Annotated in this window: 41 protein-coding genes (2 of these 41 cut by a window edge); 22 read left to right on the top strand and 19 right to left on the bottom strand. The window is 67.4% G+C overall.

Annotated features, from left to right (window positions below; genetic code table 11):
• The 7 genes from IFE19_RS15385 to IFE19_RS15355 form a co-directional block, all read left to right on the top strand.
• Window positions 1–1,626: the 3' portion of an SdrD B-like domain-containing protein gene (locus IFE19_RS15385; RefSeq protein WP_207823801.1), read on the top strand. Its footprint begins 6,828 nt before the window's first position; the window shows 1,626 of its 8,454 coding nt (coding positions 6,829–8,454); its start codon lies off the left edge, out of view; it ends in the stop codon at window positions 1,624–1,626.
• Complete coding sequence (locus IFE19_RS15380) at window positions 1,623–5,273, top strand: hypothetical protein (RefSeq protein WP_207823798.1); 3,651 nt, start codon at window positions 1,623–1,625, stop codon at window positions 5,271–5,273. The genes IFE19_RS15385 and IFE19_RS15380 overlap by 4 nt, the downstream gene beginning before the upstream one ends.
• A gap of 454 nt (window positions 5,274–5,727) precedes the next feature.
• Entirely contained in the window at window positions 5,728–7,305 is a 1,578-nt protein-coding gene (locus IFE19_RS15375; protein WP_207823796.1) for a serine hydrolase, read from the top strand.
• A 9-nt stretch (window positions 7,306–7,314) separates the two neighbouring features.
• Window positions 7,315–8,034 carry a helix-turn-helix domain-containing protein gene (locus tag IFE19_RS15370; RefSeq protein ID WP_207823794.1) on the top strand — a complete coding sequence of 240 codons (720 nt, stop codon included), beginning with the start codon at window positions 7,315–7,317 and terminating at the stop codon, window positions 8,032–8,034.
• Between the two features lie 192 nt (window positions 8,035–8,226).
• On the top strand, window positions 8,227–9,207 hold the full coding sequence (locus tag IFE19_RS15365; RefSeq protein WP_207823792.1) for a dipeptide epimerase: 981 nt from the start codon (window positions 8,227–8,229) through the stop codon (window positions 9,205–9,207).
• A 31-nt stretch (window positions 9,208–9,238) separates the two neighbouring features.
• A complete protein-coding gene (locus IFE19_RS15360; protein WP_207823790.1) occupies window positions 9,239–11,467 on the top strand; it encodes a TonB-dependent receptor in 2,229 nt (742 codons plus the stop codon).
• A gap of 69 nt (window positions 11,468–11,536) precedes the next feature.
• Window positions 11,537–12,823 (top strand): peptide MFS transporter, encoded by a 1,287-nt coding sequence (locus IFE19_RS15355; protein ID WP_207823788.1) that lies wholly within the window; start codon window positions 11,537–11,539, stop codon window positions 12,821–12,823.
• Between the two features lie 120 nt (window positions 12,824–12,943).
• On the opposite strand, the gene IFE19_RS15350 is transcribed toward IFE19_RS15355, so the two are convergent.
• From IFE19_RS15350 to IFE19_RS15325, 6 genes are all read right to left on the bottom strand, one after another.
• The gene (locus tag IFE19_RS15350; RefSeq protein WP_207823786.1) at window positions 12,944–14,578 is read right to left on the bottom strand and encodes an alkaline phosphatase family protein; all 1,635 of its coding nucleotides are present in this window, start codon (window positions 14,576–14,578) and stop codon (window positions 12,944–12,946) included.
• 92 nt (window positions 14,579–14,670) lie between these two features.
• Window positions 14,671–17,748 (bottom strand): TonB-dependent receptor, encoded by a 3,078-nt coding sequence (locus IFE19_RS15345; protein ID WP_207823784.1) that lies wholly within the window; start codon window positions 17,746–17,748, stop codon window positions 14,671–14,673.
• Between the two features lie 72 nt (window positions 17,749–17,820).
• The gene (locus IFE19_RS15340; RefSeq protein ID WP_207823782.1) at window positions 17,821–18,777 is read right to left on the bottom strand and encodes a FecR family protein; all 957 of its coding nucleotides are present in this window, start codon (window positions 18,775–18,777) and stop codon (window positions 17,821–17,823) included.
• Window positions 18,774–19,349, bottom strand: a complete 576-nt coding sequence (locus IFE19_RS15335; protein WP_207823780.1) for an RNA polymerase sigma factor — start codon at window positions 19,347–19,349, stop codon at window positions 18,774–18,776. Before IFE19_RS15335 ends, IFE19_RS15340 begins: the two co-directional genes overlap by 4 nt.
• Before the next feature lie 140 nt (window positions 19,350–19,489).
• The gene (pelA, locus tag IFE19_RS15330) at window positions 19,490–20,551 is read right to left on the bottom strand and encodes a pectate lyase (protein WP_207823778.1); all 1,062 of its coding nucleotides are present in this window, start codon (window positions 20,549–20,551) and stop codon (window positions 19,490–19,492) included.
• 114 nt (window positions 20,552–20,665) lie between these two features.
• On the bottom strand, window positions 20,666–24,076 hold the full coding sequence (locus IFE19_RS15325) for a TonB-dependent receptor domain-containing protein (protein WP_207823776.1): 3,411 nt from the start codon (window positions 24,074–24,076) through the stop codon (window positions 20,666–20,668).
• A gap of 182 nt (window positions 24,077–24,258) precedes the next feature.
• Between IFE19_RS15325 and IFE19_RS15320 the strand changes: the two genes are divergently transcribed.
• Window positions 24,259–25,488 carry a family 43 glycosylhydrolase gene (locus tag IFE19_RS15320; protein ID WP_207823774.1) on the top strand — a complete coding sequence of 410 codons (1,230 nt, stop codon included), beginning with the start codon at window positions 24,259–24,261 and terminating at the stop codon, window positions 25,486–25,488.
• Window positions 25,485–26,792 (top strand): pectate lyase family protein, encoded by a 1,308-nt coding sequence (locus IFE19_RS15315; protein ID WP_207823772.1) that lies wholly within the window; start codon window positions 25,485–25,487, stop codon window positions 26,790–26,792. Before IFE19_RS15320 ends, IFE19_RS15315 begins: the two co-directional genes overlap by 4 nt.
• Before the next feature lie 42 nt (window positions 26,793–26,834).
• On the opposite strand, the gene IFE19_RS15310 is transcribed toward IFE19_RS15315, so the two are convergent.
• The 3 genes from IFE19_RS15310 to IFE19_RS15300 are packed head-to-tail and all read right to left on the bottom strand — an operon-like array spanning window position 26,835 to window position 31,174.
• The gene (locus IFE19_RS15310; RefSeq protein ID WP_207823770.1) at window positions 26,835–28,460 is read right to left on the bottom strand and encodes a family 43 glycosylhydrolase; all 1,626 of its coding nucleotides are present in this window, start codon (window positions 28,458–28,460) and stop codon (window positions 26,835–26,837) included.
• Between the two features lie 45 nt (window positions 28,461–28,505).
• Complete coding sequence (locus IFE19_RS15305) at window positions 28,506–29,585, bottom strand: glycoside hydrolase family 43 protein (RefSeq protein WP_207823768.1); 1,080 nt, start codon at window positions 29,583–29,585, stop codon at window positions 28,506–28,508.
• On the bottom strand, window positions 29,582–31,174 hold the full coding sequence (locus IFE19_RS15300; RefSeq protein WP_207823766.1) for a pectate lyase: 1,593 nt from the start codon (window positions 31,172–31,174) through the stop codon (window positions 29,582–29,584). The genes IFE19_RS15305 and IFE19_RS15300 overlap by 4 nt, the downstream gene beginning before the upstream one ends.
• A gap of 121 nt (window positions 31,175–31,295) precedes the next feature.
• Between IFE19_RS15300 and IFE19_RS15295 the strand changes: the two genes are divergently transcribed.
• The 9 genes from IFE19_RS15295 (at window position 31,296) to IFE19_RS15255 (ending at window position 42,888) form a co-directional block, all read left to right on the top strand.
• Window positions 31,296–34,289: a DUF6298 domain-containing protein gene (locus IFE19_RS15295; protein WP_207823764.1), complete on the top strand. Its 2,994-nt coding sequence runs from the start codon at window positions 31,296–31,298 to the stop codon at window positions 34,287–34,289.
• 33 nt (window positions 34,290–34,322) lie between these two features.
• Window positions 34,323–35,327 carry a LacI family DNA-binding transcriptional regulator gene (locus IFE19_RS15290; RefSeq protein ID WP_207823762.1) on the top strand — a complete coding sequence of 335 codons (1,005 nt, stop codon included), beginning with the start codon at window positions 34,323–34,325 and terminating at the stop codon, window positions 35,325–35,327.
• A 61-nt stretch (window positions 35,328–35,388) separates the two neighbouring features.
• The gene (locus tag IFE19_RS15285; RefSeq protein ID WP_207823760.1) at window positions 35,389–36,534 is read left to right on the top strand and encodes a fumarylacetoacetate hydrolase family protein; all 1,146 of its coding nucleotides are present in this window, start codon (window positions 35,389–35,391) and stop codon (window positions 36,532–36,534) included.
• Window positions 36,531–37,289, top strand: coding sequence for an SDR family NAD(P)-dependent oxidoreductase (locus IFE19_RS15280; protein WP_207823758.1), 759 nt, complete (start codon window positions 36,531–36,533; stop codon window positions 37,287–37,289). The genes IFE19_RS15285 and IFE19_RS15280 overlap by 4 nt, the downstream gene beginning before the upstream one ends.
• A 72-nt stretch (window positions 37,290–37,361) precedes the next feature.
• Complete coding sequence (locus IFE19_RS15275; protein ID WP_207823756.1) at window positions 37,362–38,792, top strand: sugar porter family MFS transporter; 1,431 nt, start codon at window positions 37,362–37,364, stop codon at window positions 38,790–38,792.
• An 83-nt stretch (window positions 38,793–38,875) separates the two neighbouring features.
• Window positions 38,876–40,318, top strand: a complete 1,443-nt coding sequence (locus IFE19_RS15270) for an aldehyde dehydrogenase family protein (RefSeq protein WP_207823754.1) — start codon at window positions 38,876–38,878, stop codon at window positions 40,316–40,318.
• Between the two features lie 5 nt (window positions 40,319–40,323).
• A complete protein-coding gene (locus IFE19_RS15265) occupies window positions 40,324–41,178 on the top strand; it encodes an SMP-30/gluconolactonase/LRE family protein (protein ID WP_207823752.1) in 855 nt (284 codons plus the stop codon).
• On the top strand, window positions 41,175–42,032 hold the full coding sequence (locus IFE19_RS15260; RefSeq protein WP_225910306.1) for an aldose 1-epimerase: 858 nt from the start codon (window positions 41,175–41,177) through the stop codon (window positions 42,030–42,032). Before IFE19_RS15265 ends, IFE19_RS15260 begins: the two co-directional genes overlap by 4 nt.
• A 1-nt stretch (window position 42,033) precedes the next feature.
• Window positions 42,034–42,888 carry a rhamnogalacturonan acetylesterase gene (locus tag IFE19_RS15255; RefSeq protein WP_207823750.1) on the top strand — a complete coding sequence of 285 codons (855 nt, stop codon included), beginning with the start codon at window positions 42,034–42,036 and terminating at the stop codon, window positions 42,886–42,888.
• Between the two features lie 18 nt (window positions 42,889–42,906).
• On the opposite strand, the gene IFE19_RS15250 is transcribed toward IFE19_RS15255, so the two are convergent.
• Entirely contained in the window at window positions 42,907–44,703 is a 1,797-nt protein-coding gene (locus tag IFE19_RS15250) for an IlvD/Edd family dehydratase (protein ID WP_207823748.1), read from the bottom strand.
• A 115-nt stretch (window positions 44,704–44,818) separates the two neighbouring features.
• Here IFE19_RS15250 and IFE19_RS15245 point away from each other — a divergent pair, with 115 nt between their 5' ends.
• From IFE19_RS15245 to IFE19_RS15235, 3 genes are all read left to right on the top strand, one after another.
• On the top strand, window positions 44,819–45,586 hold the full coding sequence (locus IFE19_RS15245; RefSeq protein ID WP_207823746.1) for a FadR/GntR family transcriptional regulator: 768 nt from the start codon (window positions 44,819–44,821) through the stop codon (window positions 45,584–45,586).
• A gap of 212 nt (window positions 45,587–45,798) precedes the next feature.
• On the top strand, window positions 45,799–47,064 hold the full coding sequence (locus IFE19_RS15240) for a dicarboxylate/amino acid:cation symporter (RefSeq protein ID WP_207823744.1): 1,266 nt from the start codon (window positions 45,799–45,801) through the stop codon (window positions 47,062–47,064).
• 180 nt (window positions 47,065–47,244) lie between these two features.
• The gene (locus tag IFE19_RS15235) at window positions 47,245–47,712 is read left to right on the top strand and encodes a peptidase S1 (RefSeq protein WP_207823742.1); all 468 of its coding nucleotides are present in this window, start codon (window positions 47,245–47,247) and stop codon (window positions 47,710–47,712) included.
• A gap of 30 nt (window positions 47,713–47,742) precedes the next feature.
• Here the strand turns inward: IFE19_RS15235 and IFE19_RS15230 are convergent, their stop codons facing one another.
• From IFE19_RS15230 to IFE19_RS15210, 5 genes are all read right to left on the bottom strand, one after another.
• Window positions 47,743–48,024, bottom strand: a complete 282-nt coding sequence (locus IFE19_RS15230) for an HPr family phosphocarrier protein (RefSeq protein ID WP_207823740.1) — start codon at window positions 48,022–48,024, stop codon at window positions 47,743–47,745.
• A complete protein-coding gene (locus IFE19_RS15225) occupies window positions 48,021–48,425 on the bottom strand; it encodes a PTS sugar transporter subunit IIA (RefSeq protein ID WP_207823738.1) in 405 nt (134 codons plus the stop codon). The genes IFE19_RS15230 and IFE19_RS15225 overlap by 4 nt, the downstream gene beginning before the upstream one ends.
• A 107-nt stretch (window positions 48,426–48,532) precedes the next feature.
• The gene (locus IFE19_RS15220) at window positions 48,533–48,958 is read right to left on the bottom strand and encodes an HPr kinase/phosphorylase (RefSeq protein WP_207823736.1); all 426 of its coding nucleotides are present in this window, start codon (window positions 48,956–48,958) and stop codon (window positions 48,533–48,535) included.
• Complete coding sequence (locus IFE19_RS15215; RefSeq protein ID WP_207823734.1) at window positions 48,955–50,565, bottom strand: stimulus-sensing domain-containing protein; 1,611 nt, start codon at window positions 50,563–50,565, stop codon at window positions 48,955–48,957. Before IFE19_RS15215 ends, IFE19_RS15220 begins: the two co-directional genes overlap by 4 nt.
• Window positions 50,534–51,238: a response regulator transcription factor gene (locus tag IFE19_RS15210; RefSeq protein WP_207823731.1), complete on the bottom strand. Its 705-nt coding sequence runs from the start codon at window positions 51,236–51,238 to the stop codon at window positions 50,534–50,536. The genes IFE19_RS15215 and IFE19_RS15210 overlap by 32 nt, the downstream gene beginning before the upstream one ends.
• Window positions 51,239–51,460: 222 nt before the next feature.
• Here IFE19_RS15210 and IFE19_RS15205 point away from each other — a divergent pair, with 222 nt between their 5' ends.
• On the top strand, window positions 51,461–53,173 hold the full coding sequence (locus tag IFE19_RS15205; RefSeq protein WP_207823729.1) for a hypothetical protein: 1,713 nt from the start codon (window positions 51,461–51,463) through the stop codon (window positions 53,171–53,173).
• A 4-nt stretch (window positions 53,174–53,177) separates the two neighbouring features.
• Here IFE19_RS15205 and IFE19_RS15200 read toward each other — a convergent pair whose 3' ends face one another.
• The 4 genes from IFE19_RS15200 to IFE19_RS15185 form a co-directional block, all read right to left on the bottom strand.
• Window positions 53,178–53,513, bottom strand: a complete 336-nt coding sequence (locus tag IFE19_RS15200; RefSeq protein ID WP_207823728.1) for a TFIIB-type zinc ribbon-containing protein — start codon at window positions 53,511–53,513, stop codon at window positions 53,178–53,180.
• Between the two features lie 130 nt (window positions 53,514–53,643).
• On the bottom strand, window positions 53,644–54,864 hold the full coding sequence (locus IFE19_RS15195; RefSeq protein ID WP_207823726.1) for a BaiN/RdsA family NAD(P)/FAD-dependent oxidoreductase: 1,221 nt from the start codon (window positions 54,862–54,864) through the stop codon (window positions 53,644–53,646).
• Window positions 54,865–54,901: 37 nt separating this feature from the next.
• The gene (locus IFE19_RS15190; RefSeq protein WP_207823724.1) at window positions 54,902–55,210 is read right to left on the bottom strand and encodes a GNAT family N-acetyltransferase; all 309 of its coding nucleotides are present in this window, start codon (window positions 55,208–55,210) and stop codon (window positions 54,902–54,904) included.
• A gap of 81 nt (window positions 55,211–55,291) precedes the next feature.
• On the bottom strand, window positions 55,292–57,671 hold the 3' portion of the coding sequence (locus IFE19_RS15185; protein WP_207823722.1) for a TonB-dependent receptor plug domain-containing protein. 347 nt of this gene lie beyond the right edge of the window; only the last 2,380 of its 2,727 coding nucleotides appear in the window; its start codon lies off the right edge, out of view; it ends in the stop codon at window positions 55,292–55,294.

Raw genomic sequence — 57,671 nt, 5'->3', positions numbered from 1 at the left:
TTCCGTCATCCGCAGAACAATGCGGTCTATGGCGGGGCGCGTCCGAACGAGACCGGTGCAGCCTTCGTCGACGGCGTCGTTTCGGCGTCGAACGCGGGCGGCGGGACGCTGAAGAACCGTGAGCTGACGGGCATCACCCTGCAGCCCGGCGCGACAGTGCCGCAGCAATCCCTGCCGCTGGATCCCTGGGGCGTCGTCTATGATGCGGTCCGCCGCACGCCTGTTCCGGGCGCGACGGTCCAGATCACCGGACCGGCCGGCTTCGATCCCGCCCTGCATCTGCTGGGTGGAGCCGGGAACGTGCGTCAGATCACCGACGCCCTGGGCCTGTACCAGTTCCAGCTGATGGCCTCGGCCCCGGCCGGCGCCTACAGCCTGTCGGTGACGCCGCCGAACGGCGCCTACAACCCGAACCAGCCGTCGACGATCATTCCGCCCTGCGCGGGACCGCTGACGGTCAATGCGACGCCGGACCCGATGCTGGTCTCGACCAGCAACGGCCCGCCGCCGCTGGGCACGGCTGACGGTTGCCTGACGGGCGTGATGACGACCGGCTATGTGCTGAACTTCAACCTGACGCCGGGGGTCTCGGCCAACGTCGTCAACAACAACATCCCCCTGGACCCGATCCTGGAGGGCGCGATCGAGGTCACCAAGACGACCCCGATGGTCAACGTCGTACGCGGCGGTCTGGTCCCCTATGTCATCACGGCCCGCAATACGCTGGCCGGGACGCTGACGGGCCTGACCCTGACGGACCGCTTGCCCGCCGGCTTCCGCTATCGCGAGAGCAGCGCCCGCATCGACGGCGTGGCGGTCGAGCCGATCCAGAACGGTCGTCTACTGACCTGGAACGACCTGACCTTCGCGGCGGGCGAGACCAAGCGCGTGGAACTGATCCTGGTGGTCGGTTCGGGCGTGGTCGAAGGCGAGCACACCAACGTCGCCTTTGCGGTGAACCCGATCGTCGATCAGGTCATCTCCAACCTGGCCGAGGCCACGGTGCGGATGATCCCCGACCCGGACTTCGACTGCACCGACATCCTGGGCAAGGTGTTCGACGACCGGAACGGCAACGGCGTTCAGGACGACGGCGAACCGGGCCTGCCCGGGGTGCGTCTGGCGACCGCGCGGGGTCTGCTGATCACGACGGACGCCGAGGGCCGGTATCACATCACCTGCCCGATGATCCCGAACGAGGACCGCGGCTCCAACTTCATCGTGAAGCTGGACGACCGGACCCTGCCGACGGGCTACCGCGTCACCTCGGGCAACCCGGAAACGGTGCGCCTGACGCGCGGCAAGTTCGCCCGCCTGAACTTCGGCGCCGGCCTGCACCGCGTGGTCCGTCTGGACCTGAACGGCGCGGCCTTCGACGGCGAGGTTCTGCGTGAGGAGTTTGAACAGCAGTTCGAGGGCCTGATCGCGACCCTGGCCGAGCGTCCCTCGGTCCTGCGTCTGGCCTATGCCTCGCAAGGCGAAGGCGCGGACCTGATCAAGGATCGCGTCGCCCAGATCCGTCGTCGTCTCCAGGACCGCTGGAACGATGAGCGCGGCCGCTACCGACTGGTCGTCGAAGAGGAGACCGTCGTCCTGTCCACCCCTCATGAGGGAGGCGTGCAATGATCCGCGCGTCGAACAAGCTGCTGACCGCCCTGCTGATGGGCGGATCAGCCATCGCCCTCGCCACCGGGGCTCAGGCCCAGGACGCCGCCGCCAATGACCATCCGGTCCATTGCGGTCGCGACACGGATCGCCCCTGCGGTCCGGTGGCGGACGACGCGGCGATCGAACGCCGCGGCGTCGGAAACAACTTGGAAGCTGCTGATCGTGGGGCGGCCCGTCCGTTCCGCGTCAGCGTCGACGGGGCAGGGGCTGGCGAAGGGGCGGATGACGACCTTCGCGCCGATCGCCAGCGGCGTCAGGACCTGGCCCTGGCCGGGGCCGACGTGCGGGTTCAGGCCACGGCCTTCGACGTGCGCCCGGTGCTCAGCATCGTCGCCGACCAGCCGGTGATCCGCGCCGGCGACAGCGTGCGCTTCTTCACGCTCAGCAACTACACGGCCTACATCGATCGCGCCGAGGTCCGCATCTTCCGCGCCGACCAGAGCATCGAGGAAGCGCCCCTGACGGTCATCCCGGCGCGCTTCGGCGAGCCTGTCTTGTGGACGACCGACCGCGACGCGCCGGGCGAGCATCGCTATCGCTATGTGTTGCGCGTCTATGACGCCGAAGGTCGCTACGACCAGACCTCGGCGCTGACGCTGGACGTGACCCATGCGGTCAACGTCACCAAGCCGGACATCCATGCTGGCCCCCTGTTCGAGAACATGCGCGTCGTCGACGCCATCTCGGTCAAGGGCGCCGCCGTCACCCTCAGCGGCGAGGTCGAAGATCCCGCCACGCGCGTGACCGCTTTCGGGACCACGGTTCCGGTCGACCGCACGGGCCGCTTCCTGGTCCAGCAGATCGTTCCCGTCGACACCGCCGCCGTCGCCGTTCAGGTCGCGCGGCCCGGTCAGGCTCCGGTCGATCTGGTGCGCGAGATCGTCCTGCCGCGCACCGACCGCTTCTTCGTCGGCATCGCCGACGTCACGGCGGGCAGCCGCAGCTTCGACGCCGCCAAGCATGAGCTGCTGGGCGATGCGGGCGATCACCGCGACGACTTCGTGGACGGCCGCCTGGCCTTCTACTTCAAGGGCGTGGTGAAGAACGACTGGCGTCTGACGGCCTCGGCCGATACCGGCGAGCAGCCGTTGAAGAGCCTGTTCGACGGCTTCCTTGAGAAGGACCCGCGCTCGCTGCTGCGCCGCATCGACCCGGAAATGCACTATCCGGTCTATGGCGACGACTCGGTCACGGTCGAGGACGCTCCAACCTATGGCCGTTTCTATCTGCGGGCCGAGAACGAGAACACCGACGCCCTGTGGGGCGTGTTCCAGAGCCATCTGGGCGGCAACGAACTGATCCGTCACCAGCGGACCCTCTACGGCGCCAATCTGGACTGGCGCAGCGACGACGTGACCGCAAGCGGGGAACGCCGCACCGAGATCAACGCCTTCGCCGCCGACCCCGGCACCATCGCCAGCCGCGAGGACTTCGCCTCGACCGGGGGCTCGGTCTACTTCTTCCGCAACCGCGACATCGCGCCGGGGTCGGAGCGGGTCTTCCTGGAAGTCCGCGACAAGGATTCCGGCCTGGTGCTGGAACGTCAGGAGCTGATCGCCGCCCGCGACTATGAGGTGAACTACCTTCAGGGCCGGGTCGTGATGCGCAACCCGCCGCCGATGACGGCGGACGCCAACAGCTTCGTCTCCCAGTCGTCGCTGGCCGGGAATCCGGTCTGGGTCGTGGCCACCTATGAGTACTCGCCGGGCCTGACCCGGCCCGACGCCTTCACCACGGGCGGCCGGGCGCAGCACTGGCTGAGCGACCGTCTGCGCGTGGCAGGCAGCGCCTATCATCAGGGCGAGGATCAGGCCTCGCAGGACCTGTTCGGCGCCGACGTCCTGTATCAGCACGCGCCCAACAGCTTCGTGAAGCTGGAGTTCGCCCAGGCCGATGGTCCGGGCGACGGCGCCTTCCTGTCGTCCACCGGCGGCTATGACTTCACCAGGGTCCAGACCGAGGCGGACAAGGCCAACGCCGTCAGCCTGACCTTCGCCGGTCAGCTGGACGAACTGGGCCTGGAGCGCGACGGGCGCTTCGGCGGCTACTGGAAGACGCGCGAGGCGGGCTTCTCGGCTCCCGGCGAGCTGACCTTCGGCGAGACCCTGGATCAGTACGGCGGCGTCTTCGACCTGGCGCTCAGCGACACGGTGCGGCTGCAGGCCAAGGGCGACGTCACCGACGGCCGCCTGACCGAGCGTCACGCGGTCGAGGTGGGTCTGCGCCGCGAGACGGCGGCGGGCTGGTTCGGCTCGGTCGGTGTCCGTTCGGACAAGCAGCAGGGCCAGCGCACCCCCTACAGCCCGCTGTACGTGCCGCCGCCCAGCGAGGGCACGCGGACCGATGCGGCTGTCTCGGTCGGCTATCGCCACACCCCGAACCCTGAGACCCCCAACGTCGAGCAGCGCGACGCGCCCTGGGCCGTCTGGACCTTCGCCCAGGCGACGCTGGACCACGACGGCGGTCGTGAATCCAACGACCGCTTCGGCCTCGGCGGCGAGTATCAGGTCCACGATCGCCTCAAGTTCAAGGGCGAGGTCTCGGACGGCGACATGGGCTTCGGCGCCGACGTGCGCGCCGACTTCGCCATGACGGATCGCGGGACCCTCTACCTGGGCTACGCCCTGGCCGGCGAGAATCCCGACGCCATGACCGGCGGTCGTCTGGGCCGCCTGACCGGCGGGGCGCGTCAGCAGCTGGGCGAAAAGACCAACGTCTTCGCCGAGCAACGCTATGACCACGGCGACGGCCCGACCGGCTGGACCCAGGCCTATGGCGTGGACTTCAGCCCCATCGAGGCCTGGACCTTCGGCGCGCGCTACGAGACCGGCTCGCTGTCCGACGCCCTGGGTCAGGCCATTGACCGTATGGCCATCGGCGCCACCGCCGACTATGGCGGCGACCGCCTGCGCTGGGCCTCGGCGCTGGAATACCGCAAGGACGAGGGCGACACGGTCGGCGAACGCACCACGGTCGCCACCCGCAACCAGGTCACCTACAAGGCCACGCCGTCGCTGCGCCTGTTCGCCCAGGCCAACATTTCGCTGTCCAACTCGGATCAGGCGATGGCGATGAACGCCGACTACTACGAGCTGGCGCTGGCCGGGGCCTATCGTCCGGTCGATAACGACCGGCTGAACCTGCTGACCAAGTACACCTATCTGGCCGACCTGCCGTCGCCGGCTCAGGTGGACGCTTTGGGTCAGTCCCTGGACTACGCCCAGCGCAGCCACATCGCCGCGATCGACGGGACCTATCAGGTCACGCCGCGTCTGGCGCTGGGGGCCAAGGTCGCCTGGCGTCTGGGCGAACTGCGCGCCTCTCGCGACGAGAGCGCGCCCTGGTTCGACAGCGAGGCGGTCTTCTGGGCCGTCCGCGCCGACTATCAGATCGTCCGCCGCTGGGACGTGCTGGTCGAGGTGCGCGAGCTGTCGATCAAGGAGGCCCACGACAGCCGCCTGGGCGCTCTGGTCGGCGTCTATCGCCACTTCGGCGACCACGTGAAGCTGGGGGTCGGCTACAACTTCACCGACTTCTCCGACGACCTGGGCGACCTCAGCTACGACGAGCGCGGCTGGTTCGTGAACCTGATCGGCAAGTTCTGAGGCAAGGGTCGGCGCGACAGCGTCGGCCCTGCCAGTCTGAGATGGCTATTGATGCGGCTATGTCATGAGACTGATCGCGGGAGTGAGGTATCGTCTAAATCCTGCTCCCGCGCCCAAACATCAAGAGCCCCGCTGCTAATCGCTGCGGGGCTTTTTGTCGTCTGCCGCTCCGCTCAGCGCCTGCTGCCCAGCGCTGCGTACTCCCATCGCTACCTTCCCAAGGTCGTGGGTCTCGGCCGCCGTGTCGCTATGATCCAGTGCGTGGATGAGGTCGCCCGCCACGCGGCGAGAATGCTCGGCGATCCCGGGATGCCGGAACATAGGCGAGGGGCTTCTCATGGCCGACGGTGAGGACAATTGACCAGCCAGCCTTTTGGCAGGGAACCCACATTTCCAAAATTTTCTTGCAGATAATGCAAAATGAACCCAGGGTTCGCTGCAAGGAGAGGCGATCATGATGTCACGGCTTTGCAACTGCGGTGCGCTGGTTGGACTGGCGGCCCTGGCGGTCAGCGCGGGAGCGGCGACCGCAGCCGATCCGGTTCGGCTCAGTGAGCGACAGATCGACCAGGTCGTGGAAACGGCGCTTTCGTCCTTCGAAATTCCAGGCGTCGCCATTGCGGTGATCCAGCCGGGGCAGGCCCCCTATCTGAAGGGCTACGGCGTCGTGGACTATCGGACGCAGACGCCAGTCAACGCCGACACCCTGTTCGGCATCGGGTCGATCTCCAAGGCCTTCACCACCACGGTGATCGCCCAGCTGGAGCAGGAAGGGCGGTTGGACTGGGACGATCCGGTCATCAACTATGTGCCGGAGTTCCGTCTGTCGGATCCGTGGGTGACGCGTGAGTTCACCATTCGCGATCTGGTCAGCCACCGCTCGGGCCTGGCGCCCTATGCCGGCGATCTGGTCATGCTGACCGAGGGCAAGGCCAACCGCGCCCAAGTCTATCAGGCCCTGGCTCACCTGCAGCCCAAGTCCAGTTTCCGCACCGAATTCGCCTATGACAACCTGCTCTACATCGTCGCCGGGGACCTGATCGAACGGGTGTCGGGTCATAGCTGGCAGGACGAGATCCAAAGCCGCTTCCTGACCCGTCTGGACATGAACGGCTGCGTGCCGGATCAGAAGCAGTTGGCGCCGAACGCGCCGAAATCCCTGGCTCACGACTATGCCGACGGTCAGCTGACCACGGTGGACTTCCCCTTGCCGGACATCACCCTGGCGGCGGGCGGCATCTTCTGCAACGCGCACGGCATGGCCCAGTGGATGGCCTACAACCTCGACCCGGCCAAGGGACCCGAACTGGACGCCGCGCGCCGCGCCGATCTGTTTAGTCCGGTGACATTGATGCCGGTGCGGCGCGCGGCCTCGCCCTATCAGGCCGGCACGACCTTCAGCGCCTATGGCCTGGGGTGGATGGTGCAGGACAGCTTCGGTCGTCGCGAGGTTCAGCACGGCGGCGGCCTGCCCGGCATGGTCAGCTATCTGAGCCTCTATCCCGACGACGGCTTCGGCGTCATGGTCATGACCAACAAGAGCAGCGGCGCGGCCCGCGCCATCGCCCAGCAACTGGCTGCGCTGAAGTTCAGCCCCAACCCGGTCCGCGCCATCGCTGATCAGGGTCGGGCGGAGATGGCCGCCATTCGCGCCGCCCAGGCGGACGCGGCCGTCGCCGGGACCGAGGTCGCCGCAGCCGGCGAGGCGCCGCGTCCGGCCCTGCCGCTGGCCCAGTATGCCGGCCGCTATGACGACGCCTGGTTTGGGCCTGTCGAGGTGCGGCTGGAAGGCGAGGACCTGATCATGGACCTGGGCTCGGAGGCCATGACCGGGCGGTTGCGGCACGTGGACGGCGACCGCTTTATCGCCGCCTGGCGCGATCGGGCGCTGAACGCCGACGCCTATGTCAACTTCCGCCTCGATCCGCGCGGCCAGGTTCGCGACATCGAAATGGCCCCTGTCTCGGCCCGCACCGACCCCTCGTTCAATTTCAGAGACCTGCGTCTGGTCAGGGCGGCGAAGCAACCTTAGGAAAAGGGCATGACGCGCCCCTACCTCCCGCCGGTCGGCGACGATGAAGCCGCCACAGGCGGGGCGGCGCTGCGCCGTATCCGCAAGAGCCGCAAGCTGACGCTGGATCAGCTGTCACAGCTGACCGGCATTCCGACCTCGTCCCTGTCGCGGATCGAGAACACGCGGCTGCGGCTGACGGTCGACAAGATGCATCTGCTGGCCAAGGCGCTGGACGTGCCGGTCGAGCGCCTGCTGGGTGACGCGCCGGGCGAGGCGGAGGACGCATCCGCTGGTTCGGGCCGGGGAGGGCCACCGCCGCCCGCCAGCGGGGCGGCGCGGCTAACGGTGGATCGGGCGCCCGAACGGCGTCCCGAACGCTTCTGCGACGCCATGGTCCACTATCTGTTCGGGTCGGACGAGAGGCGCGCTCTCGACTGCGGCCACTTCCATTTCCAGCCTGTCAGCGTCTGGGAATCGGAGTTCGTGCGCCATCCGGGCGAAAAGGTCGTCTATGTCATCAAGGGGACGGCCGTGGCCTATGTCGAAGGGCAGGAGCCGGTCCTGCTCGAGGAAGGCGACGCCATGCACATGGACTCCTCGGCCTGGCACAGCGTCGTCGCGGTCAATCAGCCAGCCGAGGTTCTCGTGACCTATTTCCACGGCGGCGGACGCGGCTATGACGCCTTTGAAAGCCGCGCCTTTTCGCGCGAGGCCTGGGCGGCGTTTCCTCTGGTCAGCGACGAATAGCCGATGCGCCAGTCGACGGGCGCTGACTGAATTCCCTTGTTCCTGAAAGGCTTGAGCCCGCGTCCTGCCCGGACGCGGGTGCAGTTTTGCGCTGGGCGAAAATTGATATGCAGATTTTGCAAAATCTGTTCTTGCCATGTGCAAATTTTCACGAATATTGCTGTGAGTGCAAAACGAATTCTGGGAGGGATCGTGAAGCTCACAGCCTTGAAACGGCGCCTGGACCTGACGACCCCGTTCCGCGTGTCGTTCGGCGAGATCTCGGGCCTGGATGTGGTCGCGGTCGCTCTGGAGGGCGGCGGCGTGGTGGGGCGAGGCGAAGCCTGCCCCATGCCGATGTTCGGCCATACCGCCGAGGCCGTGCTGAACGCGCTCACCGCCATCGCCCCCGATATTGAAGCGGGTCTGGTGGATCGCATCGGGCTGCAGTCGCGCCTGCCGGCCGGCCCGGCCCGCAACGCCCTGGACTGCGCCTTCTGGGATCATGAGGCCAAGGCCGCGGGCCGCTCGATCTGGGACCTGACCGGGCTGAGCGCGCCGGATCATCTGGCGTCGGACGTCACCATCGGCATCGAGACGCCGGAAGAGACCGAGCGTCTGGCCGCCACTCATCGCCATGCGGGCATGATCAAGCTGAAGCTGGGCGGGCCGGACGACATGGCTTGCGTGCGGGCGGTGCGTCAGGTTCTGCCAGCGGTCCGTCTGTTCGTGGACGTCAACGGCGGCTGGACTCTGGAGCAACTGAACGCCCTGGCGCCGGAACTGGCCGCGCTGGACGTCTTCATGATCGAACAGCCCCTGCCGCGCGGCGAGGACGAACAACTGGACGGCTATGTCGGGTCCGTACCCCTTTGCGCCGACGAGTCTTGTCAGGACCGCGCCGATCTGGACCGGCTGGAAGGCCGCTACGCCTTCGTCAACATCAAGCTCGACAAGACCGGCGGGCTGACCGAGGCCCTGGCCCTGGCGCGCGAGGCCGAGGCGCGGGGGATGCGTCTGATGGTCGGCTGCATGATGGGATCGGGCCTGGCCATGGCGCCGGCCTATCTGGTCGGCACGCTGTGCGAGGTCGTCGATCTGGACGTGTCCCTGCTGCTGAAGAACCCGGCGGACGCCGCCGTGCGCCACGATGGGCGCCGGCTGAGCCTGTTCGACCGGACCGTGTGGGGCTGAGGTCATGATGATTTTGGGAGGGAGAACCAAGATGAGCGGCAAGAAGCAGTACCTGGGCGTGAGTTCTCTGGCAGTGGTTCTGGCGCTGGCGGCTTCGCCGGCGGCGGCGCAATCGACTTCCGCTGCGGCTGCGGCGGACCCCGCCACCACGGTCGACGACATCGTCGTCACGGCGCAGAAGCGGTCGCAGAATCTGCAGGACGTGGCCAACTCGGTCGCCGCCCTGTCCGCCGCCGAGATCATGGAAACGGGCAAGAACGGTCTGGCCGACATGGTGTCGGCGGTGCCCAGCCTGTCCATGGTGTCCCAGGGGCCTGGTCTATCGACCATCGCCCTGCGCGGCGTGTCGACCGGCGGCGTCCGCAACGACGAGCCCCAGAACAAGGAGACGGTCGGCGTCTATATCGACGAGACGCCGATCTCGGTGAACGGCTTCAACCCGGACCTGGGCCTGTACGATCTGTCGCGCGTCGAGGTCCTGCGCGGGCCGCAGGGGACGCTCTACGGTTCGGGCGCCATGGGCGGCGCCATTCGCATCATCACCAACAAGCCGAACCTGACGGACTTTTCGGCCTCGGCCGAAGGATCGGCCTCGCACACCCGCCACGGCGAGACCAACTACAGCGCCAAGGGTATGGTCAACCTGCCGCTGGTGACAGACGCTGTGGCCCTGCGGGCGGTCGCCTATCGCACCTATCAGGGCGGCTATATCGACAATACGGCGACGGGCGAGGACAATCAGAACGACGCCACGACGACCGGCGCCCGCCTGCAGTTGGGGGCTCAGCTCAGCCCCGAGTTGCGCGCCAACCTGACCTATATGTATCACGACCTGGAGACGGGTTCGCGCGCCAGCCAGTCGGCGCCGTTTGAGCGGAATATCCGCGCCTTTGACGGCCTGACCGACCGGATCAACATCTTCAACGCGGCGCTGGACTATGACCTGGGCTGGGCCTCGGTCAATTCCTCGACCTCCTTCCTGAAGAAGAAGAACACCAACCGCACCAGCCTGGAATTCCTGACCGAGGCGGCGCTGGGTCTGGATTCGCCGGCGCCCCTGGTCGACACGACCGAGATCGAGGATTTCTCGCAGGAACTGCGGATCGCCTCCAGTGGCGAGGGACGGCTGAACTATATCGCCGGCGTCTTCTATCAGGACCGCAAGCGCGACTATACGCAGGACGGCGTCGTGCCGGGCCTGGACGCCCATGTCGGCGCCCCGTCGTCGGATTTCGGCGCGCCGGGCGTGGATCAGGTCTTCTACGGCTTCCAGAACATCCGTCAGGAGCAGAAGGCGGTGTTCGGCGAGGTCTCCTACAAGATCACGCCGCGCCTGACGGCGACGGCGGGCCTGCGTTATTTCGACTTCAGCGAGGAGTACGAGACCTTCTCGTCCGGTCTGCTGAACGGCGGAGTCTCGCGCTACTCGGGCGAGTTCTCGGAAGACGGGGTCACGCCCAAGTTCAACCTGGCGTTCGACGCCACGCGTGACAACATGGTCTATGTCCAAGCGTCCAAGGGCTTCCGGCTGGGCGGGGTGAACACCACCGTTCCAGCCGATCTGTGTCGCGCGGATCTGGACAAGCTGGGCCTGACAGAAACGCCCGGCAGCTTCGGCTCGGACTCGGTGTGGAACTATGAGATCGGCTCCAAGAACCAGTTCATGGACCGTCGCCTGACCCTGAACGCCAGCGCCTACTACATCGACTGGACCGACATCCAGACGACCATGAGCCTGCCGTCCTGCTCCTTCTCGTTCCGCACCAATGCGGGCAAGGCGCGCAGCATCGGGACCGAGGTCGAGGCCGGCTTCGCGATCAACGACGCGCTGGATGTCTATGGAACCCTGGGGTTGACCGATTCCAGCCTGACCGAGGACGTGCCCTTCACGACCTGGTCGGACGGGGATCATGTGCCGGGGGTGGCGCGCGAGCAGATCAGCGCGGGGTTGCGCCAAGCCTTCACCGTGTTCGAGGCGCGCGACGCCTACGCTCGTGTCGACTACAGCTACACCGGCAAGATGAACACGCGCTTCGACACCGGGAACGCCAATAACCGCGAGTACGGCGACTATCACCTGGTCAACCTGACGGCCGGGGTGCGCCTGCCGGGGCGTCCGATTGAGGCCTCGATCTTCGTGCGCAATCTGTTCGACGACGACGGCCGGGTCCTGGCCAGCCCTGTCAGCATCACGGGGCCGGAAAGCTGGATCACGGTTCAACCGCGCACCATAGGCTTTACCGTCCAGGCCTACTTCTAAGTCTGGAGACGCGGTCTCGTTGCGAACGGACGAGACCGCGCATCGCCATCAGGGGGAAGGCCGAGCATCATGACCATCGCCGCCAGTGAAAAGAGCTTCCTGGGCCAGCCGCGCGGGCTGACCGTCCTGTTCCTGACCGAGATGTGGGAGAAGTTCTCCTTCTTCGGCATGCGGACCCTGCTGGTCTATTACATGACCACCACCCTGCTGATCGAGCAGGGCCGGGCCTCGATCATCTATGGCGTCTATACGGCGGTCATCTATCTGACCCCCATCTTCGGCGGGCTGTTGGCGGATCGCTGGCTGGGGCGGCGACGCTCGGTGGTCATGGGCGCGTCGATCATGATCTTGGGCCATTTCATGATGGCCTCGGAGGCGCTCTTCTATCCGGCCCTGGCCGTCATCGCGATCGGCAACGGCCTGTTCCTGCCCAACCTCCCGGGTCAAGTGGCGGGGCTCTACAAGCCTGACGATCCGCGCCGTGGCAGCGCCTACAATATCTATTACATGGGCGTGAACCTCGGGGCCTTCATGGCGCCCCTGGTCTGCGGCGCGGTGGGCGAGATCTATGGTTGGCACTGGGGCTTCGCCCTGGCCGGGGTCGGCATGGCGGCGGGCCTGACCATCTATCTGCTGGGTGGGCGCTACCTGCCGGCCGATCCGCCGCGCATGGCGCGGAGTGAGAAGGTCAAGGGCGAGGGAATGGAGCGCTCGTCCCTGCTGCTGTTCGGCGGGGTGATCCTGGCGGTGGTGGTGTTCCGCGTCGCCTATGAGCAGGTGGGCAACACCCTGGCCCTGTGGATCGGCAGTGACGTGGACCGCTCGCTGGGCGGCTGGACCATTCCCATGACCTGGTTCCAGTCGCTGAATCCCCTGCTGGTCTTCCTGTTGACGCCCATCCTGGTCACGGCCTGGGATCGCTCGGCTCGCAAGGGGCGGGGAATGTCCTCGCTGGCCCGGATGGCGACGGGCGCCGCCTTGGTCGCCAGCGCCTTCTTCGGCCTGGCCTTGATTGCGATGCTGACGGGGCAGGGGCCCGTCCACTGGTTATGGCTTGTGGCCTTCTTCGTCCTGTTGACCAGCGGCGAGCTGTTCATCCTGCCGGTCGGACTGGGCCTGTTCGGACGGCTGGCGCCGGCGCAGATGACGGCCACCATGATCGCCGCCTGGTTCCTGGCGGCCTTCGCCGGCAATCTGCTGGCAGGCCTGGTCGGATCAAGCTGGAGCACCATGTCGGCCGGCGCCTTCTTCGCGCTGATGGGATCGGTCGCCAGTCTGTCCGTCATGGCCCTTTGTCTGCTGATCCGGCCCTTTAGGAAGCTTGAAGCGCGGTCTGATGCAGGCGATGAAATCTAGGCTGAAAAGACAAGCTTGTGTGCGAGGTATCGCCCAAGTCCTGCTCCTGTACACACATCAACAAAGCCCCGCGGCTCACCGGTTCCAGACACATGGCCTGCGCGCGACGGGCCTGCGAGGTCAGTCCCACAAGGGAAGGGCGTGGCCTTCGACAACGGGAGACGCGATGTCCACGACGGCCGCCAGGGTCGGGGCGATGTCGATGGTGCGGATCGGCAGAAAACGTTCCTGCCCGGTCCCTTGCGGCTTCCAGAAGACGATGGGCACTCGGCGATCATAGTCCCAGGGCGTGCCATGGCCGGCTATGTTTCCGCCCACACGCCCCCCGCCGGTCACGTTCGGCGCCCGCACCATGATGATGTCCGAGGAGCGCTCGTCGACGGCGGAGAGGCGCATCCTTTGCTCGAGCGTCAGCATTTCCGGTTGAAGACTGTCGGGCAGGGGGGCGGTCAGCAACGTGTCGCGAGCCTCGGCGAAGACGATGTCGGGCATCACCCGCAGCTGAGGCAGGGCCGCCGCGATGATCTCGCCGCGCAGAGGTTCGGGCAGACGTCGTTGGCCCCCGTCAGCCACGATCAGACCGCTGGATCCGGACTGTAGCGGGGCGGCGTCAAGGCGGAAGCGCGCCTGCAGGTCGGCATTGATCTCGGCCAGGGGCGCGGAGCTGATCCGGTGCGCATGGGGATAGCCGCGCTGCGCCAGACGCTCGACGAAATCAGACCCGCCATGATCGGCTGTCAGGACCAGAATCACTCCGCCGGAGACAGCCTCAAGTCGCGTCAGGAACTCGCCGAGGGCTGCATCGAGCCGGTGCATCTGCTCGCACATCTCCGGGCCCTGGGAGCCATAGGCGTGACCGATGCGGTCGGTCGCGGACAGGCTGACGCCGAGCAGGTCCGTGGTCGGCCCCTGGCCCAGGTTCTGGCTGTCGATCAGATAGGCTGCGGCTTTCAACGTCTCTTCGTCCAGGGACGGCGAGGCATCGAACTTGTCGCGAGCGGGCGGCACCCGGGAGTGGAGGACGTCGCCGCGAATGGTCCAGTCGGCCTCAAGTGCACGGCATTGGGGTCGGGTATAGGTCCAGGCGTGCGGCGCGTCGGCCTGGCGGCGGCGGAAGGCGCGGTTGAAAGCGTCCACGGGGGCCAGCCGCCTCGCGGCGTCCTGACCGGGCTCGACATAGGTGGTCAGGCCAAAGCCGTCGGTGAACCAGAAGGCGCCGTCGGGATGATGGCCCGCCAGATTGATCGCGCCTCGATCCTTGCCGGACACAGCGAAGACGCGGGCGTCGGGCCGCTGGGCTTTCAGCCAGTCGCCCAGGCTGGAGGCGCGGATGTTGTCGGGACCGACCGGGCCGTTGTCGCTGTTCCTGCCATGCGCCAGGGTGTTGCGCGGCGCGGCCAGGCAATAGACCTCTTCGCCTGTCGCCGGATCAATCCAGTCGTTGGAGGGAATGCCGGTCTGGGCCGGATGCATGCCGGTCAGGACGGTGGAGTGGCCGGGGCAGGTCTCGGTCAGGCCGTGGGTCTGGTAGCCATTGGTCGAGACCAGTCCTTCATCCGACAGACGACGGAGGCCGGCGGTCCAGCGGCTTCGGTACTGGTTGAACAGATTGGCGCTGAACTGATCGACCACGACGGTCACGATCAGTCGGGGCGGGGCAGGCGTCGCCGTATCTCCCGTCCGGTCCTGGGCCTGGGCCAGGCCGGAGGCGGCGCAGAGCAAGGCCGCGAGCGCGGCGGCGAGGCGATGATGCATGGCGAGACCCTGATAAGGGCGCGACGGTTGATGTGCGCGCGGACCAAGGCTCCGGCGGCGCCCGCGAGCGACGCCGGAGCGGTGGGCTCAGGTCAGAATTCGACCTGAACGCCCAGGGTGAAGGCCCGACCCGTGATGCCGTAGGCCGAGCTGTAATTGTACGCGTTTCCGCTGTCGGTGCCGTCCGGCAGGAAGGGACCGTAGTCGTTGAAGATGTTCTTGATCGTGCCGAACACCTTCAGGCGGGGGTTCTCACGCAGCGGCTTGACGCTGGCGCTCAGGTCGTGGCGCCAATAGGCGTCGACGTTGAGGAAAAGCGGGTCGGCCCAGCCCATGTCGATGGCCTGTTGCTTCCGCTCCAGGCTGTCGACGACGCCGCCGATGTAACGCGACGACCAGCGCACGCTCCAGACGTCATCATACCAGGACAGGCCGAACTTGGCCTCGTTCTTGGCGGAGCCGACCTCGCCGACCGATTCGACCAGCTCCACCTTGTCGATGCTGTCGTATTCGGTGCTCAGCTCCAGGCGACGGCTGTAGTTGATGCTGGCCCGGAACGCTCCGGGCACCTGCCAACGCTCCAGATCGAAGCGATAGGAAGCCGCCACGTCCACGCCACGCGCCCTGGTCTCATTCAGGTTCTGCTCCTGATTGAGAATACGGACCAGTTGGCCGTTCTCGTCGCGGGTGATGGTGTCGCAAAAGACATTGTCGGCGCCCGACGGGTCCGAGTAGCAGCCCAGCAGCAGGGCCGAGTTGCTCAGCGACGAGATGACATCTGAAATCTTGATGTCGAAGTAGTCGATGCTGGCCTCGAAGCCGGGAAGATAGGAGGGGCGATAGACCAGACCCAGGGTCCAGGTGTCGGCGGTCTCCTCGAACAGGTCGGGATTGCCGGCGTTGGGCGCCTTGATCTGGGTGCTCAGCTGACGGAAGGTCCCGTCGGACGCCGCCGCGATCGCTGCGGCGATGCGGCTGTCGGCGCGACAGTTCTGGGCGACGGTCCCGGTCGTTGCGGCCGTCACGCCGCTACAGATGTCCACCACGGTGTCGGCGTCGTCCCGAGGCGGCGAGAACAGCTCGCTGGTGTCCGGAGCGCGCTGGGCGCGGGCGTATTCGGTGCGGATGCGCAGATCGGGGATCGGCGACCATTGCAGACCGGCGCGATAGCTGACCGTCGTGCCCACGGAATCCAGGTTGTAGTCCGCGACGCGAACCGCCCCATTGGCTGTCAGACGGTGGGCGAAAGGCAGGTCGGCCAGCAGGGGAACCGAGGCCTCGGCAAAGACCTCGTTCGCCTTGATGGTCCCCTCGAATTCCGGAAGGAAGGAGGAACTGGCCAGGCCGCTCTGGATCAGCGGGTCGGTGCGTGTCTGGGTATGGTCGCGGCGGCTTTCGAAGCCGAAGGCGGTCTCGATCGGACCGGCCGGCAGTTCGAACAGCGTGCCCGAGACGTAGCCCTCGATCGTGTCCTGACGGTTGGTCGGACGATAGAAGGTGTTGGCTCGAATATAGTCGGCCATCTCCGGGGTGATGGAGCCTACGCCGAAGAGGTTCAGCGGAACGCAGCCGTCGGCGCGGGCGGCGGCGCTGCGGCACTGGACCACGCCATTGACCCGCTCGGAGTCCAGGGCCCATTGGACGCGTTGCAGGTTCAGCGTATTGCCGCGAATTTGCTCGCCCGAGAACTTGCCGTAGCCGTAGGTCAACTTCCAGTCCCAGTCGTTGGGCAGGACGCCTTCGATGCCGACCCAGCCGCGAATGGTCTCGCGTTCGTTGTGGATCAGGTTGGGGCCGACCTCGACGAGGCGACGCCGAAAGTCGATGCCCGAACTTGAGGCGGCGGATTTGATCTCGGTCGGCGCGAAGGGGTTCAGGGTGCGCGACATCCGCCCGACCGTGAACTCGTCATTGACGCCGAAGGTGGTGGTGTTGCTGACCGTCGTGGGTTCGCGGGTGGAATCGGTCACCACGTTCGAATAGAGGACCTGGCCCCAGATCTTGAGATTGTCAGTCAGGGCGTAGTCGAACTTGGCGGCGCCGTTCAGATTGTCACGCGGCGTGATCAGGGTGCCGGCGCGACGGGTCTCGTAGCCGTCGACCGCCGTGACCATGTTGGGCCTCAGGCCGGAGTCGTCGTAGAACCAGCGTCCGCTGATAAAGCGGCCGCCGGCGATATTGGTCGACCGGTCCGGCGTGGTGACGGTGTTGCTGGCCGGCAGGTAGAGGATGGATTCCTGGGCGCGTTCGCGGTCTGTCGCCTTCAGCTTGAACTGGCGATCATAGGTGGCGCCGGCCATCAGATAGAGGCGGTCGTCCAGAAAGCGGCGCCCGCCGCCGATGGAATACTCGATCGACTCGCCGCCGCCGTCATAGGTCGTGCCGCCGACCACACGCGCGCGCACGCCGTTCAGGTTGCGCTCGGTGATGACATTGACCACCCCGGCGATGGCGTCGGAGCCGTAGACGGCCGAGCCGCCGCCCGTCGTCACCTCGACGCGATCGACGAAGAACTCGGGAATCGTGCTGAGGCTGACGGCGTTCTTGTTGCCGGCGTTGGAGACGGTGCGATGACCGTCGATCAGGGTCAGGGTGCGGTTTTCGCCGAGGTTGCGCAGGCTGATGGTCGACAGGCCGTTCGCCTGGGTCGCGGTCTGGCTGTTGGCCAAGGATACGGCTTCCTCGACGCCGGGAATGTCCGTCAGCGCCTCTGCCAGGTCCATGTAGCCCTGCTCCAGCAGGACCTCGCGCTCCATGCTGACGACAGGGGTGGCCGCGTCGAAGACGTTTTTCAGGCGCGAGCCGGTGACGACGACTTCCTCGACAGTGGAGGCTTCCTCGCTCAGGGCTGAGCGCTGGGCTGGCTGACGAACAATGGCCAGTGCGCCCGAGCTGTCGCGCTGAACCGTCAGGCCTGTGCCTTCCAGCAGACGGCGAAGGGCGGTTTCGGCGTCCACGGCGTCGCGGACGCCCCGGGTGCGAACGCCGCGAACGTCTTCAGTTCTGTACACCAGCTGGACGCCGGCCTGACGCGCATAGGCGTCGAGCGCGCCCTTGAGCTCGCCCGACGGCAGGTCGAAATTGCGGGTCTGCGCCGCCGCGGCGCCCGCTAGGATCAAGGCGCAGGCGCTGCCGGTCAGCATGTGTCGCAGAAGCGAAACCGTCTTCATGAAATCCCCTCATCGCCCGGATTGGGCGTCCTCAGGGATTGTGACAAGACGAAGGCGCAAACCCCCTACATCCTATTCGGATATTTTTACGATTTCTCCGTCGCGAACGATCTCCAGCCCATAGGCGCTGCGCAACAGGCGGACAAAGGCCTCGACGTTGGCGGCTTCAAAACTGCCGCCGATGCGGATCTCGGCGGTGCGGGCGTCACCGACGACCAGCTGGGTTTCGTTATAGCGATTGAACTCCGCGGCGGCGTCCGACAGGGTGATCTGGTCAAAGACGAGCAGGCCGCGCCGCCAGGCAAGGTGGTCCTGAACCTTCTCTGCGGAAGTGTGGCTCTGCAGGATGGATCGCCCGTCGCCCGTCGCCACGTCGCCATGGACCAGAATGACCGGCTTGGGGGCGTGCGCCGTCTGCGGCCCGCTGAGGCGCACCCGGCCTTCGGCGACGATGACGCGAACGGTGTCGCCGTCGCGCTTCACGCTGAACCGGGTGCCCAGAACGTTGACGGTCCGGTCGCCCATGTGGACGGTGAAGGGGCGCGAGGCGTCATGGGCGACCTCGAAGTAGGCCTCGCCCTGATCCAGCCAGGCCTCGCGGCCGTCCGCCGAGATCGAGGCGCGCAAACGGGTCTCGGTGTTCAGTTCGACGCGCGAGCCGTCCGACAGGGCCACCAGGCGTTGCTCGCCGGTATCGGTGACATAGCTGGCGGGGCGGGGCCAAAGGACCGTCGTGGCCAGGGCGACGGCGGCCAGACCGGCGGCCAGACCAATGGCCCAACGCGGCGTCACGCGACGGCGGGGCGCAGGCGGCGTCGCGACGGCTTCAGCTAGGGTTTCGGGGCTGCGCAGCGCCGCCAGTCGTCCCGCCTTTTCCCAGCTGTACTCCAGGCGCCAATAGGCGGTGCGGTGTTCGGGCGCGGCGTCCAGCCAGGCTTCGAGCCGGGTCTGGTCCTCGCCCGACAGCCCGTCTGCGGCGCGTATGAGCCAGTGGGCGGCGGTGTCTTCGATGGTGTTGCGCATGCTCATGACGGGAGCTCGCTCTTGGAGGCGGCGGTTTTGGAAGCGGCCCGGCGCACTCGCCCCTGACCGCCCATCATGTAATCGGCCAGCGCCCGCAGGCCATGGACCATCTGTTGTTCGACGGTGCTGACGCTGATGTCCAGATGTGCGGCGACCTCACGGGTGGAGAGGCCCTCAATGCGCCGCAAGGTCATGACCTGCCGGCATCGTGGCGGCAGTCTTGCAAGTCCGGCTTGAACACGTCGCAGTTCTTCCCGCGCCGTCAACTGCTGATCCAGATCGCCCGCGGCGGCGTCGGGAAAGGCCGTCTCCAGATCGGCGACCAGATCGAACGACACGATCTTGGCGCGCTTGGCGGTGTTGATCAGGTGGTTGCGGGCGGTGGTGAACAGAAAGGCGCGCGGGTTGAGCGGCAACTGTCGGCGCGCCGCCGTATAGATCTTGGCGTAGATGTCCTGCCTCAGGTCGGCCACATCGCTTTCGTTACGCCAGTTGCGGCGGATGAAGCGGGTGAGGGCGGCTTCATGCGGAAAGACTTCCCTGAAGAACCAGGCCTTCAGCTCCTTGTCGTCCACCATGCCTGTTCCATCCTGACGTCGCCGGGCCCGGTCGGCGGGCGGCAATTCGTCAGACAATCCTGAGAGGAATTACCTCTACACCGACTGACCGTCAGGGCGGGGAAAAAAGAAGGCCGTGGCTGAGGCTTTAGCTCATCCGATCATGGGACCGGCGTTCCGGTCGGTCGGGTCGACCTCAGCAAGGCGGCGGGCCATTCGCCGATATAGGCGTAGCCCAGGCGGCGTTCGCGTTCGATCGCGGCCAGGTCGCCATGGGGAACGGAATCCCGTCCCATATAGATCGGCTGATTGGTCGCCAGGTCATAGAAACGGGCCCACAGGGGGGCGGCGCCGGGCGCTGCGGCCAGACGCTTGTCGGGACGCCCTTCGGGGTCGATGTAGTCTTCCAGGCGGGTGTCATGGATGGCCGAGACCCGGAACCAGTCGAGAGCGCCTTCGATGGCCGCTGTGACCTGGGGCGAGGGATGGTCGATTTCCATCAGGAAGCGGACGACGCCCACGCTTTCACTGCCGGACAGGGAGGGCGGTTCGAACCGTCGCGCCCAGGCCGGGGCCAGGGTCTGGGCGTCGTACTGGGCGCACCAGGCCGTCAGCCGGCCGTTCTGGCGAACCTGGGTTTTGAGGATCAGGTCGACGCCTTGTCGCACCGCAGTTTCGGCGCGGCTCCTCCTGGTGTCGTCGATGAAGGCGTAGGGCGGGCGGCCGCTTGCGACATGGCGCAGGAGGCGCATGACGCGGATCATCGCGTCGTCGTTGAAGGTCACATGGTCGTGGTAGCCGCCGCGAAGCGGGTAATACTGGGGCCAGCCGCCGTTCGGATACTGGGCCGCCAGGACGTAGTCGAGTCCACGTTGAACGGCGACCACATAGGCGGGATCTCCGGTTGCGGTCGCGACACGCGCCAGGAAGGCCAGGGGCAGGGTTGTGGCCTGATTGTCGAAGGTGTTGGCCAGGCCCGGGTCGGCGTCCGGGCGCGGAGGATCGCCGAGGGGCGTGTTCTTGGGCCAGCCGCCCTCGATGGACTGGTGGCGCAGGACATTGTCGGCGATGCGGCGCGCCTCCGGGCTTGCGTACCAGGCCTCGGCGCGGGTCAGAACCGCAGCGTTCCATGTCGGCGGCGCTTCGGCGGCGATGACGGGCGCAGCGAGAGCCAGCGAGAGAGGCAGGGCGCCAAGAGCGCTGAGACAGGGCCTTGAAATCACGACGGCGGCTCCTTGGACGGGCGGCGGCGAGCGGCTGATAAAAGGAAGCGCCGTGTTTCCACGGCGCTTCAAGTGCGACAGCTCATCCGGGAGGAGGCTCTGTCGATCTCAGGATCAGAAGGTGAAGCGGGCGCCGACGAAGTACTGCCGGCCGGTGCTGGCGTAGTTCTGGACGACGGGGTCGTTCTGATAGGCCCAGCGGCTGTCCGTCTGATTGGTCAGGTTCAGCGCTTCCACGGTGATCGTGACATGATCTGTCAGCTTGTAGGTGGCTGAGGCGTCGACGTTCAGGGTCTCGTCGCTGCCGATGAAGTCGTTGATCAGAGGCGAGTCGCAGACGCCTGGATCGCAGCCGCCCGAAGCCAGAGGATAGGTGGTCTGGTAGGCCGCGCGATAGGCCGTCGAGATGCGGGCGCTGAACTTGGGGTCTTCATAGAAGATGGTGGCGTTGAACGATTCCGGCGAGGCGCCCAGGAAGGGCGCCGTGCCCGTGAGACCGCGCGCCGGGTCCAGGATGTACTCCAGTTCGGAGTTGATCTTGGTGTAGTTCAGTTGAACGCCCGTATATTCGAGCAGACCCGGCAGGAAGGTGAAGTTCTGCTGATAGGCGATCTCGAAGCCGTCCAGGGTTCCGCCGGGCGCGTCGTTGTACTGGCGGATCTGGAAGGGGCGGTCCTCGTCCAGATAGGCCCGGCGGCTAGCCGAACCTTCATCGACCAGACCGTCCCAAGTGGCGCGCAGGTTGGCGATGGCGGCGGCGTCGAAGATCTCGCTCAGTCGGGATTCACGCAGGACGACCTGCGGGAAGCTTTCGATTTCCTTCCAGAAGTAGGCGACCGACAGGATGGCGTCGCGAGCGAAGTACCATTCCGCGTTGAAGTCGAGGTTGGTGGCGCGGAACGGCTTCAGGCGGGTGTTGCCCAGGGTGATGGCGGCGTTGCTGCCGTCGAACTCGGCGGGCGCCGTGCCGATGCCGGTCGGCACATTGAAGGCGGTGACGCCGGGGTGCAGGGCCATCATTTGCGGCCGCGCCATGACCTTGGCCGCGGCAAAGCGCAGGATCAGTTTTTCGGTCGGCTCCCACGCCAGGTTCAGTGAAGGCAGATAGTCGTTGTAGGCGTTTGAATTCTCGACCGGGCGGCCGCTGGGCGAGCGGCCGCGGGCGTCGACTTCCGTGCGGGCGTAGCGCACGCCGGCGTTGCCGCGCAGGACGCCCAGGTACAGCGGGATGTTGAAGTCGACCTGACCGTAGAGGCTGTGGGACTTTTCATCCACCCAGAAGGTGTTCACGCCGCCGTTGCGCAGGTCCGACAGGCGCCAGTCCCCCCATTCGTTGATGCAGTTGCAATCGAAACCGAAGCGGCTCTGGAAGGCCTGAAGATTGGGCGCGAAGAACCGGGTCGGCATTCCGTCCGGCACGTTCAGACCCTTGCCCCAGTCAACGACCTGACCCATCTGGCCGACCGTGGTGGCCTCGGCGAGACCCGAGCGGACACCTTCCAGCAGACTGGGGTTCATCGTGTCCCCGATCAGGCGCTCATATCGCGTGTAGAAGAAGTCGAATTCGCGTGCGCCGCCGCCGAAGCGGAAGGTGATGTCGTCGTTGTAGTCCCAGGCGAAGTCGGCCCTGGCGGTGCGGTAGCCGTTCTCGGTGATCGTCTTGTAGTGGCGCAGGGCCGAGTAGCCCTTGACGAAGTCCCACTTGGTCGGATCGGCGACATCGAAGCCGAAGTCCATGAACGGCATGTCGCCGCCGCCGCGCTCGTCGTAGACGAAGTAGCCGTCTCCAGCCGCGCCCTGTCCGGAGTCGAGGCGGATAAAGTCGGCCAGCAGGCCGGTGTTGTCATTGGTGGATTTGGAGTCGCCGATCAGCGCCGTCATGCGGAAGCGGTCGGTGAATTCATGCTCCAGATTGATCGAGTTCTGGCGGAATTCGGTCGTGTAGCCGCCTTGGTCGACCGCCGAGCGCATATCGACGTTCGCCAGCTTCAGATAGGCTGCGTTCTCGCCGTTGGCGCTCAGCGCGGCGTCCATCAGGCGCACCGAGGGGCGGCCGATGAAGGCGCCGCGCATGGCCAGATAGTTGGGGTGGGCGACATAGCCGACCGAGCCGGGCTGGTTGTAGTAGTCGTAAACCTCGAGGTTGTTCGGGTTGAAGCTGCCGGTCCCGGCCAGGAGATTGTTGACGTTGGCGCCCGGCGCCGTCGTGAAGACGGGGGTGTTGCCATACAGGCTCTGACCGCAGTCGATGGCGTCGCGGAACTCATTGGCTTCCTGGCTGGTGCAGGTGGCGTAGATGCCGCGCCGGTTGCGATAGCTGTTGTTGGCCGCGCTGGTCGTCGGATAGGTCTGGTAGCTGAGCGAGGTCAGCGTGCGGTTGCCGTTGGTGTTGTTCCGGTTCAGGCCGACCGCGCCGATCTGGTAGTTGGTCGAGACCTGGGTCATCTCCGAATAGAGGTTGTCGAAGCTGATCGTGGTCCGATCGGTCGGGCGCCATTGCGCCGACAGGGTCACGCCCACGCGTTCTTGCTCGACCTCGCGATGATTCAGGGTCGCCAGGGCTGGGATGCGGACCAGGGAGCCGCGCGTGCTTCCCCCGTTGATCAGGGCGTAGGCGGCCGGGTCTGAACCGATCAGATAGGAGAGAGCCTCGGGGTTGGTGACGCGTGGCAGGGCGGTGGCCGGGTTGGTGCCGATCGGCAGGGCGAAGCCCTGATGATCGCCAGCGGCGTTGCTTCCCACATTGTTGAAGGTCGCGCCTCGATAGGTGTAGTCCGAGGAGCCGACGCCGCGCGTATAGCTGTCGACCGACTGGTCGCGCTTGTTGTAGGCGACCGAACCCAGCAGACCGAACTCGCCGATCTTGCTGCTCCAGCGATCCGAGGCCAGTAGGGCGACGCGGGGGTTATGGGTCTCGCCGTTCTCGTAATAGGCGTCCTGCAGGGTCAGGGCGAAGCGACTGTCGCTGAAGTTGAAAGGCCGTCCGGAGATCAGATCGACCGTGGCGCCCAGAGAGCCCTCGTCGGTCATGGCGTCGGCGGACTTCTGCACCTTCAGCGAGTTGAACAGCTCCGAGGCGAAGGTGTTGAAGGCGAAGCCGCGATCGCGCCGCAGGGCGCCGTCGGCGTTGCTGGCGCCCGAGGTCGACAGGGTCTCCAGACCGTTCAGGCGCACGCGGGTGAAGTCGCCGCCCAGACCGCGCACCGAGATGCTGTTGCCTTCGCCGTTCTCGCGGTCGATCGAAACGCCAGGAATACGCTGCAGGGATTCCGCCAGGTTGGCGTCAGGAAAGTCGGCGATGTCCTCGGCGTTGATGACGTCGACGATGGTGTTCGAGCGCCGCTTCTCGTTCAGGGCGCTGGCCAGCGAGGCGCGCAGGCCGGTGACCACGACCTCGTCCACGGTGGTGGTCTGGTCGTTCGACTGTTCCTGCGCGACGGCGGGCGAGGCGGCCAGCATGGCCGCAAGACAGAGCGCGATGGGCGACGCGGCCGCGCGCAACTGTAGCGTTGAATTGTTCGTCATGGGGTCCCTCCTCCTCGATCGCAGGACCTCTTGGCGGGTTCTGTCGATCATCCAGCCGCCGGGCGACCACCCGGCTTCATCTAAAAAGTATTATAATATTTTTAGCCCAACAAGCGTTTTCTGATACCGGTGTCATCCTATTGATGATCATGAGGGAATCAAATGCGCAAGGGGGTAGGGGCATGATTGTCCAGGGCCGGCGATCCTTCTGTGGCTGGGCTGTGGCGACCACGGCCAGCCTGTACGCACCGCAGCTCCTCGCTCAGGCGGCGGAGGATTCCGGGCGCCTGATCCCGGCGCCTGACCGCAATCCCTATCCATACCGGGGCGTCAGCGGGCCCGGCGCCGCGACGATGCCCGACGATGCGCGCGGCGGCTGGATGTCGGGCCTGGCGGGCGTGCGGTATCGCGGCGCGCGGTCGATGGCCTATCCGACCCTGCCGTGGGGCGAGGCCGCAACGGGCTCGGCGGTGGACAAGGGGCTGCTGCCGCCGATCCATCCGCTGATGGAGCTGCACCTGCGCGACACCCAGATCTGCATCGGCGGCGACGGGGCCTACTACATGACCGGCTCGACCGGCGACAACATCTGGGCCTTCAACGACGGGATCGAGCTGTGGCGCTCGACCGATCTGGTCGACTGGACCTATCTGGGTCTGGTCTGGAGCCTGGACCGCGAAGGCGGCTGGGCCAGGGAATGGCGGATGCGGCGCGGCGTGCCCTTCCGCGCCATCTGGGCGCCCGAAATCCACTATGTCGCCGGAAATTATTTCCTCTGCTTCAGCGTCAGCCGCGCTGGCCTCGGCATCCTGCGCAGCACGACGGGCAAGCCCGAGGGGCCATACGAATACGCCTTTTCGCCCGACGCCCACTTGCGCCGGGGCATCGACGCCACCCTGTTCCAGGACGACGACGGCGCGGTCTATCTGACCTATGGCTCGGGCGACGAGATCGTGCGGCTGAAGGACGACCTGTCCGGCTATGCCGAGGACTGGAAGCGGACAAGCTTCGCCGACACCCAGTGCATCGTGGCGCGCGACCGCGCCCGCTGCCTGAAGGGCGAGAACACCCTGGGCTACGAGGGCGCGACCCTCTTCAGGAAGGATGACCTCTATTACCTCGGCGCGGTCGGCAATGTGGAGGGGCGCTACTCCTTCGTCTTCGCCGTGTCCGAGGCCCTGCACGGCCCCTATCGGATGAAGCACGAGGCCGCGCCATGCGCCGGGGGCGGCAATGTCTTCAAGGACCGCGAGGGGCGGTGGTGGTCCACCTTCTTCGGCAACGACGAGCAGAGCCATTTCCGCGAGAAGCCCGGCCTGATCCGTGTGGACTTCGACGCCGAGGGCCGCATCGTCGTCGCAGGGGACCAGCCCTTCGCCAGACCCCTGCCGCCGCTGGAGCCGCTGACATGATCGATCGTCGCCGTCTGATGCTGACCGCCGTTGCGGTCGGGGCTCTGCCCCTGCCCGTCTTGGCGGAAGGCGAAGCCCTGGCCTTTCCCGGCGCCTTGGGCTGGGCCGCCTCGACCCCCGGTGGACGTGGCGGCCGGATCATCCGCGTCACCACCCTGGCGGACGAGGGGGAGGGCTCGCTGCGGGCCGCGCTGGAGGCCGAGGGGCCGCGCATCGTGGTGTTCGAGGTCGGCGGCGTCATCGACCTGCAGCGCCGCGACATCCGGGTGGCGAACCCCTTCCTGACCCTCGCCGGTCAGACCGCGCCCGAACCGGGAATCACCCTGATCCGGGGCGGGATCAGCCTGCGCACTCATGACGTCATCGTGCGCCATGTCCGCATCCGGCCCGGCGCAGACGGAGCGGCGGGGAAAAGCGGCTGGGAGGTCGACGGCCTGACCACCTCGGGCGCGCATGACGTGATCGTGGACCAGTGCTCCTTCAGCTGGGCGACGGACGAGAACCTGTCGGCGTCCGGTCCGCGTTTCGACGGCGGCGATAGGGTGGAGCAGTGGCGAACGCATACCTCGCGCCGCATCACCTTCAGCCGCAACATCGTGTCCGAAGGCCTGTCGAACGCCAGCCACGTCAAGGGCGAACATTCCAAGGGCACGCTGATTCACGACAACGCCACCCAGGTGCTGATCGTCGGCAACCTCTACGCCCACGACCATGAGCGGAACCAGTTGTTCAAGGGCGGTGTCCACGCGGTCAGCGCCAACAACCTGATCTACAACCCCGGCAACCGCTGCATGCATTATGCGCTGAACGCCTCGGAATGGGGCGATCATCCTTGGGAAGTCGGACAGCTGTCGATCGTCGGCAACGTGACGCGGGGCGGGCCTTCGACGCGCGCCGACCTGCCCTTCCTGATCGTGGAGGGGCAGGGGGATCTGGACCTCTATGTTCACGACAATCCGGCGCAGCATGCCGGTGGCCGGACTATGCAAGAGCTCGGGGTCATCTCCGACCGTGAGCCCAAGATCAGGCGACTGAGCACCTCGCCGCACTGGCCTGTCGGGTTCCGGGTCCGGCCCTCAAGCGAGGTGGAAGCCTGGGTCATGGCAGAGGCTGGCGCGCGGCCCTGGGCGCGCGACGCCGTGGATCGGCGGATTCTGGAGGAGGTGCGCACCGGAACCGGCCGCATCATCGACGACGAGCGCGAGGTCGGCGGCTATCCGGTCGTGGGCGAGACGCGTCGCCTCTTCGTCGAGGCCGACTGGGACCTGGCGAGCCTGACCCGGAAGGACGGCGCGCCAAGCTGAGAAAAGAGGGGGGCGGAGTGTCTCGGCTCCGCCCCCTTCGCATCACAGGGCGCGGAACTTGAAGTTCTTGAACCGCGCCTCGCCCTCGCCGGCGGCGTAGAGGCCGGGGCGCAGCATCATGAAGCCGCCGCGGACGTTCTGGTTATAGCCCGAGACTTCCATGCCCCGGTCGAAACGCTTCCAGTTCACCCCGTCGGCCGAGGTGTCGAAATAGACGTTCTGATAGGCGTTGGTCAGGCGCATGAACATGCGGCGGCCATGCGGATTGGCGGGGCGCCCGCGCTCGATGCCGTACTGGTGGGTGACGTAACGCGTCGGGTCGAAACCCAGACCGGCATAGAGGGCCCGGTCGTAGAAGAGGATCAGGCCGGCCACGGCGCCGGGGTCGATCTCGATCTCGCACTCGATCTGATAGGCTTGTTCGCCCTGGACGAAGGTCAGCGGCGAGCAGTCGACCGGGGCCTTGCCCTTGGCCTTCATGTGCAGGACGCCGTTTTCGCGGCGCAGGCGGTCCTTCTCGTTCGGTTGTGGGTCGTAGAAGCTCCACTGGGTGCCGAACTTGTCGGTGGTGAAGTCGTCTGACAGGGCCATGCCGTGCGGCACGGCCTGGCCGCCGCGCGGCATGGGGATGGGTCTGGACAGGTCGCCGCCCTTGGCGCGGAACCAGCCGTCGTCGGTCCACTCGATCGGGTCCAGCAGGGTCTGGCGGCCCAGACTCCAGTAGGCGTTTTCATAGCCGTGATAGACCATCCACCAGTCGCCGTCGGTGGGGCCCTCGACCAGGGTGGCGTGGCCGCGAGACCACCACTTTTCGGCCCCGCTGCGAGTGCGGACGATGGGGTTGTGCGGGCATTCCTCCCAAGGGCCGTGGATCGACCTGGACCGGGCGGCGATGACCATGTGGCCGGTCGGCGGACCCGCCGTGCCGCCGATGGCGGTGATCATGTAGAAGTAGTCGCCGCGCTTGAGCAGCTTGGGTCCTTCCTGGGCGTGCCCCTCGACGATCCAGTCCTCGGGATAGCGCCAGGCGTCATAGACCTGCTCCAGCGGGCCGTCGGTGGCCAGGCCGTCGTCGGTCAGCCGCACCCGGTCGCCGCCGTTCAGGAACAGGTAGCGCTTGCCGTCCTCGCCGACGATGTGGCCGGGGTCGATATTGGCCGGAATCTTCAGATCGACCGGCTCGCTCCACGGCCCTTCGATCCTGTCGGCCCAGATGACGTAGTTGGAGCGGTAGTTGGGGAAGCGGGCCGGGATGTAGCAGTAGAAGCGGCCTTCGTGCTTGATCAGCTCGGGTGCCCAGACCGAGCCGATATTGGTGGTCAGGGCCGCCGTGATCGGCCGCCAGTTCACCAGGTCGCGTGAGTGCCAGATGTGGATGCCCGGCACCGACTCGAACGACGAGAAGGTCATGTAGTAGTCGTCGCCGGCTTTTAGGATCGACGGGTCCGGGTGGTCGCCCGACATGATGGGGTTCAGGAAGGTGCCGTCGCCCAGATCGGCCATGCGTTGGCCTTCGATCCCCTTGCGCCACTTCATCCCGGCCCATTCGCGGCCCAGAGGCGCGGCTTCTTCATTGGTCTGAGCGAAGACGGCGCCGACCGGCAGGGCCGAGGCGGCGACGCCGCCCAGCAGGCCGCTCAGGGCGGCGCGGCGATTGATGGGGCTCATGGACGTTTCCTCTTTTCTTTATGCGTGACGCGAACCGAACGGGGGTCAAGGCGCGATAGGCGGGGGCGCGATGAAGGGATCGATGGTGCGGATCGAACCGTCGGCCTCGTGGTGCAGATCGACGACCTTGGCGCTGCGCAGATGGGTGCGGTTCGACAACTGGGTGTCGTGGTAGAAGAGCCGCCATTGGCCCTCGACCTCGACGATGGAATGGTGCGTGGTCCAGCCCTGAACCGGCAGCAGGACCCGGCCTCGATAGGTGAAGGGGCCATAGGGCGTGGTCGCCGTGGCGTAGGCGATGAAGTGCGTGTCGCCGGTCGAATAGCTGAGGTAGTAGAGGCCGTTGTACTTGTGCAGCCAGGCGGCTTCGAAGAAGCGGCGGTCCAGATCACCGCCCTTCAGCGGCTGGCCCTGCTCGTTCAGGATTACCGCGTCGCGCATCGGCTCGGCCAGGGTCAGCATGTCGTCGCTGAGGCGGGCCACCTTGGGCATCAGGGACGCCGCCTCGGGCTGGTTCAGGTCCGTGTCGCCCGCTGCCGGGTCGTAGCGACCGCTGGTCCAGCGCTGCAACTGTCCGCCGTGGATGCCGCCGACATAGAGATAGGCCGCGCCATCCTCGTCCACGAAGACGCTAGGGTCGATGCTGTAGGCGCCGAGGATTGGTTGGGGCTCGGGCGTGAAGGGACCTTCCGGACGGTCGCCGGTGGCCACGCCTATGCGGAAGACGCCCTCGCGATCCTTGGCGGGGAAGTAGAGGTAGTAGCGCCCGTCCTTGAAGGCGGCGTCGGGCGCCCAGAGCTGGCGATCCGCCCAGGGCACGGCGGACAGGGTGAGGGCGGTCGGATGAACCGTGACCGGCCCGCCGATGCGGTCCATCGACAGGACCAGGTAATCCTTCATGACGAAGCCCTTGCCCGGCTGGTCGTCGGCGGACGGCCCCTGAATGTCATGGGAGCCATAGACGTAGATGCGCCCGTCGAAGACGTGCGCCGAGGGGTCGGCGATGAACAGCTCGGTCGTCAGGGGCTGGGCGCGATAGGCGCGGCCATCGGGAGCGCGGTCTTGCGCGGCGGCGCCGGTCGCGAAGGCGGCGAGAGCGCCGAGGAGGATCAGGCCGCGCCTCATGCCGGTCTCGCCTCGCGCACATGGGCGATCAGCCGGGCCATGTTGTTGATATAGGCGCCGGTCGAGATCCCCATCGGCCCGCGAGCTTCGGTGAAGGGCGAGGTGTCCCATTCATCCCCGACCTGGCCGCGATCGACGAAGCCGGGCGGCGGTTCGGCCGGGCCGTCGCCGCGATAGGCATGGCTGGTCGTGCGCAGTTCCACCGGCCAATACCCCTCTGCATTCAGCCCCTCGATCAGCAATGTAACCGGTGTCATTCCCGGGCGCGAGGCCGTGACGTTGAGGTCGGAACCGCCTTGCGGACGCGTGATGACATAGTCGGGCAGCAGGCTGGGGCCGCGCCCCATCAGGGCGGAGTGGCGCACGGCCTCTTCCGGTGACAGGGCGGCGACCTGCTCGACCCGTCGGCGCAGGCGGGCCAGGTCGATATGCTTCTCGCCGCGCTGACCGGTCATGTCGTGGTCGACGTAGTATTCGCCGTTCCGGGCGTTGGAGCCGCGCCGATGCACAGCGATGAAACGGTTGGTCCCCGGTTCGACAAAACGGAAATAGTTGCGGCCTTCGTGATGGGCGGCGACGGGAGCCTCGACCTGCGCGAGCCAGTCCAGCGCCTCGTCCAGCCGGGCCAGGAAGCTGCGGTCGCCGGTCAGGCGATAGAAGTCCAGCATCCGCTCCACGGCGACGACGGTGAGGTGGGGCGAGACGGCGGCGGGTTCATAGGTCCGGCCCCAGGCGGGCCTGAAGTCCGGCGTATACTGCAGGGCCCAGCCCGGCGTCGGCGCCGGCTGCTGCAGGTCGCGGTAACAGGCCATGGCGCGGCGGATTGCAGGCTCGACGTCCGGGCGGTTCCATTGCTGCAGGACCAGCAGCAGGAAGTCGATGTTCTCGTCCATCACCTCGTCGTTGAGGGTGATCAGACCGGTGTAGTCGGGACGACCGTGGTTGCGGAACTCGCCCGCGCGCGGCCAGCGCTGGGGCCAGCCGCCGCCGGGCAGCTGGCTGTCCAGAACGAAGGCGATGGTCCGGTCCACGGCGGCGCGGACACGCGGCAGGTCGGTCGTCAGGGCCAGCCGCAGCAGAAAGCGGCCGCACTCGACCGTGGCGTGATCATCGAAGGTGGCGTTGCCGTAGTAGTGCTGGAATTCTTCCAGCCGCCAGCCGTTCCGGCCGATGGTCTCGTACCAGCGACGCAGCGAGGCTTCGCCGTCGAAGTCGATGACATAGTTCCAGCCGCCGCTGGGATGCTGGCCCTTGATCAGGGCGTCGCCAGCCGCAACGGCGGCGTCCAGATACTGGACCTCGCCGGTGGCGCGCCAGGCGTCGAGAAAGATCTGGCCCATCTCGGGCGTGCCCGGCGCCTGGGTCCAGATCATGCCGGGCCAGGCTTCCATCTCGCCCCAGCGCCGCGAGAAGTCGGAGAGGTAGGACCAGACATAGCCGCCGTTGGTCGCCGCCTTTTCGGTCATGAAGCGGGTGGCCCGGCGCATGGCTTGGCGTGCGGCCTCGACCTCCGTCGCCGCCGCGACAGGGGCGGCGGCCAGCAAGGGCGTCGCGGCGGCGGCGGCCAGACAGGCGCGTCGGGTCAGCATGCGTGAAACCACTCCCTCCTCGGTCCTGCCGTTCTGGCGACGGCGCCGATCGCGCGACGACCGCTGGACTCATCAACTAATATAATAATACTTTTAAGCCGTGCCTAGGGGGGAGGAAGACATGGTCCGGATCTGGATCGCGGGGCTGATCGTCGCAGCGTCGGTCGCGGGGGCGGCGTCCGCCCAGACGGCGTCGGACTTCATCGCCCTGACGCCGCCCATCGATTTTTCCCACGCGGGCTATCGCGGCGGCGGCACGGCTGCGCCCGTCCTGCCGGTTCTGATCCGGGTCGAACCCGGCGAGGGCGACGACACCGACCGCATCATGGCGGCGCTGGATCGCGCGGCGCAGGCGGCGCCGGATGCCGAAGGCCGCCGAGGCGCTGTGCTGTTGGCTCCCGGCGAGTTTCAGGTCGAGGGCCAGATCCGGTTCGAGGTCGGCGGCGTGGTCCTGCGCGGCGAGGGCCGGCAGGCGACGGTCATCGTGGCCACGGGCGTGGGCCGGCGCGCCCTGATTGCGGTCGGCGCGCGTGGCGCGGCGCCCGATGCTTCGACTGGCGTTGGCAGCAAGATCATGGGGGAGACGCCGGTCGGGGCCGTGCGTCTGCCCCTGGAAACGACCGAGGGCCTGGGCGTTGGCGATGCGGTGACCATACGCCGTCCCAGCACCGCCGAATGGATCGCCGCTCTTGGCATGGACGCCTTCGTCGGCTGGCGGCCCGAGACCCGGCTGAACTGGAAGCCGGGATCGCGCGACGTGGTCTGGGAGCGCCGTGTCGTGGCTCTGGAGGGGCGCAGTGTCGTGCTTGACGCGCCGCTGACCATGGCGCTGGCGGCGGGCGACGGCGCCGTGGTGCGGCGTGGTCCCTCGGCGTCGCGCATCCGCGAGGTGGGCGTCGAGAACCTGACCCTTGTCTCGCATCACGACCCGGAGCGGCCCGCTGACGAGGACCACAGCTGGACTGGTGTCGCCGTCGATCGGGCGGAGGATGTCTGGCTGCGGAACCTCGCCTTCGAGGGCTTTGTCGGCTCGGCCATCGACCTTGGGCCGGACAGCCGCCGGGTCACGGCGCAGGATCTGGACGCTCGTCGCCCTGTTTCCGAGATCGGCGGCCTGCGTCGGCGCACCTTCTATACAGCGGGCCAGCAGACCCTGTTCCAGCGCTGCGCCAGCAATGACGGCATCCACGACTTCGCCATTGGCCATGTCGCGGCCGGCCCCAACGTCTTTCTCGACTGCACCGCCACAGATGCGCGCGGCGACAGCGGAACGCAGGAAAGCTGGGCCACCGGCGTCCTGTTCGACGGGGTCAAGGTGCGCGGCGGCGGCCTGAGCCTGACCCATCGGGGCCGGGACGGGCAGGGCGTCGGCTGGTCGGCGGCCAACTCGGTCCTGTGGAACTGCGAGGCGACGGTCGTCGAGGTGCGCAATCCGCCGGGCGCGGCCAATGTCGCCGTCGGCTGCCGCGGCGAGCGCGTCGGCGACGGGGTGCTGGAAGACGCCCGCGTCATGCCTGGGCGCGACTTCCACCGCGCCCAGCCGCAGGAACCGGCCAGCCTCTATCGGATCCAGCTTGGGCGGCGGCTCGGCGCGGTCGGGCTGGCGGCGCTGACCCCGGTTGTGTTTAACGCCGAGGTTTCGGGCGGGCTGCGTCTCGGCGAGGCCGACGTCGCGGCCTGGCGCACGGCGATGGCGCGACCGATCGTCCGCCATCCCCTGACGGTCGAGGGCGGCCGCTTCGTCATCGACGGCCAACCGGCCTGGCGCCGTCGCATCGGCTTCGCCTTCTTTCAGGCCCAGATGATCCCGGCCCTGGCCGAGGCGTCCGGCCCCTTCATCACCCGCTTCGCGCCGGGGCTGGAGGGGCGTGGGTTGACCGATGATCTGGACGCCTTCGCCTCCGGCCTGATGACCGGCGATGTGGTGCAGCACAACTATGGCCTCTGGTACGACCGTCGCCGCGTCGACCACGACTTCTACGGCTCTCCGGACCAGCGCGACGGCGAGGTCTGGGGGCCGTTCATGGAACTGCCCTGGGCGCGCAGCGGGCGCGGGCGGGCCTGGGACGGCCTCAGCAAGTTCGATCTGGAACGCTTCAATCCCTGGTTCTTCGACCGCATCGCCCGGTTCGCCGATCTGGCCGAGCAGCAGGGCGTGGTCCTGTATCACAAGTTCTATCTGCAGCACTGGCTGCTGGAGAGCCGCTCCCACTACGTCGACTTCCCGTGGCGGCCGGTCAACGCCCTGCAGACAACGGGAATGCCCAACGAGGTCCCCGCCGCCGAGGTCTTCTGGGACGTGTCCGACCCGGTGCGGCGCGACCTTCACCGCCGCTATATCCGCCATACGCTGGAGACGCTGAAGGGGCGGCCCAATGTCGTGATCGGGCTGGATCCGGAATACACCGGGCCGCTGTCCTTCGTGCAGTTCTGGCTGGATCAGGTCGCCGCCTGGGAGGCTGAGAGCGGCGCCGATATCCGTGTCGCGCTAGAGATTCCCAAGGATCAGATGGACGCCGTTCTGGATGATCCGGCGCGAGCGCGCATCGTGGACGCGGTCGGCTTCCATCACTGGGTCTATCGTCCCGATGGGACGCTATTTGCGGTGCGTGGGGGTTTGGACAAGGCGCCGCGCGAGCAGGTGGATGCGATCGCCCGACCTCGGGATCTGGCCGAAGGCGCGGATTCGGGGGAGGTGCGGCGGACCCTGTGGCGCTCGACCCCGGCCATGCGCTACCGCGCCTATCGCGAATACCGCGACCGGCGTGCCGACCTGGTGGTGCTGAACGAGGACGACGCCTGGCCGGGGCTGAGCCGCGCGGTCGAGGCGGCGGTGCGCGCCGAGGTGCGGGCTTCGCTGCGGCCTGATGCGGGCCTGATGACGCCGACCGGCGCGGCCTGGGCGTCGTCGGCGCCGGATGGAACGGTCTTGATCTACAGCATGGATGGCGCGGGGACGGAACTGGCGCGGCCGGTTGCGGCCGGGAAGGCGTTGAGGTGGATCGCCGAAGGGGCGGTGGTCGAGGCCATCGCGTCCGATGGGGCGACCCGCCTGACGCCGCCCGCCGCCCTCGCGGGACGACCGCTGGCGCTGTGGATCGCGCCCGCGCCTTGACGGCGGCGATGCTTGTCGCGACCAGTGACCGTCATGAGCTCTGACGACCGCAACCCCACGATCGACGACATCGCCCGCCGCGCGGGGGTGTCGGCGATGACGGTGTCGCGCGTCATCAACGGCGGGGCGCGGGTCAGCGCGGCGACGCGCGAGCGGGTTCAGGCGGTGATCGACGCGGCAGGCTATACACCCGATCCTGCGGCGCGGATTCTGGCGCGCGGGGGCGGCGGGCGGATTGGCCTGCTCTACGCCAACCCCAGCAACGCCTATCTGGCCGAGGTCCTGTCCGGCGCCCTGGCCGGGGCGCGGGCGGCGGGCCTGCTGCTGATGATCGAGCCATCCCAGGCGGGGGATCCGGCGCAGGAGGCCGAGGCCGTGCGGCGCCTGGCCGCGGGCGGAGCGCAGGGTCTGATCGTGCCGCCGCCGCTGGGCGAGTCGGCGGCCACGCTGAACGCGATACGGGCGGCGGGCCTGAAAGCGGTGCTGCTGGCTGCGCCGCCCGCCAGGGGCATGTCGGGGGCCTTGCGCGTGGACGATGTCAGCGCCGCCGCCGAGATGACGCGACGTCTGATCGAGCTGGGTCATCGCCGTATCGGTCTGATCGAAGGTCGAGCCGATCAGAGCGCCAGCGCCGACCGGCGCCGGGGCGCACAGGCCGTGGTCGAGGCGGCTCCGGGCGTTGAACTGCAGATCGATCGTGGCGACTTCACCTATCGCTCAGGCTTCGAGGCGGCGCGGCGGCTGCTGGCGGCGCGCCCGCGCCCGACAGCCCTGTTCGCGGGCAATGACGACATGGCCGCGGGCGCCCTGGCGGCGGTTCACGCCGAGGGCTTGCAGACGCCCGCCGATGTTTCGGTGGCCGGGTTCGACGACACCTATCTGGCCGCCAGCGTCTGGCCCGCCCTGACCACGATCCGTCAGCCGGTCGCCGAGATGGCCCACCATGCGGCCATGCTTCTCGCGGGCAAGGCAGAGGTCGATGCGGAATTCGTAGCGCATCGCCTGATCGAACGCGAAAGTACGGCGCCACCCGATTGACACCGGTTTCCAGGTGGAGAATGTTAGCGCTAACACGACATCCGGTCGTGGGAGACGCGCCTTGGATTTGACCGCCATCCTGCCGTGCGACTGGCGCGCGGCTGTCCTGCTGGGCAGGATCGAGACCGCCGACGGGCCGGCGCCCGTGCTGCTGCGGAATGGTCGGCTTGTCGATATTTCGGCCTTCGCGCCGACGACGGCGATGGCTCTGGCGCGGCCCGATCTGGCCGCCGCCGAGGGCCATGATCTGGGCGCGGTCGAGGATATCAGGGTCGCGACGGCCTGGGGCGACGAGGGCCTGGCCCTGCTGTCGCCGTTGGACCTGCAATGCATAAAGGCCTCGGGCGTGACCTTCGCCGTTTCGGCGCTGGAGCGGGTGATCGAGGAACGAGCGCGTGGCGACGCCGCCGCCTCCAACGCCATCCGTCAGGGGCTGCTGGAGCGCATCGGCGGCGAGCTGAAAGACCTGAGGCCTGGCTCCGTTCAGGCGGAGGCGGTCAAGGCGCAACTGATCGCCGACGGCCTGTGGTCGCAGTATCTGGAGGTCGCCATCGGCCCCCATGCCGAGATCTTCACCAAGGCGCCGGTGCTGGCCTCGGTCGGCGCGGGCGCGGCGGTCGGAGTGCGCGCCGATTCCGACTGGAACAACCCGGAGCCGGAGGTGGTGATCGTCTGCGATCCGGCGGGTCGCCCCGTCGGCGCAAGTCTGGGCAACGACGTCAACCTGCGTGACATCGAAGGGCGCTCGGCCTTGCTGCTGGGCAAGGCCAAGGACAACAACGCCTCAGCGGCGGTCGGTCCCTTTATCCGCCTGTTCGACGCAGGCTTCAGCATGGACGATGTCCGCGCCGCCACGGTCCGGCTTGATGTCGAGGGTGCGGACGGCTTCGTCATGATGGGCGAAAGCTCGATGCGGTTGATCAGTCGTGATCCCGAGGATCTGGTGACCCAGACTCTGAGTGCTCATCAGTACCCGGACGGCTTCGCCCTTTACCTCGGCACCATGTTCGCTCCGGTCGAGGATCGCGGCGAGGCGGGCAAGGGTTTCACGCACAAGGTCGGCGATCGGGTGCGGGTGTCGTCTGAACGGCTGGGCGTGCTGGAGAACATCGTCGTCACCTGCGATCGGGCGCCGCCCTGGATCCTGGGCGTCGGCGGTCTGATGCGCAATCTGGCCGTGCGCGGCCTGCTGGGAGGCGTGGCATGAGCGGCGCGACCTATCCCTCGCTGAAGGGGCGGCTGGCCGTCATTACCGGCGGCGGCTCGGGCATCGGCGTGGGCCTGGTCGAGGCCTTCGCGCGGCAGGGCGCGCGGGTGATCTTCTTCGATATCGCCGAGGCGGAATCCAGGGCTCTGGAGGCGTCGCTGGCCGATCTCAGCCCGGCGCCGGTCTTCAAGGTCTGCGACCTGACGCAGGTCGAAGCCCTTCAGGCGGCCCTGGTCGAGGTTGTCGCCCACCACGGTCCGATCGACATTCTGATCAACAACGCCGCCAGCGACGACCGTCATGCCCTGGCTGAGGTCACGCCCGCCTATTGGGACGACCGGATCGCGGTGAACCTGCGCCATCTCTATTTCGCCGCCCAGTCGGTGGCGCCGGCCATGCGCGCGCAGGGACGGGGGGTGATCCTGAACCTTGGCTCGATCAGCTGGCATCTGGGCCTGCCCGATCTGTCCATCTACGAGACGGCCAAGGCGGGCATCGAGGGCATGACGCGAGCCCTGGCCCGTGAGCTGGGCGCCGACGGCGTGCGGGTCGCCTGCATCGTGCCGGGCAATGTCAGAACCCCGCGGCAGATGAAGTGGTACACGCCTGAAGGCGAGGCCGAGATCGTCGCCGCCCAGTGCCTGAAAGGGCGCATAGAGCCGCGCGACGTGGCGGCCCTGGCCCTGTTCCTGGCCTCTGACGACGCCCGCTTCATCACCGGACATGAGTATTTCGTGGACGCGGGCTGGCGCTGACGCAAATCTGAATCATCACCGCCCGCGATCAACGACGGGCGGCCAACACGACGGACCTGGGGAGGGACGAAAATGGCGGGACCGACAGGGGCTTCAGGCCCGGATATCGCGGGGAACGACCGCGTCAACATGGCCTTCATTGCCCTGATCGTGGCGGTGGCCACCATCGGCGGCTTCATGTTCGGCTATGATTCCGGCGTCATCAACGGCACGCAGGACGGGCTGGAGGCGGCCTTCAACCTGTCGGCGCTCGGCACAGGCTTCAACGTCGGAGCCATCCTGCTGGGCTGCGCCTTCGGGGCCTTTGCGGCGGGACGGCTGGCGGACGCTGTCGGCCGTCGCACGGTGATGCAGATCGCCGCCGTCATGTTCATCATTTCGGCGATCTGGGCCGGGGCGGCGGACAGTTCGGCCCACTTCATCATCGCCCGCTTCATCGGCGGTCTGGGCGTCGGCGCGGCCTCGGTCCTGTCGCCGGCCTATATTTCCGAAGTCACCCCCGCCTCGATCCGGGGGCGGCTGTCGTCTGTGCAGCAGATCATGATCATCACAGGCCTGACCGGGGCCTTCGTCGCCAACTACGCTCTGGCCAAGACGGCGGGTGGATCGACGGCGGAGTTCTGGCTGGGCTATCCGGCCTGGCGCTGGATGTTCTGGCTGCAGGTCGTGCCGGCCGGGATCTATTTCCTTGCCCTGCTGGCTATTCCGGAAAGCCCGCGCTTCCTGGTGGTCAAGAAGAAGGATGCTCAGGCCGAGGCCGTGCTGTCCAGGCTGTTCGGCCACGGCGCCGGCGTCCGCAAGGTCGCCGAAATCCGCGCCTCGCTGGCGGGGGATCACAAGCCGCGCTTCGCCGATCTTCTGGACCCGGCGACGCGCAAGGTGCGTCCCATCGTCTGGGCCGGTCTGATCCTGGCTGTCTTCCAGCAACTGGTCGGGATCAACATCGTCTTCTACTACGGTGCGGTGCTGTGGCAGTCGGTCGGCTTTTCCGAGAACGACGCCCTGCAGATCAACATCCTGTCCGGTGTCCTGTCGATCGCGGCCTGTCTCGGCGCTGTGGCGGTGATCGACAAGATCGGCCGCAAGCCTCTGCTGCTGATCGGCTCGGCGGGTATGTTCGTGACCCTGGGGGTTCTCGCCTGGTGCTTCTCGCGCGCCGTCATGGTGGATGGCTCTCTGCATCTGGACGACCAGACCGGCCTGACCGCCCTGATCGCGGCCAACGCCTATGTGGTCTTCTTCAACCTCAGCTGGGGTCCGGTCATGTGGGTCATGCTGGGTGAGATGTTCCCCAATCAGATGCGCGGTTCGGCCCTGGCCGTCGCCGGCTTCGCCCAGTGGATCGCCAACTTCGCCATCTCGGTCAGCTTCCCGTGGATGGCGGCGTCGCTGGGTCTGGTCGTGACCTACGGCTTCTATGCGGTCAGCGCCCTGATCTCCTTCTTCCTGGTTCAGGCCTGGGTGAAGGAGACGCGTGGTCGTGAACTGGAAGACATGGGCTGACGCCGGCTCGTTCTGCTACTGACCTCCCCGAAGGCGGGGCGGCGCTCCCCCGCCGCCCCGCTGCTTTCTGAAAGGACTTTCTCATGACCGACACGCTTGAACTTTCGCACTGGATCGGCGGCGAGAAGGTGGGCGGAGCGCTGGCGGGCGAGAGCCTGAACCCGTCCGATACGCGAGACGTCGTGGCCCGCACGCCCAAGGGCGGGGCCGCCGAGGTGGATCAGGCGGTTCAGGCGGCGCGCGCCGCCTTCCCCGGCTGGGCCGACGCCTCGCCGGAGGTGCGCTTCGACGTGCTGGACCGGGCGGGCTCTTTGCTGATGGAGCGCGCGCCGCTGATTGGCCGTCTGCTGTCGCGCGAGGAGGGCAAGACCCTGCCGGAGGGCATGGGCGAGACCATGCGCGCCGCCCGCATCCTGAAGTATTTCGCGGGCGAGGCCCTGCGGGTTCACGGCCAGAACCTGACCTCGACCCGTCCGGGCGTGGAGATCCAGACCTATCGTCAGGCGGTCGGGGTGTTCGGCCTGATCACGCCGTGGAACTTCCCCATCGCCATCCCGGCCTGGAAGATCGCCCCGGCCATCGCCTTCGGCAATACGGTCGTCATCAAGCCCGCCGGCCCGACGCCCGCGACCGCCGAGGCCCTGATCGCCATCCTGCATGAGGCGGGCCTGCCCAGGGGCGTGGTCAACATGGTTATCGGCGACGGCGACGTGGGCCGCGCCATCGTGGCCCATCCCGGCGTCGACGGCATCAGCTTCACCGGCTCGCAAGGCGTCGGCGCCGGCGTGGCCGAAGGCGCGATGAAGCGTCAGGCGCGGGTGCAGCTGGAGATGGGCGGCAAGAATCCGCTGATCGTGCTGGATGACGCCGATCTGGACCGCGCCGTGGCCATCGCCCTGGACGGCAGCTTCTTCGCCACCGGCCAGCGCTGCACCGCCTCCAGCCGCCTGATCGTGCAGGACGGCATTCACGACCGCTTCGTCGCGCTTCTGGCCGAGAAGGTCGCGGCGCTTCGCGTCGGCGACGCGCTCGACCCCAACACCCAGATGGGCCCGGCCGTGACCGAGGCCCAGCGCGACGTCTCCTACAACTACATCGACATCGCCCGGGACGGCGGCGGTCGGATCGCCACCGGCGGGGAGCGTCTGAAGCTCGACAAGCCCGGCTGGTACGTCCAGCCGACCCTGATCACCGACACCCTGCCGGATGCGCGCATCAACACCGAAGAGGTCTTCGGCCCCGTCGCCTCGACCATCCGCGTCGCCAGCTATGAAGAGGCCCTGGCCGTCGCCAACGGCGTCGAGTTCGGTCTGTCGGCCGGCATCGTCACCCAGTCGCTGAAATACGCCCGCGACTTCCAGAGGAACGCCAGGGCGGGCATGACCATGGTCAATTTGGCGACGGCGGGCGTTGACTATCACGTGCCCTTCGGCGGCACGAAGAAGTCCAGCTACGGCCCGCGCGAACAGGGCTTCGCGGCGGTGGAGTTCTACACCCAGGTCAAGACCAGCTATTCGGCGGGCTGACGGGCATGACCGCGCCAACCCTCGTCTGGGACGTCCAGGCCGAACTGGGCGAGGGGCCGGTGTGGGACGCCGACCGGGCCTGTCTGTGGTTCGTCGACATCAAGGGGCGGCGGCTGCATCGCTATACGCCCGCAAGCGGCGGAAAGGCTTCGTGGGACGCCCCGGACCAGATCGGTTTCGCGCTTCCGGCCGAGGACGGGTCGCTGATCTGCGGCGTGCGCGGCGGCCTTTATCGCTTCGACGTGGACATGGGCGACTTTTCCCTGTTCCAGCCGGTCGAGATGGATCGGCCTCAGAACCGGCTCAACGACGGCTTTGTCGCGCCCGACGGCGCCCTGTGGTTCGGGTCGATGGACGACAGCGAACAGGGCCGGACCGGCGCCCTCTATCGCTGGTTCAGGGGCGAGTTGACGCGCCACGACGACGGCTACGGCGTCACCAACGGGCCGTGTCTCAGCCCCGACGGACGGACCCTCTATCATCACGACACGCTGGAAAAGACGGTCCTGGCCTTCGATCACGACGACGGCGCGCTGTCGAACCGAAGGGTCTTCGCCGTGACCGAGGACGGCTACTGCGACGGGCCGAGCATGGACGCCGATGGGGTGCTGCACGTCGGCCTGTTCAACGGCTGGGGCGTGGCGCGGTTTGCGCCGGACGGTCGGCGTCTGGGCGCCATCCCCTTTCCGGTCCAGACGGTGACCAAGGCGGCCTTCGGGGGGGCGGATGGGCGCGATCTCTATTGCACCACGGCCTGGCTGGGGAACGCCGACAAGCGTGCGGCCCAGCCGACGCTGGGCGGCCTCTATCATCTGCGGGTCGAGACGCCCGGTCTGCCACAGCATCGGATCGCCCTGTGAGGATCGAACGCGGCGATTGGGCCCTCGGCCTGAAGCCCGATCTGGGGGCCTCGATCACGTCGCTGACGTGGCGCGGACGCGACGTATTGCGTCCGGCGCCGGACGCATTGGACAGCCCGCTGGCGGCGTCGAGCTTTCCCCTGGCGCCCTACGCCAACCGCATCGACGGCGGGGCCTTCGTGTTTCAGGGAGAGGCGGCGCGCCTGCCCGCGACGGCGGGCTTTGAGCCCCATGCCCTGCACGGCGTCGGTTGGCGATCTCGCTGGACCGTCGTGAGCGCCGGCGACGGGACGATCGATCTGGTCCTGGCCGTTGAGGCCGGGCCGGAATGGCCCTGGGCCTGGACGGCTTCGCACCGGCTGACGCTGAGTGAGGCGGGGCTGGAGATGGGTCTGAGCCTCGCCAACGAGCACGGCGCCCCCATGCCCGCAGGGCTGGGCCTGCATCCCTATTTCGCCGTTGAGGCCGCAACGCGGCTGCAGCTGTCGGCCCCCCGGATCTGGCTGACCGATGCGCGTGAAATCCCGTCGCGCCTGGCGGACGCCGCAGGCCTTATCGACTGGAGCGACGGCGCCGCCGTGGCGGATGCGCCCTTCGTCGATCACGCCTACGCCGACTGGGACGGACGGGCGACGCTGCTCCACGACGGCTGGCGGGTCGATCTGACCGCATCGCCGAACGCGCGCTGGGCCCAGGTCTATGCGCCGCGCGGCGAGGGTTTTGTCTGCGTCGAGCCCGTGACCCATCGCCCGAACGCTCACAACGCCCCGGCGGGCGAGGATAGCGGCCTGACGGTGCTGGCGCCGGGCGGCGTCCTGACCCTGACCGCCGGCATCACCGCCTCGGAGACCTGAAATGATCGCCGCCCTGACCGCAGCCTTGAGCCTCGCCGCCGTTCAGACACCCGCCGCCGAAGCGCCGCCCGTCCAGCCGATCCGCGCGTCCAAGATCATTCTGGTGGGCGATTCCACCACGGCCGTGGTCGGCGGCTGGGGGCCGAGCTTCTGCGCCTATCATGTCACCTCGTTCGCGGCCTGCGTGAACCTGGCGCGCGGCGGGCGCAGTTCGGGCAGCTATGTGGCCGAGGGCTCGTGGGACCTGGCCCTGTCCGAGATGTCGACGCCGGGCTTCGCGGCCACCTATGTCCTGATCCAGTTCGGCCACAACGACCAACCGGGCAAGCCGGGACGCTCGACCGATCTGGCGACCGAGTTTCCCGCCAATCTGAAGCGCTATGTGGTCGAGACGCGGGCGCGCGGCGCGACGCCCATCCTGCTGACGCCCCTGGTCCGCCGCCAGTTCGTTGATGGCCGCCTGCAGAACGATCTGGCGCCCTGGGCCGAGGCGGTGCGGGCCGTGGCGGCTGAGACGAACACGCCTCTGGTCGATTTGAATCGCGCCAGCGCCGAGACGGTGCAGGCGCTGGGCCCCGCCCTGTCGGCGCGCTTCGCCCAGGCGGCGCCCTCGCCCGAGGTCGCCGCCGCCCTGCTGACCGGTACGACTATCGCGTCCAGCACGGGCGTTCTCGCCGTACCCGGCGCGCCGACCCCGACCACTCAGAACAATGCGGCGGTCGAGCCCCTGGGTCAGGCGCGGGTGTCGTTCGACTACACCCACGTCGGGCGCGAGGGCGCGGACTTCTTTTCGGCCCTGGTGACCCGCGATCTGATCGAGGCGGTCCCGCCCATGCGACGGCTGCTGATCCCCTGACCTGACTAGCGCCCAGCCTCAGTGGTTGTCGCGGGGCAGGCCCAGGGTATCGACGATGCGGTGGTATTTGACGGCGGGCTCCAGCACGGCGCCCGTCTCCAGCTCGCCGATCATGGCGCGCTGGAACTCCTGCCAGGGCGTCTGCGACGCGGGGTACTGATAGCCGCCGGCGGCCTCGAAGGCGGCGCGGCGCTCGGCCATCTCGGTCTCGTCGATCAGCACGTCCACGCGACGCGTATTCAGGTCGATCCGCATCCGGTCGCCGGTCTTCAGCAGGGCGATATTGCCGCCCGTCGCCGCCTCGGGCGAAGCGTTCAGGATCGAGGGCGAGCCCGAGGTGCCGGACTGGCGCCCGTCGCCGATGCAGGGCAGGGCGTGGACCCCCTGTTTGATCAGATAAGCGGGCGGCCGCATGTTGACGACTTCGGCCGCGCCGGGATGGCCGACGGGACCCGCACCGCGCATCACCAGGATGCTGTCGGGGGTGACGTCTTCGGCGGGATCGTCGATGCGGTGGTGATAGTCCTCGGGCCCGTCGAACACGACCACACTGCCGGTAAAGGCGCCGGGGCTGGCAGGATCGGACAGGTAGCGGTCTCGGAACTCGGCGCTGATGACGCTGGTCTTCATGATGGCGCTGTCAAAGACATTGCCCGACAGGACCAGGAAACCGGCGTCGTTCACAAGGGCCGTGTCGAAGTCGCGGATGACGTCGGGCAGGACCACGCTGGCGTCCCGGCAGTTGTCGCCGATGGTCCGGCCGTTGACGGTCAGGGCATCCTCATGGATCTGGCCGCGCCGCATCAGTTCGGCGACCACGGCGGGCACGCCGCCGGCCTGATGGAAGTCCTCGCCCAGGTACTTTCCGGCGGGCTGCAGGTTCACCAGCAGGGGCGTGTGGTGGCCCACCTCTTCCCAGGCCTGCAGAGGCAGATCAACGCCCGCGTGGCGGGCCAGAGCGGTCAGGTGGATGGGGGCGTTGGTCGAGCCGCCGATGGCCGAGTTGACGACGATGGCGTTCTCGAAGGCCTGGCGGGTCAGGATGTCTGACGGCTTCAGGTCCTCACGCACCATGTCGACGATGCGCTTGCCGGTCAGATAGGCGACCTGGGGCCGCTCGCGATAGGGGGCGGGGATGGCCGCCGAGCCGGGCAGGGACATGCCCAGGGCCTCGGCCAGCGAGTTCATCGTCGTCGCCGTCCCCATGGTGTTGCAATAGCCGACCGAGGGCGCCGAGGTGGCGACCAGGTCGATGAACGCCTCATAGCCGATCTCGCCCGCCGCCATCATCTCGCGGGCCTTCCAGATGATGTTGCCCGAGCCGACGCGCTCGCCCTTGTGCCATCCGTTCAGCATGGGGCCGACCGACAGGGCGATGGCGGGAATGTCCACGGTCGCCGCCGCCATCAGGCAGGCCGGCGTGGTCTTGTCGCAGCCGATGGTCAGGACGACGCCGTCGATCGGGTAGCCGTACAGCAGTTCGACCAGACCCATGTAGGCCAGGTTGCGATCCAGGCCGGCGGTCGGGCGCTTGCCCGTTTCCTGGATCGGATGGACGGGGAATTCCAGGGCCACGCCGCCCGCCTCGCGGATGCCTTCGCGCACCCGCTTGGCCAGTTCGAGGTGGTGGCGGTTGCAGGGGCTGAGATCCGAGCCCGTCTGGGCGATGCCAATGATGGGCTTGCCCGAGCGTAGCTCTTCCAGCGTCAGGCCATAGTTCAGATACCGCTCCAGATAGAGGGCGGTCATGTCGGGGTTCGACGGATTGTCGAACCAGGCCCGGCTGCGAAGCGGCTTTGGCGAGGTCTGGGTCATGGGGAGCGACAGGCTGAACTTCGCCGAAGGCTGGCGACGCGTTTTGAATATCATAATACTAATGATTGGCCAGCGCCTTTGCACCGATGCAGCCGGACCGCTAGAGGATCAATCCATGGATATGTCTTCGCCCCATCCTTCGACGGCTCCGGCCCGCGCGAGCGGCCACGTGGTTTCGGCGCATGACCAGATCGTGCGCGCCCTGGCGCAGGATATCCTGAGCGGAACTCTGGCGCCCGGCGACAAGCTGCCGATGGAGGCGGACCTTTTGGTCCGCTTCGGCGTGTCGCGGACCGCCTTGCGCGAAGCGCTCAAGACCTTGTCGGCCAAGGGCTTCCTCAGCGTGAAGACGCGGGTCGGCACCAGGGTGACGGATAGCGTCCACTGGAATTTCTTCGACAAGGAGGTTCTGGTCTGGCGCGTGGCGATCGGCATGGATGCGGAGTTCCGCCGTCACCTGGCCGAGGTACGCCGCAGCCTGGAGCCGACCGCCGCCGCCCTGGCGGCGAAACACCGTACTGCGGCGGATCTGGCGGCCATGCAGGCGGCCCTGGACTGGATGCGCCGCGAGCACGCCTCAGCCCAGGAGTTCGCGCGCGCCGATCTGGCCCTGCATCTGGCCATCGGGGCGGCGTCCCAGAATCCGATGATCCGTTCGGTGGCGGGCGTGATCGAAACAGCCTTGCTGGAGGCCTTCACCCTCAGTCCGCCTACGAGGGCGGCTGATCTTCACCATGACACGGTTGAAGCCCATGCTCGCATCGTCGAACGGATTGGCGCGGGTGACGAAGCGGGCGCAGCCCAGGCCATGCTGGCCGTTATCGATGCGGGCTATCAACGTGTCGAGGCGGAGCAATCGCCGGCGGGAAAGAGCGCGAACTAGAGGTCAGTGGCGATTTCCGTTTCGGGACTTGGGGTCGCGCGTGACGTTCTGATCTAGGCGCGCGCCGCGATTGCCTTTAGCAACAAACCGACAAGGCAGGGCAGGGGGACGGTTCAACGACCCCTACCCTGTTTTGATGCGATAGATGGAGCTCGTACGGTCGGGGGGAAGTGTTCCGACGGGGTGAGCCGAGTACAGTTGGAACATTGAAAATGAACCGAATATTCGCCTACCTCATTATCGGCGCCATGATTCTCGGCGTGTTGGTCGGTTGGGGCGTCAATCAGTCCCTCGACGCGGACCAGGCTGCCGCGGCGGCCAAGAATCTCAATCTGATCACGGACGTCTTTCTGCGCCTGATCAAGATGATCATTGCGCCTCTGGTCTTCACCACTCTCGTGGCGGGCATCGCTCACATGGAGGACGCCGCCTCGGTCGGGCGGATCGGCGTCAAGACCATGACCTGGTTTATCGGCGCCTCGGTGGTGTCTCTGCTGCTGGGCCTGATCATGGTGCAACTGCTGCAGCCGGGCGCGGGCATGCACCTGCCGCAGGCGGCGCTGGCGACGGCCCCGGCGGCCTCGACCGACGCCTTCTCGCTGCATGGCTTCGTCACCCACCTGGTGCCGACGTCGATCTTCGACGCCATGGCCAAGAACGAGATCCTGCAGATCGTGGTCTTCTCCCTGTTCGTCGGCACGGCGGTCGCCGCCCTGGACGACAAGGCGCCGGCGGTGCTGAACCTGGTCGAACAGGCCGCCAGCATCATGCTGAAGGTGACCGAGTTCGTGATGAAGCTGGCCCCGCTGGCCATCTTCGCGGCCCTGGCCTCGACCATCGCCACGCAAGGTCTGGAGATGCTGGCCGTCTACGCCAAGTTCGTGTTGGGCTTCTACGGCTCGATGGCCCTGCTGTGGGGCCTGCTGTTCGTGGCCGCCGCCCTGGTGCTGGGCCGTCGCGTCCTGCCGCTGTTCAAGGTGATCCGCACCCCGGCCCTGCTGGCCTTCTCGACCGCCAGCTCGGAAGCCGCCTATCCGCGCATCCTGGACGCCCTGCCCACCGTCGGCGTGCGTCGCCGCATCGTCAGCTTCGTCCTGCCGCTGGGCTATTCGTTCAACCTCGACGGCTCGATGCTCTACTGCACCTTCGCCACCATGTTCATCATGCAGGCGCACGGGGTGCACCTCAGCGTCTCGCAGCAGGTCTTCATGCTGCTGCTGCTGATGGTGACGTCCAAGGGCATCGCCGGCATCCCGCGCGCCTCGCTGGTCGTCATCATGGCCACTCTGACCTACTTCGGTCTGCCGGAAGCCTGGATCGCCATCGTCCTGGGCGTCGATCACCTGCTCGACATGGGCCGCTCGGCCACCAACGTGGTCGGTAACTCCGTCGCCGCCGCCGTGGTGGCCAAGTGGGAAGGCGAGCTGGATGATATCCCCGAGGGGGGGGGAGGCGCTCCTGGGGCGGCTGTCGTCTGACACGCCGGTTTCTGTCGATGATGAGCGGCCGCCCTGTCAGACGGGGCGGCCGTTTTTCTTGAGCAGGGCGGAGCCGATCCGGGCTTTTTCGCGCCCTGCATGTGGCGTCTTGACGGCGCTGCCAGTGCGGCGCACCTCTTTCAATCTCGACCGGTGTTCGGCGAGACAGGGATGCGGATGATGAAAACACGGGTGCTTGCGGCTGCGGCCGCACTTCTGCTTTCGGCGCCATTCGGCGCCCAGGCCCAGGATTCCAGCAAGACGGCGACCTATGGCGAGATCGTGCTGAGAGCCGGCTTCACGCCGGACCCCTATCGCGTATCGGTGACGGCGGGCGGGTCGATCGACGCCTATGCCGATACGCCCTTGCCGGCGGCCTGTGTCGGCAAGGTCGCTGACGCGCCGGATTTTGAAGTCACTTATGAGGCTGGGCGACTGCCCCTGGTGTTCCGCACCCTGTCTTCGGTGGACACGACCCTGATCATCAACGGGCCGGACGGCGAGTGGTCCTGCGACGACGACGGCTATGGCGATGGCGACGCCCAGGTCCGTTTCGACAAGCCGCGCAGCGGCACCTATGACGTCTGGATCGGCACCTTCGGCGGCGGCACGGCCAACGCCACCCTGCTGATCACCGAAACGCCCTGAATTCAGGGCGCGGACGAGGCGACGAGGACCCTACTGGTCCTCGTCGAACTTGCGCGCCACCAGATCGCTGAGCGCTTCGACCGCTTCAGCCGCATCAGCGCCCTCGGCTTCGATTTCGACGCCGCAGCCAATCCCTGCGCCCAGCATCAGCAGGCCCATGATGGAACGGGCATCGACCGTAACGCCGTCGCGGGTGACCCGGATCTCGGATTCGAAACCGGAGGCCAGTTTGACGAACTTGGCCGAGGCACGGGCGTGCAGGCCGCGCTGGTTGCAGATGTTGACGGTGGCTTGAACCGGCGCGTCGCTCATTTTTCCCCCGACAGAACCCAGGAGGCCACCGAGATGTACTTGCGGCCCGCGTCCTGCGCATGGGCGACGCAGGTCTCAAGGCTCTCGCGACCCCGCACGCTGGCCAGCTTGATCAGCATCGGCAGGTTCAGCCCGGCGATAACCTCGGCGTGGGTCTGTTCCATCACGGAAATGGCCAGGTTGGAGGGCGTGCCGCCGAACATGTCGGTCAGCAGGATTACGCCGTCGCCGTCGTTCACGGCGGCCGCTGCATCGACGATGTCGCGGCGACGTCGTTCCATGTCGTCCTCGGGGCCGATGCAGATCGCGGCCACGCCCCTTTGAGGGCCGACCACGTGCTCCATCGCCGCCAGGAATTCCGAGGCCAGTCCCCCGTGGGTGACGATCACCAGCCCGATCATGAAGGCTTCACCAAGACAATACGCCCCGCGCTTCTGCTCCCAGCGGCGCGCATCGAGCGCTCCGACTAATCTGCAAGCCGGCCTTCATAAGGCAATCGCGCCACGGTTCAAAGAGCGGCGAGCGCAGTTGCGACCACCTGCCCCGCCGAGGCTGGGCGCGGGTCCAGCCGCAACTGCGGAATCATCACGCCGTCCCAGGTCCAGGCGGCGGCTTCCGGCAGGCGTTCGACAGGCTCGTGCGTGCAGGCGACGGCCAGCACGATCCGGGTCATCGGCCATAGCGGCGCGGCGACGATGCCCAGGCCGCGCACTTCGATCTTGCCGGTGATCGCGGTCGGGGCGGCGGCGTAGAGGGCGCCGCTGGAGGCCCACAGATGGGTCCAGTCATCGGCGATCAGTCGCCAGCCCTGGCCGATCAGCCGCAGGGCCAGATCGCTCTTGCCGACGCCGGACGGCCCCTGGATCAGGGCGCCGCGCCAGCCGGCGGGCGTGTGGCGGGCGACGGCGGTGGCGTGGATGGGTTGCATTGTCATGGGCGTCGTCCAGCCAGAGGCAGAAGGACTTCAAAGCGGGCGCCGACGACGGCGCCGGTTTCGTCGGTGCGGTTCTCGGCATGGACCCGCCCGCCGTGGGCGTCGATGATCTGACGCACGATGGACAGGCCCAGTCCCGAGTTGGCGCCGAAGGCCGTGCCCTTGGGCCGCGAGGTGTAGAAGCGCTCGAACACGGTCTCGAGGTTCTCCGGCGGAATTCCGGGACCGTCGTCTTCGACGCGGATGCGCAGGGGCCAGTCGGGGTGGCTGTCGTCGCGCTCCAGCCGCACCCGGACCTCGCCGTCGGCCGGGCTGAAGGAGCGGGCGTTGTCGATCAGGTTGCGGAACACCTGGCCCAGAGGAATATCGCGGCCCAGCACGCGCGCCGCCTCGGCGGTCGAGGCGAAGCGGACCACGGCCTCGCCCGGCTTCTGACCGCCCTCATAGACCGCGATGATGTCGCCCAGCAACTCGTTGAGGTCGATCAGGCGCGGCCGGTCACGCGACAGTTCGGCGTCCAGACGCGAGGCGTTGGAGATGTCGGTGATCAGGCGATCCAGGCGCCTCACGTCCTGTTGCAGCAGGTTGGTCAGGCGGCCTCTCTGCTCGTCGGTCTTGACCAGGGGCAGGGTTTCCAGCGCCGAGCGGATCGAGGTCAGGGGGTTCTTGATCTCGTGGCTGACATCGGCGGCGAAGCGTTCGATGGCGTCCATGCGCGTCGACAGGGTTTCGGTCATCGACTCCAGGGCGCGGGCCAGGTCGCCGATCTCGTCCTTGCGGTCCTCAAGGTCGGGCAGGGAGATGGCGCGGGCGCGCTGCAGACGCACCTGGTCCGCCGCCGCCGAAAGGCGCATGACCGGTCGAGCCACGAACAGATGCAGCACCAGCGAGGCCAGAAGATTGACCGCCAGGGCCACCAGGGCGAAGGGGGTCAGGGCGCGGCGCTGGGCGTCCAGGGTCTGGTCCACGTCGCCCGCTTCCAGCGTCAGGACGCCCAGCACCTGCTGGACGTGACGTACGGGCAGGGAGACGGAGACGACCCGGTCCCCGTTCTCGTTGCGGCGCACGCCGGCCTGGGGCGCACCCTGCAGGGCGCGCTCGACCTCGGCTGACAGTTCCGTATTGGCGCGGGCCAGGCGCGTTTCCTCACGCGGCGACGCCTGGAGCGGAGCCAGGGCCGTTCCGGCGGGGTTGGCGGGGGGAAGGGGCGCGCCCGGAATGGCGTCGGTGACGGCGTAGCTGTCGGACACCAGCAGGCCGTCCTGGTCATACAGACGGGCGCGCTGGCCTTCGGGGATGAAGTTGTCTCTCAGCCACAGGCCCGCCGATCCGGGGTCCAGCATCGGATAGGGCTCGCCCCGGGTGATGCCCAGCTCGCCCAGCACATTGGCCAGCAGCTCGGCCTGGGACGACAGGGATTCCTGACGCGCCTCGATCAGGCCGCGTTGCCACTCGTTCAGCGCCAGGGCGCCGCCGAACAGGATCAGCAGGCTGAGAAGATTGAGCGCGAGAATGAAGCCGCCCAGGCGCGATCCGCCGAAGCGGAATCGGCGCCGCGCCGGGGCGTCTTCGGCCTCAGCTCTCGCGGTAGCGGTAGCCGACGCCATACAGGGTCTCGATCGCGTCGAACTCGGGATCGACGACCCGGAACTTCTTGCGCATGCGCTTGACGTGGCTGTCGATCGTGCGGTCGTCGACATAGACCTGGTCGTCGTAAGCGGCGTCCATCAGGCTGTCGCGGCTCTTCACGAAACCGGGGCGCTGGGCCAGGGCCTGAAGCAGCAGGAACTCGGTGACGGTCAGCTTGACCGGGCGGCCGTCCCAGGTGCTCTCGTGACGGGCCGGGTCCATCGACAGCTTGCCGCGCTTGATGGCCTTGCCGGCGGCTTCCGCCGCGGTCTCGACCTCGCCGCCGTCGGCGCCGGTGCGGCGCAGCAGGGCCTTGACCCGTTCGATCAGCAGGCGCTGGCTGAAAGGCTTGTGGATATAGTCGTCGGCGCCGAGGTTGAAGCCGAGGATCTCGTCGATCTCCTCGTCCTTGGACGTCAGCATGATGACCGGAATCTGCGAGGTCTGACGCAGGCGGCGCAGCACCTCCATCCCGTCCATGCGCGGCATCTTCACGTCCAGGATGGCCAGATCCGGCGGCGTGGTCTCAAGCGCTTCCAGGCCCGAGGCGCCGTCATGATAGGCCGTGACCTTGTGCCCGTGGCTCTCAAGGGCCAGGGATACGGAAGCGACGATGTTCTCGTCGTCGTCGACCAGGGTGATGTTGGCCAAGGGCTTCTCCTTAGTGCGGGCGGCGGCGGCGTCCGGTCTGCCGTCACGAGTCGATTGCTCAACGCGCGACAAGCGTAACCGTTCTATCCCATCGTGGTGACATTACGGCCACAGCAAATGGTTCGCCAGAGCCTGTCTTTCAACCTTGGCGGTGAAAAGGCGAAACCTCGCCTTAAAGCCTGTCGGCGCACGATGAGCGGGCACAGACGCCTGAAAGACGCCATGGCCGGTCCGGTTCACTACGAAGTCTATATCCGCAAGACGCCGCCCGCGTCCTGGTCGCTGGCGATGGCGACCGAGGAGCGAAAGAAGGCTGTCGAGGTCGCCGAAGACATGCTGCGCGACGGCCAGGCCTGCGCCGTTCGGGTGACCAAGGAAACCCTGGACCCTGACACCATGGAGTTCGCCAGCGTCGTCGTGCTGAATCGCGGCGCGCCGGAAATCAAGCGCAAGGCCGTCGTCCAGTCCGATCGGGCTGGCCCGACCTGTCGGGCGCCGCAAGATCTTTACGCCCCCCATGCGCGCGAACTGATCGGGCGGGTGCTGGAGGACTGGTTGAGCCGGCAGGGGGCGACGGCCTTCGAACTGCTGCACAGGCCTGATCTGGCCGAGCGCCTGGAGGCTTCGGGCGTGGAGTTGCAGCACGCTATTCAGAAGGTGGCCGTGCCTGAAGCCCAGGGCACGGGCCAGCCCGTCCATGATCTGGTCCGCCACTATCTGCGGCTGGCCGAGCAGGCCATCGAACGCCTGCTCCAGGCTGGCCGTCGCGATCAGTTTCCCGGCCTGGCCGAGCGTTCGATCGCCGACGTGGCCCATCGACTGAGCGGCGCGCCCGATCGCGCCTTCGTCATGGGCGGCGTGGTGGCCGGCGCCCTGAAAGGGGTGAAGGGGGCGAGGGCGCGACTGGATCGCTTGATGGACCTGTGCGATCGGGCGCCGCACGAAGGGCCGCCGCGCGCTCTGGTGATGGTGCCGATCGAGCAACTTCTATGCGAACTGTTCGCCGGACGCAGCAGTCTGGCCCAGATCGTCGGCCCGGCTCTGGATCAGGGCTCCAGCCTGGCGGCGGTGGTGCGTATGGTCGCCCCGCGTGAGATCGGCGCACTGACCGCGCACGACCCGCGTCTGGCCGTTCTGGTCCCGCCGGTCGAAGGCGGACCTGCGCGCCTCGGCGAACGTCTGGCGGCCGGAGAGTTTCCCCTGCTGTCGGCTTCTCTGGCGAGGATGGTGGTGCGGGAGCTGATGAGCCAGCGCCGACTGCGGCCTGGCGACGCCGAGGGCGAGATAGACATCCTGCGCGCCCTGGCTATGACCCTGACGGCGACCGCCGGGCGTCTGCTGACATTGGAGGAGGTGCAAACCGCCTTCGTCGAACGCTCCAAGAGTCTGGTGACAGCCGATTTCGTCGCCGCCTACGTTCAGGGATGTCCTACCATCCTGTGCGAAGCCGAGCGCCTGACGCGTCTGTGTGAAAACGTCACCGGCGGAGGCAACAAGCGTTCGGCGGCGCGATGGCTGGATGCTTGCGTCACCTCCTTGCGATTCGAGACCGAGATGCGGGCGTCGGGCCAGACGCCGGGGCAGAAGCTGTCGGCCCTGTCGGGCCTGCAGCGGGCCGTGGGCAACGCCGGTCTGTCCGAGCGTGACCGTGACTCCGTCGTGGACGCCCTGGGCGTGGTCGGAGGCGCCGTCGAAGCGGATGCCCGGCTGACGGCTCAGATCGTTCGTGCGCCGGTCCCCGCGCCGCAGAAGCTGGCGGCCTTGCTGAGACTGGCGGCGGGCGAAACCGGTCCAACCGGTCCCGTGGCGGACCGCGCCAGGGCGGAAGCCGTCAAGCTGTTCCGCGCGCCCGAGGTTCGGGCAGCCCTTTCGTCTGCGCCCGAGACCGTCCAGGTCCTGCGACCGCTGATGCAGGCCGTTGGTCTGGCCGCCTGACGCTTCAGTCGAAGATGTCGAAGATGTCCATCCGCTTCTTCTTCTTGCGGTAGTGGTAGTCGTCGTCGCGGTGACGGTCGTCCTTGTAGCGCGGCGGTTCACGATAGCCCTGCGGCTGGCCGCCCCAGGGTTGCTGTTGCGCCGGCTGCTGATAGGTCGGCTGCGGCGCGGCCTGCGGGGCGGTGGCGCGGCCCTCCTCGGCGGCGCTGGCCATCAGCTTCTCCAGTTCGCCGCGATCCAGCCAGACGCCGCGGCAGGTCGGGCACATGTCGAACTGGACGCCGTTGCGGTCCAGGGTCTGCATGGCGGCGTTGTCGTTGGGGCACATCAACAGGGGCATGGGGGTCCTCGTCATCGAATGATGCGGTCCGACATCACGTCGCCGAAGCGCCGCCAGAGGGGCCCGTCCCGCTGAGGATAGAGTTAGGGTCGCCTCGATCCGCCGACAACGTGCGCAGACGCCGCAGGGTCTAGCAGGTCTGCCCCGCCGCCCAGCCGGACGACCAGGCCCATTGGAAGTTGTAGCCGCCCAGCCAGCCGGTGACGTCGACCACCTCGCCGATGAAGAAGAGGCCGGGGACGGACTTCGCCTCCATGGTCTGCTGATCCAGGGCGGCGGTGTCGACCCCGCCCAAGGTCACCTCGGCGGTGCGATAGCCCTCGGACCCGACCGGCTTGACGGTCCAGGCGTTGACCGTCTCGGCCATGGCCCGCAGCTTCTTGTCGCCGACCTCGGCCAGCTTGCCCGACAGGCCTTCGCGGGCGCAGATCACCTCGGCCAGACGGCGGGGGATGATATGGCCGAGCGCCGTGTGCACCGCCTGCTTGCCGTTTTCGGTCTTGGCGGCCAGCAGGCGTGCGGCCACGTCTTCGCCCGGCGCCATGTTGACCGTAATGGCCTCGCCCTCGCGCCAGTAGGAGCTGATCTGCAGGATCGACGGCCCCGACAGCCCCCTGTGCGTGAACAGCATCGCTTCCTTAAACTGGGGCCTATCGCCCTTCGGGCTGCTTGAGGCCGAGTTGGCGGCCGTCTTGACCACGGCGTCCACGGCTACGCCCGCTAGCGGTTTGAGCTGTTCCAGCAGGCCGGGTTCGAAGGTCAGGGGGACGAGGGCGGGGCGCGTCTCCGTCACCCGCAGGTCGAACTGCCGCGCCACCTCATAGCCCCAGCCGGTGGCGCCCATCTTGGGGATGGACTTGCCGCCGGTGGCCACCACCAGCGAGGCCGCCGAGACGCGGGTGCCGTCGTCCAGATCGACGGTGAAGCGCTCGCCGTCGCGGGCGATCGTCTTGACGCCGAGGCCCAGCGACAGGACCACGCCCGCCGCCTTCATCTCGTCCGTCAGCATGCGAATGATCTGCTTGGCGCTGTCGTCGCAGAACAGCTGGCCCAGGGTCTTTTCGTGCCAGGCGATGCCGTGGCGCTCGACCATCTTGAGGAAGTCGTGCTGGGTGAACCGCTTCAGCGCCGACAGGGCGAAGCGTGGGTTCTCGCTCAGGAAATTGGCGCCGCTGGTTCCCAGATTGGTGAAGTTGCAGCGTCCGCCGCCCGAGATGCGGATCTTTTCACCGGGCGCGCGGGCGTGGTCGATCACTCGCACCCGGCGGCCGCGCTTGCCCGCCTCGATGGCGCACATCATGCCGGCCGCGCCGGCGCCGACGATCAGGACGTCGAGATCTGAAGACTTCATCGCCCCGCCCTAGCAGGCGCAGGCGGCTGACGCGACCTTAGAGACCGAGGGCCGCCCGATAGCCCGGATGCACCAGGTCGGCGTATTCCGGGTGCTTCTTCAGGTAGCCGGCGAAGAAGGGGCAGGTGGGAAGGATCAGCAGGTCGCGTTCCTTCAGATCGGCCAGGACGTGCTTGGCCATGCGGCTGGCGATGCCGCGCCCCTCCAGCGGGATCGGCACGATGGTTTCGGTGATCAGCAGGCCGCCCGCGACCGGGTTGTAGATGACCACGGCGGTCTGGCCGTCCACCGTCAACTCGTAGCGCTTGGCTTCGGCGTTGTCGCGGATTTCGGGATCGAGGCTCATGCTTGGCTCCTGCAACAAGGCCGACCAGCCTAGCCTTGTCGTCGGAAAAAGGGGAGGGGGCGTCGTCGCCCCCTCCAGGCATCAGAAGCTGTAGTCCAGCTGGACCCAGGTCTGACGGCCGTAGATGTCGTACCAGCCGATCGAATAGTTCGGCCAACCGCCGGTGCGGTCCTCGGGATAGCGGTCGGCGATGTTGTTCATGATCACCGAGACCGAGGCCTTGTCGTTCACGCGATAGCGGACGCTGGCGTTGAACACGGCATAGGGATCGCGCTCGGACGCATAGTCATTGGTCGGAATGGTCCCGTAGCGGACACCGTAGAGGGTGGTCGTCCAGGGTCCGACGTCCCAGGTGACACTGCCCGACATGCGGTCGCGCCAGTCCGACTGACGCGACAGGTCGCGCAGATAGTCGAAGGTCGGGTCGCCCTCGAACTGCTGGTATTCGTGCTCCAGAACCTTGGTGTAGGTCAGGCTGCCGCTCAGTCGGCCGTAACGGTCGAAATCGTGGCGGGCGTTGACGGTGGCGTCGAAGCCGCGCGTCGTCTCGCTGGCCGCATTGATCGGATTGACCGTGATGCGCGTGACCTGGTTCGGGTTGATCGCCGCGCTGGCCGGATTGCGCGCCACCCGCCCGACATAGTCCAGGCACAGGGCCGAGTTGGAATCGACCGTCCCGCCGCTGGGCGTGCGGCCGATGCGGCAGTCCGCCTCGGTGCGCAGGATGATGTCCTCGCTCAGCGAGGTCACCTGCTGGCTGATCTCCAGATCATAGTAGTCGAACTGGATGTCGAAGGCCTTGCTGGGCGTCCAGACGAAACCGGCGGTGAAGGACTTGCCCTTCTCCGGCTGCAACTCGGCGTTGCCGCCGCGCGTGAAGTCCATGTTGTACTGGATGTCGCAGCTGGAATAGTCCTGCCCCTCCAGGCGGCACTGATAATAGTCCGTCACGCCGGGGTAGTAGCCGCGCGTCTCGGTGGCGAAGATGTAGTTCATGTCCGGGGCGCGGAAGCTGGTCGAATAGCTGGAGCGCAGCATCAGGCTGGGGATCGGGCGATACTGCAGGCCCAGGCTGTAGGTCGGGCTGTCGACCGACTCGCCGCGGTATTCGTAGCGGTCGTAGCGGCCGGCCACCGTGGCGGTCAGTTGATCCAGGATCGGCACGCGCAGTTCCAGACCCGCGGCCTGACGCTTGCGTTCGCCGCCCGAGGGCTGGGAGCCGCTGGTGTTCCAGGCGATCCCGGTGTTCAGGCGCGCGTCGGGCTGGTTCTTGTAGCCCTGTTCGCCGATCTCGACCACGGCGGCGGCCTGCAGAGGGCCGGCGGGAAGCTGCCACAGGTCGCCGTCCACCGAAACGGTGAAGTCCTGTAGCCAGGAGGTGTTGTGGTCGGTGAAGCGGTCGGCCACCGTGCCGAACTCGCCCGGCGTCAGCGGCGTGTAGAGGCGGTTGGCGGCGGGCGCATAGACCGGCTGGGTCGTGCCGGACACGTCCCGCGTCCCCTGCTGGGCGCCGAGGAAGAAGGCGTCGATCCCGGTCAGAAGCCGCACGCGGCTCTGGTCGCTGACATATTCCGAGCGGTTGAAGGCGGCCTCATAGCGCCAGTCGCCCACGTGGCCGCGCACGCCCAGGACCGCGTTCCAGTTCTCTTCGTCATAGCGGTTGCCGACGCCGAAGGCACCCCCCGTCTCTTCCGGCGTCAGCACCCGGTTCCAGGTCTCCAGCCGCCCGGCCGTGTCGTTCCAGAAGGTCTTGTTCCAGCTCAGCGAGCGGACGACGTTGTCGACCTGGGTCTTGCCGTACAGGAACTCGCCGAAGACCTCGGTATCGTTGTTCAGGTGATAGGTCAGGCCCAGGTAGGCGTTGCCCGACTCCTTCTGCGTCTGGATCGTGCGGGTGCTGTAGAAGGCGTCGCTACCGCAATAGGAGCCGCCGCTGGCCGCGACGACGCGCTCGACCGTGCCGCCCTGCAGGGAGGCCAGGCCCTCGCACAGACCGGCGGGCGGGTCGTAGTAGGCGCGGGTGATCGGGTTGCGGTTCGAGAACATGGCCGGCGGAACCGTCCCCGGTTCGGCGTAGCGGGTATAGGATTGGCTGATCTCGCGGTCGCCCCAGAAGATGGCGTCGCGCTGGCTGTATTCCAGGCTGCCGACCACATCCAGGCGGTCCCAGCTGCGGCCGCCCGACAACTGGGCGCGCCAGTTCTCGCCGCCGCCCTGTTCGGTCCCGCCATAGCGCAGCGAGGCGTCGAAGCCGTCGGTCTTCTGCTTCAGCTTGATGTTGACCACCCCGGCGATGGCGTCCGAACCATAGATGGCGCCGGCGCCCCCGGTCAGGACCTCGATCCGGTCGACCACGGCGTTGGGCAGGTTGGCCAGGTTCACGGCGTTGACCGAGCCGTTATAGGCCGAGGGATATTCCGCCACCCGCCGCCCGTTCAGCAGGACCAGGGTGTGGTTGGGT

It is taken from the genome of Brevundimonas pondensis, assembly GCF_017487345.1.
Lineage (GTDB): Bacteria > Pseudomonadota > Alphaproteobacteria > Caulobacterales > Caulobacteraceae > Brevundimonas > Brevundimonas pondensis.
The sequence above is the reverse complement of the archived record's forward strand: the minus strand, read 5'-3'. Positions and strand labels throughout refer to the sequence as shown.

Coding starts and splice junctions, on each gene's coding strand:
- IFE19_RS15380 (WP_207823798.1), top strand. CDS start 1,623: ATGATCCGCGCGTCGAACAAGCTGCTGACCGCCCTGCTGATGGGCGGA.
- IFE19_RS15375 (WP_207823796.1), top strand. CDS start 5,728: ATGATGTCACGGCTTTGCAACTGCGGTGCGCTGGTTGGACTGGCGGCC.
- IFE19_RS15370 (WP_207823794.1), top strand. CDS start 7,315: ATGACGCGCCCCTACCTCCCGCCGGTCGGCGACGATGAAGCCGCCACA.
- IFE19_RS15360 (WP_207823790.1), top strand. CDS start 9,239: ATGAGCGGCAAGAAGCAGTACCTGGGCGTGAGTTCTCTGGCAGTGGTT.
- IFE19_RS15355 (WP_207823788.1), top strand. CDS start 11,537: ATGACCATCGCCGCCAGTGAAAAGAGCTTCCTGGGCCAGCCGCGCGGG.
- IFE19_RS15350 (WP_207823786.1), bottom strand. CDS start 14,578: ATGCATCATCGCCTCGCCGCCGCGCTCGCGGCCTTGCTCTGCGCCGCC.
- IFE19_RS15345 (WP_207823784.1), bottom strand. CDS start 17,748: ATGAAGACGGTTTCGCTTCTGCGACACATGCTGACCGGCAGCGCCTGC.
- IFE19_RS15340 (WP_207823782.1), bottom strand. CDS start 18,777: ATGAGCATGCGCAACACCATCGAAGACACCGCCGCCCACTGGCTCATA.
- IFE19_RS15335 (WP_207823780.1), bottom strand. CDS start 19,349: ATGGTGGACGACAAGGAGCTGAAGGCCTGGTTCTTCAGGGAAGTCTTT.
- IFE19_RS15325 (WP_207823776.1), bottom strand. CDS start 24,076: ATGACGAACAATTCAACGCTACAGTTGCGCGCGGCCGCGTCGCCCATC.
- IFE19_RS15320 (WP_207823774.1), top strand. CDS start 24,259: ATGATTGTCCAGGGCCGGCGATCCTTCTGTGGCTGGGCTGTGGCGACC.
- IFE19_RS15315 (WP_207823772.1), top strand. CDS start 25,485: ATGATCGATCGTCGCCGTCTGATGCTGACCGCCGTTGCGGTCGGGGCT.
- IFE19_RS15310 (WP_207823770.1), bottom strand. CDS start 28,460: ATGAGCCCCATCAATCGCCGCGCCGCCCTGAGCGGCCTGCTGGGCGGC.
- IFE19_RS15305 (WP_207823768.1), bottom strand. CDS start 29,585: ATGAGGCGCGGCCTGATCCTCCTCGGCGCTCTCGCCGCCTTCGCGACC.
- IFE19_RS15300 (WP_207823766.1), bottom strand. CDS start 31,174: ATGCTGACCCGACGCGCCTGTCTGGCCGCCGCCGCCGCGACGCCCTTG.
- IFE19_RS15295 (WP_207823764.1), top strand. CDS start 31,296: ATGGTCCGGATCTGGATCGCGGGGCTGATCGTCGCAGCGTCGGTCGCG.
- IFE19_RS15290 (WP_207823762.1), top strand. CDS start 34,323: ATGAGCTCTGACGACCGCAACCCCACGATCGACGACATCGCCCGCCGC.
- IFE19_RS15280 (WP_207823758.1), top strand. CDS start 36,531: ATGAGCGGCGCGACCTATCCCTCGCTGAAGGGGCGGCTGGCCGTCATT.
- IFE19_RS15275 (WP_207823756.1), top strand. CDS start 37,362: ATGGCGGGACCGACAGGGGCTTCAGGCCCGGATATCGCGGGGAACGAC.
- IFE19_RS15270 (WP_207823754.1), top strand. CDS start 38,876: ATGACCGACACGCTTGAACTTTCGCACTGGATCGGCGGCGAGAAGGTG.
- IFE19_RS15265 (WP_207823752.1), top strand. CDS start 40,324: ATGACCGCGCCAACCCTCGTCTGGGACGTCCAGGCCGAACTGGGCGAG.
- IFE19_RS15255 (WP_207823750.1), top strand. CDS start 42,034: ATGATCGCCGCCCTGACCGCAGCCTTGAGCCTCGCCGCCGTTCAGACA.
- IFE19_RS15250 (WP_207823748.1), bottom strand. CDS start 44,703: ATGACCCAGACCTCGCCAAAGCCGCTTCGCAGCCGGGCCTGGTTCGAC.
- IFE19_RS15245 (WP_207823746.1), top strand. CDS start 44,819: ATGGATATGTCTTCGCCCCATCCTTCGACGGCTCCGGCCCGCGCGAGC.
- IFE19_RS15240 (WP_207823744.1), top strand. CDS start 45,799: ATGAACCGAATATTCGCCTACCTCATTATCGGCGCCATGATTCTCGGC.
- IFE19_RS15235 (WP_207823742.1), top strand. CDS start 47,245: ATGAAAACACGGGTGCTTGCGGCTGCGGCCGCACTTCTGCTTTCGGCG.
- IFE19_RS15230 (WP_207823740.1), bottom strand. CDS start 48,024: ATGAGCGACGCGCCGGTTCAAGCCACCGTCAACATCTGCAACCAGCGC.
- IFE19_RS15225 (WP_207823738.1), bottom strand. CDS start 48,425: ATGATCGGGCTGGTGATCGTCACCCACGGGGGACTGGCCTCGGAATTC.
- IFE19_RS15220 (WP_207823736.1), bottom strand. CDS start 48,958: ATGACAATGCAACCCATCCACGCCACCGCCGTCGCCCGCCACACGCCC.
- IFE19_RS15215 (WP_207823734.1), bottom strand. CDS start 50,565: ATGGCGTCGGCTACCGCTACCGCGAGAGCTGAGGCCGAAGACGCCCCG.
- IFE19_RS15205 (WP_207823729.1), top strand. CDS start 51,461: ATGGCCGGTCCGGTTCACTACGAAGTCTATATCCGCAAGACGCCGCCC.
- IFE19_RS15200 (WP_207823728.1), bottom strand. CDS start 53,513: ATGCCCCTGTTGATGTGCCCCAACGACAACGCCGCCATGCAGACCCTG.
- IFE19_RS15195 (WP_207823726.1), bottom strand. CDS start 54,864: ATGAAGTCTTCAGATCTCGACGTCCTGATCGTCGGCGCCGGCGCGGCC.
- IFE19_RS15190 (WP_207823724.1), bottom strand. CDS start 55,210: ATGAGCCTCGATCCCGAAATCCGCGACAACGCCGAAGCCAAGCGCTAC.